This is a genomic window from Burkholderia crassaminum (assembly GCF_964265005.1).
GTDB lineage: Bacteria > Pseudomonadota > Gammaproteobacteria > Burkholderiales > Burkholderiaceae > Burkholderia.
This window is the reverse complement of record NZ_OZ183801.1, coordinates 1-55,823: the sequence shown is the minus strand read 5'-3', so window position 1 is coordinate 55,823 and position 55,823 is coordinate 1. Positions and strand designations below refer to the sequence as shown.

At 66.6% G+C, this 55,823-nt stretch carries 51 protein-coding genes and 1 pseudogene (1 of these 52 running past the window's edge); 25 read left to right on the top strand and 27 right to left on the bottom strand.

Features of this window, described 5'->3' with window-relative positions:
• From ACPTTF_RS33530 to ACPTTF_RS33500, 7 genes and pseudogenes are all read right to left on the bottom strand, one after another.
• Positions 1-354, bottom strand: partial view of a cupin domain-containing protein gene (locus ACPTTF_RS33530; protein ID WP_423371940.1) — the 5' portion only. The gene continues 27 nt to the left of window position 1, outside the view; the window shows 354 of its 381 coding nt (coding positions 1-354); the start codon lies at positions 352-354; the stop codon falls past the left edge of the window.
• 71 nt (positions 355-425) lie between these two features.
• The gene (locus tag ACPTTF_RS33525; RefSeq protein ID WP_423371939.1) at positions 426-1,718 is read right to left on the bottom strand and encodes an NAD(P)/FAD-dependent oxidoreductase; all 1,293 of its coding nucleotides are present in this window, start codon (positions 1,716-1,718) and stop codon (positions 426-428) included.
• Positions 1,719-1,744: 26 nt separating this feature from the next.
• Positions 1,745-3,307: a DUF3138 family protein gene (locus ACPTTF_RS33520; protein ID WP_423371938.1), complete on the bottom strand. Its 1,563-nt coding sequence runs from the start codon at positions 3,305-3,307 to the stop codon at positions 1,745-1,747.
• A gap of 21 nt (positions 3,308-3,328) precedes the next feature.
• Entirely contained in the window at positions 3,329-4,270 is a 942-nt protein-coding gene (locus ACPTTF_RS33515; protein ID WP_423371937.1) for an ABC transporter permease subunit, read from the bottom strand.
• Positions 4,267-5,250: an ABC transporter permease subunit gene (locus ACPTTF_RS33510; protein ID WP_423371936.1), complete on the bottom strand. Its 984-nt coding sequence runs from the start codon at positions 5,248-5,250 to the stop codon at positions 4,267-4,269. Before ACPTTF_RS33510 ends, ACPTTF_RS33515 begins: the two co-directional genes overlap by 4 nt.
• A 10-nt stretch (positions 5,251-5,260) precedes the next feature.
• A pseudogene (locus ACPTTF_RS33505) lies at positions 5,261-6,346 on the bottom strand (ABC transporter ATP-binding protein); the annotation flags it as partial.
• Between the two features lie 65 nt (positions 6,347-6,411).
• Positions 6,412-7,533: a polyamine ABC transporter substrate-binding protein gene (locus ACPTTF_RS33500; RefSeq protein ID WP_423371935.1), complete on the bottom strand. Its 1,122-nt coding sequence runs from the start codon at positions 7,531-7,533 to the stop codon at positions 6,412-6,414.
• A gap of 242 nt (positions 7,534-7,775) precedes the next feature.
• Between ACPTTF_RS33500 and ACPTTF_RS33495 the strand changes: the two genes are divergently transcribed.
• From ACPTTF_RS33495 to ACPTTF_RS33480, 4 genes are all read left to right on the top strand, one after another.
• A complete protein-coding gene (locus ACPTTF_RS33495; RefSeq protein ID WP_166966153.1) occupies positions 7,776-8,609 on the top strand; it encodes a helix-turn-helix transcriptional regulator in 834 nt (277 codons plus the stop codon).
• A gap of 152 nt (positions 8,610-8,761) precedes the next feature.
• Entirely contained in the window at positions 8,762-9,934 is a 1,173-nt protein-coding gene (locus ACPTTF_RS33490; RefSeq protein ID WP_047853068.1) for a porin, read from the top strand.
• Between the two features lie 114 nt (positions 9,935-10,048).
• Complete coding sequence (locus tag ACPTTF_RS33485) at positions 10,049-10,693, top strand: glutathione S-transferase family protein (RefSeq protein ID WP_423371934.1); 645 nt, start codon at positions 10,049-10,051, stop codon at positions 10,691-10,693.
• 154 nt (positions 10,694-10,847) lie between these two features.
• Positions 10,848-12,011 carry an acyltransferase family protein gene (locus ACPTTF_RS33480; protein ID WP_423371933.1) on the top strand — a complete coding sequence of 388 codons (1,164 nt, stop codon included), beginning with the start codon at positions 10,848-10,850 and terminating at the stop codon, positions 12,009-12,011.
• Positions 12,012-12,064: 53 nt separating this feature from the next.
• Here ACPTTF_RS33480 and ACPTTF_RS33475 read toward each other — a convergent pair whose 3' ends face one another.
• The 4 genes from ACPTTF_RS33475 to ACPTTF_RS33460 form a co-directional block, all read right to left on the bottom strand.
• Positions 12,065-12,574 (bottom strand): hypothetical protein, encoded by a 510-nt coding sequence (locus tag ACPTTF_RS33475; RefSeq protein WP_423372605.1) that lies wholly within the window; start codon positions 12,572-12,574, stop codon positions 12,065-12,067.
• Positions 12,575-12,804: 230 nt separating this feature from the next.
• Positions 12,805-13,260 (bottom strand): sodium:proline symporter, encoded by a 456-nt coding sequence (locus ACPTTF_RS33470; RefSeq protein WP_423371932.1) that lies wholly within the window; start codon positions 13,258-13,260, stop codon positions 12,805-12,807.
• 112 nt (positions 13,261-13,372) lie between these two features.
• Complete coding sequence (locus ACPTTF_RS33465; RefSeq protein ID WP_166966165.1) at positions 13,373-14,041, bottom strand: nitroreductase; 669 nt, start codon at positions 14,039-14,041, stop codon at positions 13,373-13,375.
• A gap of 181 nt (positions 14,042-14,222) precedes the next feature.
• Complete coding sequence (locus ACPTTF_RS33460) at positions 14,223-15,209, bottom strand: LysR substrate-binding domain-containing protein (protein ID WP_423371931.1); 987 nt, start codon at positions 15,207-15,209, stop codon at positions 14,223-14,225.
• A gap of 57 nt (positions 15,210-15,266) precedes the next feature.
• On the opposite strand from ACPTTF_RS33460, the gene ACPTTF_RS33455 reads away from it, so the two are divergent.
• The 3 genes from ACPTTF_RS33455 to ACPTTF_RS33445 all read left to right on the top strand — a co-directional run bounded on the left by ACPTTF_RS33455 (position 15,267) and on the right by ACPTTF_RS33445 (position 18,342).
• A complete protein-coding gene (locus ACPTTF_RS33455) occupies positions 15,267-16,166 on the top strand; it encodes a DMT family transporter (RefSeq protein WP_423371930.1) in 900 nt (299 codons plus the stop codon).
• Positions 16,167-16,797: 631 nt separating this feature from the next.
• The gene (locus tag ACPTTF_RS33450; RefSeq protein ID WP_166966172.1) at positions 16,798-17,952 is read left to right on the top strand and encodes a branched-chain amino acid ABC transporter substrate-binding protein; all 1,155 of its coding nucleotides are present in this window, start codon (positions 16,798-16,800) and stop codon (positions 17,950-17,952) included.
• A gap of 87 nt (positions 17,953-18,039) precedes the next feature.
• Positions 18,040-18,342, top strand: coding sequence for an XRE family transcriptional regulator (locus ACPTTF_RS33445; protein ID WP_166966174.1), 303 nt, complete (start codon positions 18,040-18,042; stop codon positions 18,340-18,342).
• 89 nt (positions 18,343-18,431) lie between these two features.
• Here the strand turns inward: ACPTTF_RS33445 and ydiJ are convergent, their stop codons facing one another.
• Complete coding sequence (gene ydiJ, locus ACPTTF_RS33440) at positions 18,432-21,491, bottom strand: D-2-hydroxyglutarate dehydrogenase YdiJ (protein ID WP_423371929.1); 3,060 nt, start codon at positions 21,489-21,491, stop codon at positions 18,432-18,434.
• 153 nt (positions 21,492-21,644) lie between these two features.
• On the opposite strand from ydiJ, the gene ACPTTF_RS33435 reads away from it, so the two are divergent.
• A complete protein-coding gene (locus ACPTTF_RS33435; protein ID WP_166966178.1) occupies positions 21,645-22,535 on the top strand; it encodes a LysR substrate-binding domain-containing protein in 891 nt (296 codons plus the stop codon).
• A 28-nt stretch (positions 22,536-22,563) separates the two neighbouring features.
• On the opposite strand, the gene ACPTTF_RS33430 is transcribed toward ACPTTF_RS33435, so the two are convergent.
• The gene (locus ACPTTF_RS33430; RefSeq protein WP_423371928.1) at positions 22,564-23,415 is read right to left on the bottom strand and encodes a LysR substrate-binding domain-containing protein; all 852 of its coding nucleotides are present in this window, start codon (positions 23,413-23,415) and stop codon (positions 22,564-22,566) included.
• Between the two features lie 110 nt (positions 23,416-23,525).
• On the opposite strand from ACPTTF_RS33430, the gene ACPTTF_RS33425 reads away from it, so the two are divergent.
• Complete coding sequence (locus tag ACPTTF_RS33425) at positions 23,526-24,173, top strand: LysE family translocator (protein ID WP_166966182.1); 648 nt, start codon at positions 23,526-23,528, stop codon at positions 24,171-24,173.
• A gap of 99 nt (positions 24,174-24,272) precedes the next feature.
• Here the strand turns inward: ACPTTF_RS33425 and ACPTTF_RS33420 are convergent, their stop codons facing one another.
• From ACPTTF_RS33420 to ACPTTF_RS33395, 6 genes are all read right to left on the bottom strand, one after another.
• The gene (locus ACPTTF_RS33420; RefSeq protein ID WP_423371927.1) at positions 24,273-25,721 is read right to left on the bottom strand and encodes an APC family permease; all 1,449 of its coding nucleotides are present in this window, start codon (positions 25,719-25,721) and stop codon (positions 24,273-24,275) included.
• Between the two features lie 12 nt (positions 25,722-25,733).
• Positions 25,734-26,042, bottom strand: a complete 309-nt coding sequence (locus ACPTTF_RS33415; RefSeq protein ID WP_423371926.1) for a hypothetical protein — start codon at positions 26,040-26,042, stop codon at positions 25,734-25,736.
• A 34-nt stretch (positions 26,043-26,076) separates the two neighbouring features.
• Complete coding sequence (locus tag ACPTTF_RS33410; protein WP_423371925.1) at positions 26,077-27,306, bottom strand: SfnB family sulfur acquisition oxidoreductase; 1,230 nt, start codon at positions 27,304-27,306, stop codon at positions 26,077-26,079.
• Between the two features lie 174 nt (positions 27,307-27,480).
• Complete coding sequence (sfnG, locus tag ACPTTF_RS33405) at positions 27,481-28,584, bottom strand: dimethylsulfone monooxygenase SfnG (protein WP_423371924.1); 1,104 nt, start codon at positions 28,582-28,584, stop codon at positions 27,481-27,483.
• Between the two features lie 36 nt (positions 28,585-28,620).
• Positions 28,621-29,181, bottom strand: coding sequence for an FMN reductase (gene msuE / locus ACPTTF_RS33400; RefSeq protein ID WP_423371923.1), 561 nt, complete (start codon positions 29,179-29,181; stop codon positions 28,621-28,623).
• Positions 29,182-29,227: 46 nt separating this feature from the next.
• The gene (locus tag ACPTTF_RS33395) at positions 29,228-29,998 is read right to left on the bottom strand and encodes a hypothetical protein (protein ID WP_423371922.1); all 771 of its coding nucleotides are present in this window, start codon (positions 29,996-29,998) and stop codon (positions 29,228-29,230) included.
• On the opposite strand from ACPTTF_RS33395, the gene ACPTTF_RS33390 reads away from it, so the two are divergent.
• The 3 genes from ACPTTF_RS33390 to ACPTTF_RS33380 all read left to right on the top strand — a co-directional run bounded on the left by ACPTTF_RS33390 (position 29,892) and on the right by ACPTTF_RS33380 (position 34,068).
• On the top strand, positions 29,892-31,022 hold the full coding sequence (locus tag ACPTTF_RS33390) for an acyl-CoA dehydrogenase family protein (protein ID WP_423372604.1): 1,131 nt from the start codon (positions 29,892-29,894) through the stop codon (positions 31,020-31,022). The two genes, ACPTTF_RS33395 and ACPTTF_RS33390, sit on opposite strands and share 107 nt — an antisense overlap.
• Positions 30,977-32,119: a sigma-54 interaction domain-containing protein gene (locus tag ACPTTF_RS33385; protein WP_423371921.1), complete on the top strand. Its 1,143-nt coding sequence runs from the start codon at positions 30,977-30,979 to the stop codon at positions 32,117-32,119. Before ACPTTF_RS33390 ends, ACPTTF_RS33385 begins: the two co-directional genes overlap by 46 nt.
• A 248-nt stretch (positions 32,120-32,367) precedes the next feature.
• A complete protein-coding gene (locus ACPTTF_RS33380; RefSeq protein ID WP_423371920.1) occupies positions 32,368-34,068 on the top strand; it encodes a dihydroxyacetone kinase family protein in 1,701 nt (566 codons plus the stop codon).
• Between the two features lie 42 nt (positions 34,069-34,110).
• Here ACPTTF_RS33380 and ACPTTF_RS33375 read toward each other — a convergent pair whose 3' ends face one another.
• The 3 genes from ACPTTF_RS33375 to ACPTTF_RS33365 form a co-directional block, all read right to left on the bottom strand.
• Complete coding sequence (locus tag ACPTTF_RS33375; RefSeq protein WP_423371919.1) at positions 34,111-34,581, bottom strand: hypothetical protein; 471 nt, start codon at positions 34,579-34,581, stop codon at positions 34,111-34,113.
• Positions 34,582-34,639: 58 nt separating this feature from the next.
• Positions 34,640-34,927 (bottom strand): DUF1330 domain-containing protein, encoded by a 288-nt coding sequence (locus tag ACPTTF_RS33370; protein ID WP_423371918.1) that lies wholly within the window; start codon positions 34,925-34,927, stop codon positions 34,640-34,642.
• Positions 34,928-35,139: 212 nt separating this feature from the next.
• Positions 35,140-36,000, bottom strand: a complete 861-nt coding sequence (locus ACPTTF_RS33365) for an FAS1-like dehydratase domain-containing protein (protein WP_423371917.1) — start codon at positions 35,998-36,000, stop codon at positions 35,140-35,142.
• Between the two features lie 294 nt (positions 36,001-36,294).
• Between ACPTTF_RS33365 and ACPTTF_RS33360 the strand changes: the two genes are divergently transcribed.
• From ACPTTF_RS33360 to ACPTTF_RS33325, 8 genes are all read left to right on the top strand, one after another.
• A complete protein-coding gene (locus ACPTTF_RS33360) occupies positions 36,295-36,774 on the top strand; it encodes a MarR family winged helix-turn-helix transcriptional regulator (protein WP_423371916.1) in 480 nt (159 codons plus the stop codon).
• A complete protein-coding gene (locus tag ACPTTF_RS33355) occupies positions 36,771-38,903 on the top strand; it encodes an FUSC family protein (RefSeq protein ID WP_423371915.1) in 2,133 nt (710 codons plus the stop codon). Before ACPTTF_RS33360 ends, ACPTTF_RS33355 begins: the two co-directional genes overlap by 4 nt.
• A gap of 34 nt (positions 38,904-38,937) precedes the next feature.
• A complete protein-coding gene (locus tag ACPTTF_RS33350) occupies positions 38,938-39,150 on the top strand; it encodes a DUF1656 domain-containing protein (RefSeq protein WP_011350409.1) in 213 nt (70 codons plus the stop codon).
• 1 nt (position 39,151) lies between these two features.
• On the top strand, positions 39,152-40,135 hold the full coding sequence (locus ACPTTF_RS33345) for an efflux RND transporter periplasmic adaptor subunit (RefSeq protein ID WP_423371914.1): 984 nt from the start codon (positions 39,152-39,154) through the stop codon (positions 40,133-40,135).
• Complete coding sequence (locus ACPTTF_RS33340) at positions 40,132-41,631, top strand: efflux transporter outer membrane subunit (protein WP_423371913.1); 1,500 nt, start codon at positions 40,132-40,134, stop codon at positions 41,629-41,631. Before ACPTTF_RS33345 ends, ACPTTF_RS33340 begins: the two co-directional genes overlap by 4 nt.
• Positions 41,632-41,820: 189 nt before the next feature.
• Positions 41,821-42,246: a TOBE domain-containing protein gene (locus tag ACPTTF_RS33335; protein WP_423371912.1), complete on the top strand. Its 426-nt coding sequence runs from the start codon at positions 41,821-41,823 to the stop codon at positions 42,244-42,246.
• 84 nt (positions 42,247-42,330) lie between these two features.
• A complete protein-coding gene (locus tag ACPTTF_RS33330; RefSeq protein WP_423371911.1) occupies positions 42,331-42,921 on the top strand; it encodes a nitrogen fixation protein NifQ in 591 nt (196 codons plus the stop codon).
• A 69-nt stretch (positions 42,922-42,990) separates the two neighbouring features.
• A complete protein-coding gene (locus ACPTTF_RS33325) occupies positions 42,991-43,302 on the top strand; it encodes a bleomycin resistance protein (protein ID WP_423371910.1) in 312 nt (103 codons plus the stop codon).
• 187 nt (positions 43,303-43,489) lie between these two features.
• On the opposite strand, the gene ACPTTF_RS33320 is transcribed toward ACPTTF_RS33325, so the two are convergent.
• On the bottom strand, positions 43,490-44,551 hold the full coding sequence (locus tag ACPTTF_RS33320; protein ID WP_423371909.1) for a DMT family transporter: 1,062 nt from the start codon (positions 44,549-44,551) through the stop codon (positions 43,490-43,492).
• Between the two features lie 499 nt (positions 44,552-45,050).
• A complete protein-coding gene (locus tag ACPTTF_RS33315; protein WP_423371908.1) occupies positions 45,051-45,713 on the bottom strand; it encodes a ProQ/FinO family protein in 663 nt (220 codons plus the stop codon).
• Between the two features lie 760 nt (positions 45,714-46,473).
• Here ACPTTF_RS33315 and ACPTTF_RS33310 point away from each other — a divergent pair.
• On the top strand, positions 46,474-47,058 hold the full coding sequence (locus tag ACPTTF_RS33310; protein WP_423371907.1) for a DUF2889 domain-containing protein: 585 nt from the start codon (positions 46,474-46,476) through the stop codon (positions 47,056-47,058).
• Between the two features lie 128 nt (positions 47,059-47,186).
• Here ACPTTF_RS33310 and ACPTTF_RS33305 read toward each other — a convergent pair whose 3' ends face one another.
• On the bottom strand, positions 47,187-47,678 hold the full coding sequence (locus tag ACPTTF_RS33305; protein ID WP_166966282.1) for a flavodoxin family protein: 492 nt from the start codon (positions 47,676-47,678) through the stop codon (positions 47,187-47,189).
• A gap of 194 nt (positions 47,679-47,872) precedes the next feature.
• Positions 47,873-48,526, bottom strand: a complete 654-nt coding sequence (locus ACPTTF_RS33300; protein WP_423371906.1) for a TetR/AcrR family transcriptional regulator — start codon at positions 48,524-48,526, stop codon at positions 47,873-47,875.
• Between the two features lie 83 nt (positions 48,527-48,609).
• On the opposite strand from ACPTTF_RS33300, the gene ACPTTF_RS33295 reads away from it, so the two are divergent.
• From ACPTTF_RS33295 to ACPTTF_RS33280, 4 genes are all read left to right on the top strand, one after another.
• On the top strand, positions 48,610-49,734 hold the full coding sequence (locus ACPTTF_RS33295; protein ID WP_423371905.1) for an MBL fold metallo-hydrolase: 1,125 nt from the start codon (positions 48,610-48,612) through the stop codon (positions 49,732-49,734).
• A 124-nt stretch (positions 49,735-49,858) separates the two neighbouring features.
• Positions 49,859-50,872, top strand: a complete 1,014-nt coding sequence (locus ACPTTF_RS33290) for an AraC family transcriptional regulator N-terminal domain-containing protein (RefSeq protein WP_423371904.1) — start codon at positions 49,859-49,861, stop codon at positions 50,870-50,872.
• Positions 50,873-52,691: 1,819 nt separating this feature from the next.
• Positions 52,692-53,387 (top strand): ParA family protein, encoded by a 696-nt coding sequence (locus ACPTTF_RS33285; protein ID WP_011350423.1) that lies wholly within the window; start codon positions 52,692-52,694, stop codon positions 53,385-53,387.
• On the top strand, positions 53,380-54,411 hold the full coding sequence (locus ACPTTF_RS33280) for a ParB/RepB/Spo0J family partition protein (RefSeq protein WP_166966270.1): 1,032 nt from the start codon (positions 53,380-53,382) through the stop codon (positions 54,409-54,411). The genes ACPTTF_RS33285 and ACPTTF_RS33280 overlap by 8 nt, the downstream gene beginning before the upstream one ends.
• Positions 54,412-54,506: 95 nt before the next feature.
• Here ACPTTF_RS33280 and ACPTTF_RS33275 read toward each other — a convergent pair whose 3' ends face one another.
• On the bottom strand, positions 54,507-55,823 hold the full coding sequence (locus ACPTTF_RS33275; protein ID WP_423371903.1) for a replication initiation protein: 1,317 nt from the start codon (positions 55,821-55,823) through the stop codon (positions 54,507-54,509).

Genomic DNA, 55,823 nt, shown 5'->3' with positions numbered 1-55,823 from the left:
TGCGTGCGACGCATAGATCTTGCGGCACGTTTCGACGACTTCCCACGTGCCGCGAAAACCCGGTGGAATCACGAACCGGTCGCCGGCGCGCAGCACGCGTTCGCGGCCGTCCGTATCGCACACGATCGCGACGCCGCTCAGCATCTCGCAATACTCCGACTCGTCGTACTCGATCGTCCAGCGGCCGGGCGTGCATTCCCAGATCCCGCAGCTGAACTGCCCGCACGGGCTGATGTAGTGATGCGACAGCGTCTGCAGCGGATTGCCGTCGAGCAGCAGCCCGCTCGGCACGCGGCTCTGCGTGAGCTTCGCCGGTGCCCGCATCAGGTCGACGAGATGCGTGATGTTGGTCATGAGTGCCTCCAGGGCATGAGTGATTCGAAACGTTTCGGTGCCGCACGGACGGGCCAGCCGCCCCGCGCGGGTCAGAGCAGGTCCATCATCCGGTGCCAGGCCATCGCGAGCGCCAGCATCGGCGTGCGCAGCGCCCGGCCGCCCGGAAAGTCGCGATGGCGAATCCGGCCGAACAGGTCGAAGCGCGCGGCCTGCGTGTCGATCGCTTCCGCGATCAGCCGCCCCGCGAGTCCCGTCACGTTGACGCCGTGCCCGGAGAAGCCCTGCGCGAAATACACGGTCGGCTCGAGCCGGCCGAAATGCGGCGCGCGATTCATCGTCGCGTCGATCAGGCCGCCCCATGCATAGTCGATTCGCACATCGGCCAGCTGCGGGAACGTCTTCAGCATGTCGCGCCGCATCGCGGCCGCGAGGTCGCGCGGCGTGTTCGTCGAGCTGCTGGCCTTGCCGCCCCACAACAGCCGGCGGTCGCGCGTCAGCCGGAAATAATCGAGCGCCGAATTCGTGTCGCAGATCGCCGCATCGGCCGGCATCGTCTCGGCCGCGCGCGCGTCGCCGAGCGGCTCCGTCGCGATCAGGTACGTCGCGACCGGAATGATCTTGCGCGCGAGCGCGGGCGCCAGCCGCCCCAGGTACGCATTGCAGGCCAGCACGACATGACGGGCATCCACGTGCCCGCGCGCACACGTGACGCGGTGATGCGGCGCGGCGTGATCGAGCGAGAGCGCGGGCGTGTCCTCGTGGATCGTCACGCCGGCTTCGCGCGCCGCCCGCGCGAGGCCGAGCGTGTAGTTCAGCGGATGCAGGTGGCCGCTGCCTTCGTAGCGGAGGCCGCCGACGTAACGATCCGATGCGACGAAGCGATGCATGTCGGCGCGCTCGACGAATTCGTAGCCGCGATAGCCGAAGCGGTTCGCCGCGGTATCGCGCCACGCGCGCAGCGCATCGAGATGGCGCGGCTTGTTCGCGGCAGTCAGGTAGCCGAAGGTCAGGTCGCAATCGATGCCGTACCGCTCGACCCGTTGCCGGACGATATCGACCGACTCCAGCCCCATCGCCCATACGCGCCGCACGTCGTCTTCCGGCAGGTAGGCCGAGAACGTATCGATGTCGCACGCGTAACCGGCGATCAGCTGGCCGCCGTTGCGTCCGCTCGCGCCCCAGCCGATCTTCGACGCCTCGACGAGCACGACCGAATGGCCGCGTTCGGCGAGCTCGAGTGCCGCGGACAGGCCCGTGAGCCCGCCGCCGATCACGCACACGTCGGCCGTCACGGCCCCGTCGAGCGACGGGTGCCGCGCACGGTCGTTGGCTGTCGCTGCATAGCAGGACTGAACATGTTGCTGGTTTTCGAACTTGAGCATGTGCAAGACTCGCGAACGGCGTCGCGTCAGAACGCGTAGATGAGTTGAGTGGCAAGCAGGTCGTTCGACTTCTCGTACGACCCGTCGTGGCGCAGGAACACCTTGTTGCTCGCCCAGTCGTGCCGGTATTCGACCTTCACCGTCACTTGCTGGGTCGGATAGAACAGCAGGTCGAACGCGGCGGCCTGCCGCGTCGCGCCCTTGCACTCGAAGCCGACGCCGCCGCTCGCCTTCGACAGCGCGAGGCAGTCCGCATCGATGCCGAAGCCGTTGTACGGATCCATCCCGTTGCCGTTCAGGCCGATCGACGACCCGCCGCCGCCGTTCTTCCGGTTCACGAGCAGGTCGTAGCGCAGCGTCGCGCCCATGCGGCCCACCACCGGTGCGTTGAACTTGCGGTGCGCGAGCAGCGACAGCCCGAACCACTGCGCGAGCCCGCCGTTGAACGCGCCGTGCTGCTGCTGGCCGTAGTCGAGCTCGGCGTTGTACTGCGCATCGGCGAGCGTGTAGGTCGCATCCGCTTCGCCGAAGAAGAACGCGCCGTACGCGCTCGGCGCGTTGCCGCCCACGCCGTAGCGCACGTTGCCGGTCGCCGGATCGACCGCGCTCGGCAGCGTCTGGCGGCCGATGCTGATCGAGCCGCCGACGTCGAGCGCGCTGCCGCGCAGGTAATCGACGCGCGCAGTGAAGGTCGGCACCTTGTTGCTCGTCGTGATCGGGTCGCCCAGCGCGTTGACGCCGGTCTGCGTCACCGCGCCCGCGCTGCGGAACTGCTCGTTACCGACGAAGAACTTCCACGCCCAGTGGCCGTCCGCACTCTGGTAGTTGACGCCCGCGCCGATCGACGAGCCCGGATCGGAGAAGTCGTACAGCAGGTTGTGCGTGAGCGTGAGCATCTGGCTCGACTGCTGGTACTCGTAACCGGCGAACCCCGTCACGAGCCCGCCGACGAACGCGGTCGTCCCCGACAGCGGCACCGTGACGACCGCCGTGTTCACGATGTCGAGCCCGCTCGCGCCGCTGCCCGTCATCATCGACAGGCCTGCGCCGCGGTTCGGCATCAGCGTGATTTCCGCGGACGGCGCGCTCGGGCCGACACCGAACGTCTTCTTGATGTCGAGGAATACGTCGCCGAACGTGCTGTTGTAGTAGGTGTACGCGTTCTCGTGGTTCGCGAACTGGAACGACGACGTGCCGGCGCCCCGGTTGACCACATACGTCGGGTCGAGGTAGCCCGTCACCGACAGCCCCGCGATCGGCCCCGTGCGCGCGGCGTCGGTCAGCGAATCGACCTTCAGTTGCTGGTTTGCGACCTGCTGCCGGATTTCCGACACGTCGTCATTGGTCAGCACGGCGGTCGCCTGCCCGTAGCCGGGTGTGGACGGGTCAGCCGCAGCACCGGTCGCCGCGTTCGCCACCACCGATGCGGCCGAAGGCTTCGCGCCGAGCTGCGATTGCAGCGCGCTCATCTGCCGTTGCAGCACCGCGATCTGCTGCTGCAGCGTCCGGATCTGGTCGGCGCTCGAATTCGCCGCGGCCAGCCCCGGCAGCGCTCCGGCGATCAGCGCGCAGAGCATCTTCTTTTTCATGGAATGTCTCCTTGTCGTTCGTCACTTCGTGGGATGCGGAAGGTGGTCGTGCAACGGCGGCGCGGCCGGTGGGCGCGCGGGCGGCACGGCGGATGGCGACTCGGGGGGGCCGGATGCCTCGGACGCGGATGCCGCGTGCCACATCCGCGTGTCGCGCGCCTGCCGCCGCTCGCGGGCCAGCATCGCGCGGTTCACGACGACGACGCCGATCGTCACGGCCGTGATGAACACCGTGGCGAGCGCATTCATCTCCGGGTTGAGCCCCATCCGCACACGCGAGAACACGACGAGCGGCAGCGTCGTCGACCCGGGGCCCGACAGGAACGCGGACAGGATCACGTCGTCGATCGACACCGTGAACGCGAGCAGCCAGCCGGACACCAGCGCCTGCGCGATCAGCGGCAGCGTGATCACGAAGAACACCTTCAACGGCCGCGCGCCGAGATCGAGCGCGGCTTCCTCGATCGAGCGGTCGAGCTCCTTCACGCGCGACTGCACGATCACCGCGACGAACGACAGGCACAGCATCACGTGGCCGATCCAGATCGTCAGCCAGCCGCGCCCGGCCGGCCAGCCGAAGGCCTGCTGCATCGCGACGAACAGCAGCAAGAGCGAGATGCCCTGGATCACCTCCGGAATCACGAGCGGCGCGTTGATCATCGCGGCATACAGCGTGAAGCCGCGAAAGCGCCCCATGCGGGCGAGCACGAAGCCGGCCCAGGTGCCGATCGCGACCGACGCGCTCGCCGTCAGCAGCGCGATCTTCAGCGACAGCCACGCGGCCGTGAGCAGTTCGCCGTCGTGCAGCAGCGCGCCGTACCACTTCAGCGAGAAGCCCGACCACACCGTCACCAGCTTCGACGCGTTGAACGAATACACGACCAGGCTGACGATCGGGATGTACAGGAACAGGAAGCCCGCGCCCAGCACGCACGCGGACAGGATGCGATTCGCGCGGGTCATGGCTTTGCCTCCGCTTCGGTCTGGCTGTAATGGAGCAGCGCCATCGGCACGAGCAGCAGCAGCACCATCGTCACCGTCACCGCGGACGCCATCGGCCAGTCCATGTTGTTGAAAAACTCGTCCCACATCACGCGGCCGAGCATCAGCGTGTTCGCGCCGCCAAGCAGCTCGGGGATCACGTATTCGCCGACCGCCGGGATGAACACGAGCAGGCTGCCCGCGACGATGCCGTTCTTCGACAACGGCAGCGTGATGCGCCAGAACGCGGACCATGGCGTTGCGCCGAGATCGTTCGCGGCCTCGAGCAGCGTGAGATCCATCTTCACGAGGTGCGCGTACAGCGGCATCACCATGAACGGCAGGTACGAATAGACCATCCCGATGTAGACACCCGCGTCGGTGTGATACAGGCGCAGCGGTGTCGCGATCACGCCGAGCGCCGCCAGCACGTGGTTCAGCAGCCCGTCGTCCTTCATGATGCCGACCCACGCATAGACGCGGATCAGGAACGACGTCCAGAACGGCAGCATTACGGCCATCATCAGCAGGTTGCGGCGGGCCGGCGCCGCACGCGCGATGCAGTAAGCGATCGGATAGCCGGCCAGCAGGCACATCAGCGTCGACGAGGCGGCCATCTTCAGCGAACTGACGTAGGTGTTCAGGTACAGGTCGTCCTGCAGCAGCAGCGCGTAATGCTTCAGCGACAGCACGACCTGCACGGTGCCGGCCTCCAGCCGCGCGAGTGCGGTGTACGGTGGGATGCCGAGCATCGAGTCGGCAAAGCTGATCTTCAGCACCAGCACGAACGGCAGCGCGAAGAAGACCGCGAGCCACATGAACGGCACGCCGATCGCGACGCTGCGGCCCGACGGCAGGAAGCGCGACAGCGCGGCAAAGCGGGCCGGGCGGGCGCGGCGGGCGCCGGCGCTCGCGGCGCCGCTCGGCACCGGCGCGGACGGATTGGAAGCGGAGGTTCTCATCGTGGCGTCCTCACTGCGTCAGCACAACGCCGCTGGCCGGCGACCACGACACGAACACGTCGTCGTTCCACGCCGGCGCGTTGTCGTTCATCAGGTGCGAGCTCGACAGGTTCGACACGACCGTCTTGCCGCTCGGCAAGCGCACGTGGTACAGCGAGTAGCTGCCCATGTACGCGATGTCGGTCACGACACCGCGCGCCCAGTTGTGTTTCGAGCCCGGCTTCTCGCGCGAAACGTGGATGCGTTCCGGACGCACCGAGATGCCGACCGGCATCCCGAGCGGGCCCGTGATGCCGTGGCTCACGACCATCCGTGCTTCGAGGTCGTCGCTCTCGACGAAGATGTGATCGGGTTCGTCTTCGACCACGCGCCCTTCGAACAGGTTGGTCGAGCCGATGAATTCGGCCGAGAAGCGGCTGTTCGGAAACTCGTAGACCTCGCCCGGCGAGCCGATCTGCACGATCCTGCCTTCGCTCATCACCGCGAGGCGGCTCGCCATCGTCATCGCCTCTTCCTGGTCGTGCGTGACCATCACGCAGGTCACGTCGACCTTCTCGATGATGTTCACGAGTTCGAGCTGGGTTTTCTGGCGAATCTTCTTGTCGAGCGCGGACATCGGCTCGTCGAGCAGCAGGAGCTTCGGGCGCTTGACCAGCGAACGCGCCAGCGCGACGCGCTGCTGCTGGCCGCCTGAAAGTTGATGCGGCTTGCGCTGCGCGTATTTGCTCATCTGCACGAGCGCGAGCGCGTCGGCCACGCGTTCCTTGATCTCGTTCTTCGGCGTGCCTTCCTGCTTCAGGCCGAACGCGACGTTCGATTCGACTGTCATGTGCGGGAACAGCGCGTACGACTGGAACATCATGTTCACCGGGCGGCGGTACGGCGGCAGCGACGCGAGGTCCTCGCCGTCGACGAAGATCTTGCCGGAGGTGGCCGTCTCGAGCCCGGCGAGCATGCGCAGCAGCGTCGACTTGCCGCAACCCGAGCTGCCGAGCAGCGCGAACAGCTCGTTCTTCGCGATCGTCAGGTTCACGTTGTCGACGGCCGCGCTGTCGCCGAATTTCTTCACGACGTTTTCGATGCGCACGAAGGCGTCCGCATCGTGGCGGGCACCGGCCGCGACCGATGCGGCAGGGAGCGTATGGATCATCGTCGTCTCCCTCAACCGCCCGACTTCAGTTGCAGCCACAGACGGTTCTGCATCCGTGCGATATCGGCGCTTCGCGGCATCGCAAGCGACGTCTTCGCAATCGTGGCATCGGACAGGTAGACACTCGGGTCCTGCGCGATCGCCGGCGTCACGAACGTGCGCGCAGCCTTGTTCGCGGTCGGGTAGAAGATCTCGTTCGTGATCGCCGCGTTGGTCTTCGGCTCCTCGATGTAGTTGATCCACTTCAGCGCGGCTTCTGGATGCGGCGCATCCTTCGGGATCGCCATCACGTCGAACCACAGCAGGCCGCCTTCCTTCGGATTCACGTAACGGATTTCGTACGCGCGCTTCGCATCCAGCGTGCGCCGCCGCGCGATGCCGACATCGCCCGACCAGCCGAGCACGACGCAGACATCGTTGTTCGCCAGGTCGTCCGCATAGCCGGCCGAGCTGAACTGCGTGACATACGGGCGAATCTTCTTCAGCACGTCGTAGGCCGCCTGGTAGTCGGCCGGGTTCTTGCTCTCGGGATCCTTGCCCATGTACTGCAGCGCCGCCGCGAACGCGGCGTCCGGCGCGTCGAGCAGCGAAATGCCACAGCCTTTCAGCTTCGCCGCGTTCGCCGGGTCGAACAGCAGCGCCCAGCTGTCGGTCGGCGCGTTCTCGCCGAGCCGCTTCCTGACCGCCTCGACGTTGTAGCCGATCCCCGTCGTGCCCCACGCCCACGGCACGCCGTACTGGTTGCCCGGGTCGGCCTTCGCGACCATCTTCATCAGCACCGGGTCGAGGTTCGCGAGATTCGGCAGCTTCGACTTGTCGAGCTTCTGGTACACGCCGGCCTGGATCTGCTGCGCGAGATAGTTCGACGTCGGCACGACGATGTCGTAGCCCGAGCTGCCCGCGAGCAGCTTGGTCTGCAGCGTATCGTCGCTGTCGTAGCTGTCGTAGCGCACCTTGATGCCCGACTGCTTCTCGAAGTTGGGCACCGTGTCCTTCGCGACGTACTCCGACCAGTTGTACACGTTCAGGTTGGCATCGCCGGCATGGGCGGACAGGCTGGCCGCGAAGGCCAGCAGCGCCGACGTGACAAGCGCGGCGCGCAACGCCGGTTGACGACGGATACGGATACGCATGGGGATTCTCCTTGTGATGGCGATCGGCCGTTGCGCCCGGTCCGGGTCCGGACTCGCGTCAACGCCGTCAAGCGGTGTTCAGCACAAGGGTCAATGTAGAGATCGCGGCCGGCAGCGTCAGTCCCGAAAACCGGGACAAACAGCGACGTCGGCCAGCGCCGTTTGGGTAGATTCCCGCGTAGGCAGTCGAAAATATTCGTGATACCTGTAGCGCCACCTGAAAATCTTCGACACACGACGTCATGAGCGCTGCGCTGCCCGCCCCCGATCTCCCGCTGAGCCACGTTGCGTTCGTGACCGAAACGCTGGGCGACATCGCCCAGGCCGTCGGGACGCCGCAGTTCATGCGCGCCGTCTACGACACGCTCGTGCGCTACGTCGACTTCGACGCCGTGCATCTCGACTACGAGCGCAGTGCCGCGTCCGGCCGGCGCAGCGTCGGCTGGATCGGCAGCTTCGGCCGCGAGCCCGAGCTGGTCGCGCAGGTGATGCGCCACTACTACCGCAGCTACGCGAGTGACGATGCAACGTACGCGGCGATCGAAACCGACAACGACGTGCAGTTGCTGCAGGTGTCCGCGCAGCGCGTCGCCAGCGAGCTCCGGCATCTGTTCTTCGATGCCGGCGACATTCACGACGAATGCGTGGTCGCGGGCGTGACGGGCGGCACGCGTTACTCGATCTCGATCGCGCGCTCGCGACGGCTGCCGCCGTTTTCGCTGAAGGAGCTGAGCCTGTTGAAGCAGCTTTCGCAGGTCGTGCTGCCGTTGGCCTCCGCGCACAAGCGCCTGCTCGGCGCGATCTCCGCCGACGACGCGCCACGCGACGAACTCGATCTCGACCTCGTCGCGCAATGGCTGCCGGAATGGCAGGAGCGCCTGACCGCGCGCGAAATGCACGTGTGCGCGTCGTTCATCCAGGGCATGACCTCGGCGGCCATCGCGCAATCGATGGGGCTCAAGACGTCCACCGTCGACACGTACGCGAAGCGCGCCTTCGCGAAGCTCGGCGTCGATTCGCGCCGGCAACTGATGACGCTCGTGCTGAGGAACGCGTCGCGGCGGCACGCCGCATAGCGTCCCCGTGCACCGTCCGCCGGCCGGTTGCGCGCGCATCCATCTGCGCGCCGCCTCATAACGATCCGACAATTTATTGGTTCCCTCGACGATGCGCTGTCCGTATCGTTCACCGACTCGTCAGACCAATCGACCAACGGGGGAATCCAACAATGAAACAGATCCGTTCATTCGCACTGCTCGCGCTGCCGGCCGCGCTCTATGCCGCCGGCGCCCACGCACAAAGCAGCGTCACGCTGTACGGCATCGCCGATGCCGGCATCGCCTACGTGCACAACGCGCAGAACGCGAACGGCAGCAACGCGTCGAGCCTCGTCAAGTTCAGCAGCGGCAACCTGTCGGGCAGCCGCTGGGGGCTGCGCGGCACCGAGGATCTCGGCGGCGGCCTGGCCGCGCTGTTCCAGCTCGAGAACGGCTTCAACATCGGCACGGGCGCACTCGGCCAGGGCTCGCGCGAATTCGGCCGCAAGGCCGTCGTCGGCCTCGCGAGCAGCACGTACGGTACGGTGACGCTCGGCCGCCAGTACGATCCGGTCGTGGATCTCGTGCAGGGCCTCACGCAGGACAACTACTTCGGCGGCGTGTTCGCGACGCCGGGCGACCTCGACAACTACGACAACAGCCTGCGCGTCAGCAACTCGGTGAAATACACGAGCCCGCTGATCTCGGGCTTCCAGTTCGAAGGCCTGTACGGCTTCGGCGGCGTCGCGGGCGCCACCGGCAGCGGCCGCACGTACAGCTTCGGCGCAAGCTACGCGAACGGCCCGCTGTCGCTCGGCGCCGGCTTCTTCTACGCGAACGGCGGCTCCACGGTCGCGAACGGCGTGCGCACGTGGTCGAGCAGCTCGGACACGCTGTTCAACACCGTGATCAACCAGGGCTTCTCGAGCGCGAAGTCGATCCAGATCGTGCGCGTGGCTGGCCAGTACGTGGCAGGGCCCGCCACCTTCGGCCTCGCGTATTCGAATACGCAGTACGGCGCGGACACGCTGTCGGCATTCAGCCAGAACGCGAAGTTCAACAACGGCTCGGCGTTCTTCAACTGGCAGTTCTCGCCGGCGCTGCGCGCGGGTGTCGGCTACAACTACACGTCGCTGACGGGCCCGTCTTCCGCGCACTACAACCAGGTCAACCTCGGCGCGGACTACGCGCTGTCGAAGCGCACCGACCTGTATGCGCTGTTCGGCTACCAGAAGGCGAGCGGCAACACGCTCAACGCGAACGGCGCGGTCGTGAAGGCCGCCGCGTCGGTCGGCTCGTACGGCGTGAATTCCGGTACCGATACGCAGGAACTCGCGATCGTCGGGATTCGCCACAAGTTCTGATCGCGTCGCAACACGACGACAACAACAACGACAGCCGGCAGGCGCGCACCGCGGTGCGCGCCTGCGGCGTTTACACTGTCGCGTTCACGTTCCGCACGACACAAGGAGGCCGGCATGCTGACCGTATGGGGGCGCCGCAACGCATTCAACGTCCAGAAGGTGATGTGGCTCGTCGACGAGCTCGCGCTCGCGCATCGGCACGTGCCGGCCGGCGGGCAGTTCGGCGTGCTCGACACGCCCGGATTTCTCGCGATGAACCCGCACGGGCGCATACCCGTGATCGACGACGGCGGCACGGTCGTCTGGGAATCGCACAGCATCCTGCGCTACCTCGCCGCGCGTTACGGACGCCCCGGCTTCTGGCACGACGATCCGGCGGTACAGTCGCGCGCCGACCGCTGGTTGGACTGGACGCAAACCACGCTGCAACCGACGTTCCTGAATGGCGTGTTCCGCGGCTACTTCCGGACGCCGCCCGAGCAGCGCGACACGGCGCGCGTCGAGCAAAGCATCGCGCAGTGCGCGCAACACTTCCGGACACTCGATGCGGTGCTGGCCGGGCAACCGTTTCTCGCGGGCGACGCGCTCACGCTCGCCGACATCGCGGCCGGTACGCATCTATACCGCTATTTCGAACTCGACATCGCTCGGCCGGATATACCCCACGTGCAAGCGTGGTACGAACGGCTGAAAGCGCGGCCCGCGTATCGCACGCACGTGATGATTCCGTTCGACGACCTGCGCGGCAAACTCGACTGAGCGGGCGCCGCGCCAACGGCGGGACAGTTTGTTGGAAGGTTGTAAGAACAACGGTGTAGGGTGCCGACCTGTACGCCCGCCGGATATGCATGCGTCGTCGCGACCAGGATAGTCGCCAGGCGGGTCACGGCTGACCAACCACGCAGGCAAGGTGATGAGCGCTCACGACATTCCGGTCGACTTCGCTTTTCGGCAAGACACGGCGGCAGCCGTCCATCGAAACGCCGGCCTCGACGCGTTGCGCGCGTGCCTGACGTTGCTGGTGGTCTTTCACCACTGCGCGATCACATACGGCGCGCTCGGCGGGTGGTACTACCACGAGGTGGCTGCCGGCCCGTCCGTGGAGTCCGCACTGCTGACGCTCTTCTGCGCGATCAACCAGGCTTTTTTCATGGGCCTGTTCTTTTTCCTGGCCGGCTATTACACGTCGCCATCCATCGATCTCAAGGGCGCCGCCCGTTTCCTCGCCGACCGGTTCATCAGGCTCGGCCTGCCTCTGCTGGTGTATGGCTTCGTGATCGGCCCGGCAACGATCGCCCTGGCGCAATCGGGCGCAGGCCACCCGTTCGCGGATACGCTGGGCCGCCTGTGGCGCAAAGGCACGTTCGAGAACGGCCCGATGTGGTTCGCCGAGGCGCTGCTGATGTTCAGCGCAGTTGCAGTGCTCCGGCACATCGCTTTCGGGCGCACCGTGGCACGCGAAACGAACCACCCCGCCCGGCACCCCTTTCCTTCCGACACGACGTTGGCCGCCGCGGCGTTGCTCACGGGTATCGCGGCACTGGCGTTGCGGTCCCGATGGCCGGTAGGTACCAACGTATGGGGGCTGCAGCTCGGCTACTTCGCGAGCTACGTCGTGTTGTACGCAGCCGGGTGCCGGACCGCGCACGTGCACTGGATCGCACATCTGCCGGCCCGGCAGGTCGGACTGTGGTGGCGCATCGCACTGCTGGCACTCCCTGTCCTGCCAATCGCTTACCTGCTCGCGAAGCACGTTCCTGCATTGCGCGGCCGCCCGCAGGCGGTGATCTACGCGTTCTGGGAGCCGCTGGTCGCGTGGGGAACGAGCCTGTTTCTCGTCAGCCGTTTCCAGCGGCACTTCGATCGACTGACGGGCGCATGGCAGTCGCTGTCCCGACGCGCGTACACGATCTACATCATCCACCCCCCGGTGCTGGTGGGTGTCGCCCTCGTATGGCGAACCGTGCCGGTGTCTCCGTTCCTGAAATTCGCCGTGACCGGCGGTGTCGCTTGCGTCACGTGCTACCTGATTGCCGGCCTCCTGCTCCGGGTGCCGAGACTCGCGTCGATCCTGTAAGTGCAACCATGCCTGGCTGGGAGAAGGCGCACGATCAAACCGGAAACGCCAGCCTAATGTCGCCGCATGCCACCCGCCCCGCTCATGCCGCCGAACGCGTGCATGCCGCCGAATTCGCGATGCGCGCCGACCGGGAACGCGCCATGGTGAAAACCGGCGCCGATCGGCATGCCGAAGCGGCGATGTTCCATCCCGTTGACGTGAACGACCTGATCGGCGTGATGGAAATGGTGGAAGCGGTGGAAACGATCGATGAAGACGAAGCCCACGCCCGCGCCGATGAAAAGCGGCGGCCCCCAGTACCACAGGTCGGCATACGGATAGTCCACCGCCGGATACCATAGAACACTACCGTCGGGACTCTGCACGAACTGCCATGTGCCATCGTCCTGCAGGCACGCACGCCCCACGATTTGCTGCTCCGTGCCGTCGATGTTCGCTCGCGCGACGACCGCACGGCAGTTCGCACTGTCGTCCGCCAGATCGTCGTACGTTTGCGCAAAGACCGCCACGGAACAGCCGAGACAGACGAACCCTATCCCGGATCGAAACAAGTTGCACATGATCGGCTCCTGCCTGATTGCCCCCGACCACTCGATCGCTTGGCGCCGCTGGCGGCGCCCGACACATCGGATTGCTCGCGCACGATTCACCACGCGGCGGTAACGCACCGCCGCTTCGTACAGGGTCTCCTGCCGGCTAAACGATGCGGCGCGCCCGCTTATTCCAGGGGTCTGGTGCGATTGAGCAACGCGGGAACGCTCGACAGTCGATGCCGCGGCCGGCGTCCGGCCTAGCGCCTCGCGAAGCGGTAGGCGGCCGCCGCCGTGATCCCGAATACCAGATGGGCCACCAGCGTAATCGCACCACGGACCGGAATGAACCACGGGAAGATCGCGGTGAAGGCGTACAGGTTGACGGCGTACAGGATGAGGCCGAACGCGCCGCCCGCGAGTAGCGCGGACGCGAGCGACAGGGTGCGGATCGCTTTCGCCAGCACGGCCGCATAGACGAGCGACAGCACCAGATGCACGAGGGTCGCCACCGCCATGACCAGCGGATCGAAGCCGGCGGATACGCCGAGCACGCGGCGCCCCATCACGATGGCCGCCGTGAGGCGTGCGTCGCGCAACAGGTTCCCGATCGCGTCATCGCCGACGATCGGCCAGAGCAGCAGCTCGACGACGGTCGAGCCGACCGCCGCACCGAACGCCGCCCAGAGAATCGGGACGACACTGGCTCGTTTCAATTGGCGCCCCCATCACAACCGGCCGAGGCATCGAAGCGGCGTGCACCCCACCCGCTCCGGCGCCGGTCGTGCAGCGTGTGCCCGCGATACCGAACCGGGCGGCCACGCAACCTTACGAAACCCGTTCGCAATCCGTCCAGTAAGCGAAAGGATCGCGATGCTTCGGATAGTTTTCGTCCAGCCATTTCAGCAACGTCGCCCGCGCGTTGTCCATGTCGGCTTTCAGCGACGAAGTCGTCAATTCATGCACTTCGATGGACTTTTCGCGATCGACCACGAAGCAGTTCCAGTCGGGGCCGTCCAGATCCGGATCGTCGGACGCCTTCGACGACTTGCCCCAGCCGAGCCCCTTGCGGGCGTCGATGTAGTACCGCGGATGCACTTTCAGGTACGACATCTCGCCGCCCTGCAGGCTGCTCTCCGCGCGCAGCACGTCGTGTCCGTCGACGATCTGCGTGACTTCCGGAAGCCGGCGCGCTCGCCATCCGGCAGGCAGCGTCGCGATGGCCTTGACGCTGTCGTACATCCCCCACTCCAGCCCCCACGCTTCGGCCATGCGCTTCATGAATGCGTCCGCATTCGGATAGCCGCGCAACTGGATCCGGGTCGACAGCGTGACTTCGATACCGCCACGCCCGCCCGTGCCGGCGGATGCCTCGTCTGCGCTCGCTTCAAACGGATTGCCCGGACGTGACGCGCGCGTCGCATCCGCGGGCGCCATGCCCGAAAACAGCTGGTCGAGCGCGGCACGCGCTTTCGACGACTTGTCCGGCTTGTTCATTGTTGACCTCGCTTGCATCCGAACGGATGCATGCATTCTCGATTTTCGTTCATCTCTCTACCTCATCGTTTTCGCGGTCGCATTGTCGTCGATCCGGCGGCGCCGGCCTAGTGTTTCGAATCGCACACCACGTCCTTCGCACCAACCGGCCCGCAGTAACGGGCCGCCACAGCCATGCCGGCTAGCCGCCTGCCGCCACCGCCGCCCGCATCCGCTCCATCAACGCCAGCACCTCCGGCCGATTCTCCCCCTTCGCGTGCACGAAGTAATACCTGAGCACCGAATCGACCTCGTGCCGGCTCACGCGCACGAGGGCGCTGCGCTTGAGATAGGCGTCGGCGAGCGGTACGCGCGCCAGCGCCACGCCGAGCCCTGCCTCGGCCGCGGCCAGCACGAGGTTGTAATCCTCGAAACGGCGATCCTGCGCGCGCGGCTTGAACGGCACGCCCAATGCATCGAACCACGTGCGCCAGCCGGTCACATCGGAATCGTGCAGCAACGGCATGTCGAGCAACGCGGCATCGCCGCGCCGGCGGCGCTCCGCGGCCAGTTGCGCGGCGAGCCGCGGATGCGCGACCGGATAGAGCCGCTCCGGCATGAACGCACGGGTTTCGAGCTGGCGCCAGTTGCCGCGCCCGTACCGGACCGACAGGTCCGCTTCGCCGCCGGCGATATCCACGTTGCGCAGATCGATGCCGAGTTCGATCCGCAACGCGGGCGCCTCGCTCTCAAGTAAATGCTGCCGCTCGAACAGCCACAGCTGCGCGAACGCCGGCACCACGCTCATCCTGACCAGTCGCGGCGCGCGCGGCGAGCGCCACTGATCGGCCGCACTGTCGATGATCGCGAACGCCTGCTCGATCCGGCCGACGAAGCGCTGCCCGTCCGGCGTCAGGCGCACGCCGCGCGCATGACGTTCGAACAACCGCAGGCCGAGCCAGTTTTCAACGGCGGCCACCCGCCGGCTGATCGCGCCGTGCGTCACGCCCGACACGTCGGCCGCGGCCAGGAACGAACCCTCGCGCGCGACCGTGCACACCGTCTCCAGGCTCGCGAGCGGCGGCCGCGAACCCGGCGCCGGCGCGGCGGCGGGCAACGCCGCCGGGCCCCGCTTCGCGCGGGCTGAAGCGCCGGTCGGCCGCCGGCTCGAGCTGTGATTCATCGTCATATCCGCATGCTGATCTGTGCGCTAGCTTAACATCTCGCCACGCCGCATCATCGCCGCATGAACACACTCTCCACACCGTCGTCGCGCACTGCGCGGCAGCCGCTGGTCGCGGCCGGCGCGGTCGCCTTCACGATCGTGTCGTGGGCGTCCGCTTTCCCGTTCATCCGGATCGGCCTGCATGGCCTGACCCCGCTGCAGCTCGCGGCGGCGCGTTTCGCCACCGCGGCCGTGCTGATCGTCGCGTGGTGGGTAGTGCGGCGGCCGCGCATGCCGACACGGCGCGACGCGCTGCGCTTCCTGCTGTGCGGCTTTCTCGGCATCGCGCTCTACAACGCGCTGCTCAATACCGGCGAGCAGACCGTGTCGGCCGGCGCGGCGAGCTTCATCGTGAACACCCTGCCGATCTTCACGGCGCTGCTGGCCGCCGTGTTTCTCGGCGAGCGCTTCAATCGCTGGGGCTGGCTCGGCTCGCTGGTCAGCCTCGCCGGCATCGCGGTGATCGCGCGCGGGCAGCCGGGCGGCCTCGTCCTCGGCGCGGGCAGCACGCTGATTCTCGGCGCGGCCCTGTGTTCGGCCAGCTATTTCGTGCTGCAGCGGCGGCTGATTCCGGTCTACGGCGCGCTGGCCTGCACCGCCTACACGCTGCTGGCCGGCGCGCTGCTGCTCACGCCGTGGCTGCCGGGCGCGCTCGTGGCGCTGGGCAGCGGGTCACGCGACACGATGCTGGCCGTCCTGATGCTCGGCATCTTCCCTGCCGCGCTGGGTTACGCGACCTGGACCTTCGCACTCGGCTACTTCGGCGCGGCGCGCGCCGCCAACTTCCTCTATCTGACGCCGGCGGTCGCGACGGCCCTGTCGATGGTGCTGACGGGCGAGCAGCCGGGGATCGAGACGGTGTGCGGCGGCCTGCTGGCGATTGCCGGTGTGATCTTCGTCGCGTTGCGCGGACGCGCTTAGGAGCGACGCCGCATCGGCCCGGCACGGTCGGCCCGATGATCGCGCAAGCGAGCCGGTCGGGACGAACCCCGGCATTTGCGAAGCCGATCGTGCGGCGCCGGTTGCCGACTCGCGCCAGTTCGTCAACGCCGCCGGACTTGACCGTTAGTTGCGCTCAAACGAGGACACCAATTCCGATGAAACATGGCCGTTCAACCCGATGCGCAATCGCAATCGTCCAAACTGTGCAGACAAATCGACCGAACAGTTCCGGATTGACCGCGCATCAGTGTCCATGGCTTCGTCCCGGCCGCCGGCCGAATAATGGATGCGGCCGTAAGGCCGTCGACAGCGAATCGCAGCCTGTGGCGTGCCGCGGCGCACGATTTCCGGCATCCGGCGCCCTCGCACTTGGGGCGCCAGTCGTACCGTCGAGCAATTCGCTGCAGCGCGCAAAATCGGCTTCATATATATTCATACGAATTGCACGCTGTCAGGCCCCGGCCGGCCCGCTCACCCGGGCGTCACGCCGGCGGGCAGGACGCGATGCAGTGAAGCCCATGATGGGTATGGAGACTCGTCCGATCGCCCCGACCTCGCCGTCGGCCGGTCGAGACGTCAATAGAAAGATCATTCAAATCGGAGATGGCAGATGGAACGAAGCACTGTCGGCATGCGCTGCAAACCCCTGATCACCGTTGCACTGGCTGCCGCCGCGTTTGCGGCCGCGTCGAGCGCGATGGCTGACCAGGTCGTCAAGATCGGCAGCGTCGAACCGACGACGGGCGGCATCTCGCACCTCGGCAAGGACAACGAGAACGGCGCACGCCTCGCGGTCGAGGAAATCAATGCGAAGGGCCTGACGATCGGCGGCAAGAAGATCACGCTGCAACTCGATGCGCAGGACGACGCGGCCGACCCGCGCCAGGCCACGCAGGTTGCGCAGAAGCTGGTCGACGACAAGGTCGTCGCCGTCATCGGCCACCTGAACTCGGGCACGTCGATCCCGGCCTCGAAGATCTACAGCGACGCGGGCATCGTGCAGATCTCGCCGTCGGCCACGAACCCGACCTACACGCAGCAAGGCTTCAAGACGACGTACCGCGTGGTCGCGACCGACGCGCAGCAAGGCCCGGCGCTCGCGAGCTACGCACAGGCGAAGGGCGTGAAGAGCGTGGCGGTGATCGACGATTCCACCGCGTACGGCCAGGGCCTCGCGAACGAGTTCGAGAAGAAGGCGAAGGCGCTCGGCCTGAAGGTGCTGTCGCACGACGCGACCAACGACAAGGCCGTCGACTTCCGCGCGATCCTGACGAAGGTCAAGGGCGAGAACCCGGACGCGATCATGTACGGCGGCATGGACGCAACCGGCGGCCCGCTCGCGAAGCAGGCGAAGCAACTCGGCCTGCGCGCGAAGATCCTGTCCGGCGACGGCGTGTGCACCGACTCGCTGGCCGACCTGGCCGGCCCGGCGGCCGACAACGTGCTGTGCTCGCAGGCAGGCGCTGCGCTCGAGAAGATGCCGGGCGGCGCGGACTTCCTCGCGAAGTACCAGAAGCGCTTCAACCAGGGCATCAAGTTCGATGCGCCGTTCGCGTATGACGCGGTCTACATCGCGGTCGACGCGATGAAGCGCGCGAACTCGACCGACCCGGCGAAGATCCTCGCGGCGATGCCGGCGACGAAGTACGAAGGCGTGATCGGCACGACGACCTTCGACGCGAAGGGCGACCTGACGCACGGGATCATCTCGATCTACGGCTACAAGAGCGGCAAGAAGACCTTCCTCGACCAGGTGAAGATGTAACCCGACGCGGCGCCGGCACGACGGGAACGCCACCCGTCGGCGCCGGCGCCGCGCGGGCCGATTTCTGATTCACGGAGACGAAGCATCATGTGTGCAATGGCGTATGCGGAATTTCAACAGGAGTTGAAGAAGGCACAGTTGACGGCGCGCGAGTTCGCCCGCCTGATCCGGATGAACGAAAGTTCGATCACGAACTATTCGAGCAAGGGCACCGTCCCGTCCCACCTCGCGGTCATCGCGAAACTGATCGGCACGCTGGCCGCGCACGAGATCGATTTCCGGCGCGTGATCCGGCAGATGCGGATCGAGCCGAAACGGCCGCGCGGCGTCGGCGTGTTCCCTGCGGCGGACAAGCCGCGCTCCCGAAAGACGGCGAAAGCCGACGCCTGAGCACAGGCACGCGTCGACAGCGGCACAATGCTTGCCGCCCGACGCAGGAAAGAAGTCATCTCACGGGCACCGCGACACGCGACGCCCGATCATCCCCCCGCCGCCCGCACGTGATCGAGCAGCGCCTGCAACGGGTGGCGTACCTGCTTCGAAGACATCCGCTTCACCTGGCTGCGGCATGAATAGCCGGTCGCCAGCGCCTCGCCTTCCATATCCGCCGCATCGACCTGCACCGCCCACGACTGCGCATAGATCGTCTTCGACGTCTCGAGATTGCGCGCCTCGTGCCCGTAGGTGCCCGACATCCCGCAGCACCCGGTCGCCTGAACCTGCAAACGCAGCCCGCGTCGCGCGAACACCTGTGCCCATTGCTTGCCGCTGTCGGGCGCATTGGTCTTCTCGGTGCAGTGCGGCAGCAACCGGTAAGAACCGGCGATGCGCGGCGCGACGCCCGCGCCGGCTTCCGGCAGCGCGTGCAGCAGCCATTCCTGCGGCAGCGCCACTGTCGGTACGTCGGTGAGCCCCGTCACTTTCAGGTATTCCTGCCGATACGTGAGCGTCATCGCCGGATCGAGGCCGACCAGCGCGACACCCGAGCGCGCGAGTGCCGCCAGTTGCCCGGCATTGCGGATCGCCGCCTTCTCGAACGCCCGCAAAAAGCCTTGCACGTGCAGCGCCTTGCCGTTCGGTGCGAGCGGCGCGAGCCACACCTGAAAGCCCGTGCGCGCCGCCAGCTCGATCAGCGTCGCCAGCTGCTCGGTATCGAAATAGCGCGTGAACGTGTCCTGCACGATGACGACGCTGCGTGCGCGCTGCGCGTCGCTCAACGCGGCGAGCGCCTGCGGGTCGGCCGGCTTCACGCGCCATTCGCGGATCACGGCCGCGAGATCGAAGCGGCTCAAGAGCGGGCTGTCGACCATGCCGACGTGCCGCTCCAGCAGCGTGCGCACCCAGCCGGCGCGCATCAGCCCGTTGTACAGCGCGGGCACGCGTGCCATCCAAGGCATCGTGAATTCGAGCGAGCCGATCAGGTAGTCGCGCAGCGGCCGCAGGTAGCGCTGGTGATACAGCTCGAGAAAGCGCGAGCGGAATTCGGGCACGTTGACCTTGACCGGGCACTGCCCGGCGCACGATTTGCACGCGAGGCATCCGGCCATCGCGTCGTACACCTCGTGCGAAAAATCGGCCTCGCCGTTGCGCGCCGCGCGGCTGTTGCGCCAGCGCACGGCCAGCCCGCGCAGGAACGGCTGCCGCGCGCGCGCCGCCGCGACGACGTCGACGCCGGCCTGCCCTTGCAGGCGCAACCACTCGCGCATCAGCGACGCACGCCCCTTCGGCGATTGCACGCGTTCGCGGGTCGCCTTCCATGACGGGCACATCGCGTCGTCCGGATCGAAATTGTAGCACGCGCCGTTGCCGTTGCAGTGCATCGCGGTGCCGTAGCTCTGCCACACACGCTCGTCGATCTGCCGGTCGTGGTCGCCGCGCGTCGGCACTTCGTCGATCTTCAGCAGCCGCATCGTGTGATCCGGCGGCGTCGCGATCTTGCCCGGGTTGAACTGGTTGTGCGGATCGAACGCGGCCTTCAGTTGCTGCAGCGACGGATACAGCTCGCCGAAAAACGCCGGCGCATATTCGGAGCGCACGCCCTTGCCGTGCTCGCCCCACAACAGGCCGCCGTGGCGCTGCGTGAGCTCCGCCACCGCATCCGACACCGGCCGCACCAGCGCCGCCTGCTTCGGGTCCTTCATGTCGAGTGCCGGCCGCACGTGAAGCACGCCCGCATCGACGTGCCCGAACATCCCGTATTGCAGCCCGTGGCCGTCGAGCAGCGCGCGGAATTCGGCGATGTACGCGGGGAGGTTCTCGGGCGGCACCGCGGTGTCCTCGACGAACGGCTGCGGGCGCGCCTCGCCCTGCACGTTGCCGAGCAGGCCGACCGCGCGCTTGCGCATCGCGTACACGCGCTTCACCGCATCGTCGCCGGCCGCGAGCGTGTGACCCAGGCGCTCCACGCTGGTATCGGTGCGCAGATGGTCGACGAACGCACGCACGCGTGCGTCGACGTCGTCGGCATCGTCGCCGCTGAATTCGATCAGGTTGATGCCGAGCGTCGGACGCGCGTCATCCTGCGGGAAATACTCGGCGACGCTGCTCCACACGAAGTCCTTCATCGCCAGCATCAGCACCTTCGAATCGACCGTCTCGATCGACAGCGGCTGGTGCGCGAGCAGCGCGCGCGCGTCGCGCAGCGCGTCCATGAAGCCCGCATAGCGCACGTTGACCAGCACCGAAACCTTCGGGATCGGCAGCACGTTGACCTTCGCCTCGACGACGAAGCCGAGCGACCCTTCGGCACCGCACAGCACGCTGTTCAGGTTGAAGCGGCCGTCGGGTTCGCGCAGGTGCGCGAGGTCATAGCCGGTCAGGCAGCGATTGAGCTTCGGAAACTTCGCGTCGATCAGCGCCGCCTTGTCGTCACTGATGCGCCGCGCGGTGCGATACACCTTGCCGATGCGGTCCTGCCGCGCGCAGCGGTGTTCCAGCTCGTCGTCCGCGAGCGGGGCGCTGTGCAGCCGCTCGCCGCCCATCAGCACGAAATCCAGTTCCAGCACGTGATCGCGCGTCTTGCCGTACGTGCAGCTGCCCTGCCCGCTCGCGTCGGTGTTGATCATCCCGCCAACGGTCGCGCGATTCGACGTCGACAGTTCCGGCGCGAAAAACAGCCCGTGCGGCTTCAGCGCCGCATTGAGCTGGTCCTTGACGACGCCCGCCTGCACGCGCACCCAGCGGCGCTCAACGTCGATTTCGAGGATGCGGTTCATGTTGCGCGACAAGTCGACGACCACGCCGTCGGTCAGCGACTGCCCGTTGGTGCCCGTGCCGCCGCCGCGCGCGGCCACTGCGACGTCGCGATGCGCGGGCTCGGCGAGCAGCCGCGCCAGCAGCCGGACGTCGTCCGCATGCGCGGGACAGATCACCGCTTGCGGCAGGCGCTGGTAGATCGAATTGTCGGTGGCCTGCACCGTCCGGTTCGCATGGTCCGCGCGGATATCCCCGGCGAATCCGGCGGCCTGCAGCGCGGCGAGAAAGTCACGGTACGCATGCGCGGGCGGGCTGGCGGGGCGGGGCAACGAGGCGATCGACATGGGGCAAAGGCGCAGTGTGAGTGGGGCCGGCCGGTTCGCGTGTGCGGAAACATGATTTTTTAGCAAGTTTCCACACAACCGGGAATTCCAGTATCTTTGGAATTTCCGTGAGAAACAAACGAATTCTCCCCCGGCGAATATTGCATAAAACTCATGAATTACCGTCGCCTCACCCCGTCCATGTCGCTGCTGCTCGTGTTCGAGGCCGCCGCGCGGCATGAAAGCTACACGCGCGCGGCCGAGGAGTTGTCGCTGAGCCAGAGCGCGATCAGCCGGCAAGTCCAGACGCTCGAGGATCAACTCGGCGTGCCGCTGTTCCGGCGCGAGGGCCGCTCCGTGAAGCTGACCGAGGTCGGGCGCCGCTACTTCACCGAGCTGAGCGGCGCACTGGGGCGCATCCGCGGCGCGACGCTGCAGGCGATGTCCCACCAGGCGGGCGCCGGCACGCTGCGGCTCGCGACGCTGCCGACGTTCGGCTCGAAATGGCTGCTGCCGCACCTGCACGACTTCTACGCCGCGCATCCGGGCGTGACCGTGCACCTGCATTCGCGGATCGGCGCCATCGATTTCCTCAACGACGACCTCGATGCGGCCATCACCGTCGGCGCGGGCGACTGGCCGGGTTTGCACGCGCACCGGCTGTACAACGAGTTCCTGATCGCGATCGCACCGCCGGACACCGGCCGCCGCCGCAAGGCCGACGCGCATTCGCCGGCGTGGGCCGCGAAGCAGACGCTGCTCGGCGTGACGAGCAACCAGCAGGCGTGGGCCGAATGGTTTTCGCACTACCGGCTCGACCATCGGCAGATGCGCATCGGCCCGAGCTTCGAGCTGACGTCGCACCTGATCCAGGCCGTGCGGGCCGGGATGGGGATCGGGCTGGTGCCGAAGGTGCTGGTGGAGGACGAGCTGAGCCGCAACGAACTCGTGTCGATCGGCGACGCGATCACCAGCCAGCGCAGCTACTACCTCGTCTATCCGCCGGGGAACGAGACGCTGCCGTCGCTCGTCGCATTCCGCGAATGGCTGCTGAAGTCGTGCTGAAACACGGCCGCCGGCATGCCGCTCAGGTTCAGGTACGCCATTCGCCGAGAATCTGCTCGGCCAGGTAGTCGCATGGCGGCCGCGCGGACTGCGCGCTGCGCGCGAGCACGACCTCGAGTTCGCCCAGCGGCGGCAGCCCGTGGCTTTCCGACAGCTGCACGAGATGATCGGGAATGCAGCAGCGCGCCAGCGGCGCCACCGCGAGCCCGGCCTCCACCATGCTGAGGAGGCCGAGGTGGCTCGGGCTTTCGTACGACATCCGGTACGGGATCTTCCGCCGGTTCAGCGCCTTGACGGCCTGATCGCGCGCCATGCTGCCGCCGTGCGTGAAAAAGGCCACCGGCAGCGGCCGCTCCTCCCATACGTTGCGTTTCGGCGACCCGGCCCAGACGAGCGGTTCGAGCCGGATCAGCTCGCCGGTCACGCCCTTGATCCGCGTGAGGCACGCGAGGTCGACCGTGTTGTCCTTCAGCATCGGCACGAGCGCGCTGCTCGGCTGGCCGATCACGCGCACTTCCACGCGCGGATGCATCGCGGCGAACTTGCCGAGCACCTGCGGCAGAAGCGACGAAATGTAGTCGTCGGGCACGCCGATCGTCACGCGGCCGCGAATCTCCGGGCGCACGACCGACGCCCATGCCTCGTCGCGCAACGCCAGCATCCGGCGGCCGTATTCGGCGAGCATCGTGCCGTCGCCGGTCGGCGTCACGTTGCGCGTGTCGCGGATGAACAGCGGCTTGCCGAGCGCGTCTTCCAGCGCCTTGATCTGCATGCTCACCGCCGACGGCGACCGGTGCACGGCCTGCGCACCCTGAGCGAACGATCCGGATTCCGCGACGGCCACCACCATCGCGAGCACATCGAGGTCGAGCTTTTTCATCTTATTCAGAAAAACTGATCAATCGATTCAGTTTATCCCGTTTTACTGTTCCCCTCCACGGTCGGACAATGACTCCCGTCAGCCCTCACTCGTTGCAGGAATCATCAGACATGCATACGTCCGGATCGCTCTACGGATTTCTCGTCATCGGCGGCATGCTCGCGGTCACGCCCGGGCCAAACATGGTCTACGTGATGTCGCGCTCGATCGCGCAGGGCCGCACGGCGGGGCTCATTTCACTCGGCGGCGTGATGATCGGCTACCTGTTCTACATGTTCGGCGCGGCGTTCGGCATCACGACGCTGTTCATGAGCGTGCCCTATGCGGGCAGCGGGCTGGCCGTGGTCGGTGCGGCCTACCTGTTTTATCTGGCGTGGCAGGCCGTCAGGCCCGGCGGCCGTTCACCGTTCGAGGTGCAGGCATTGCCGAGCGAGCGGCCGCTTCGGCTGCTCGCGATGGGCGCGACGACCAGCGTGCTGAACCCGAAGCTCGCGATGCTGTTCATTTCGTTGCTGCCGCAGTTCATCGACTACCGGAACGGCAGTGTGCTCGGGCAATCGCTGTTTCTCGGTTCGCTGCTGATCACCGCATTCGCTTGCGCCAACGGCACGGTGGCGATCTGCTCCAGCAGCATCGCAAGGTTCCTGCACGGGCGCCCGACGCTGCTGCTCGCCCAGCGCTGGGCGATGGGGCTCATCCTCGGCGGGCTCGGCGTGCAGATGGTGGTCGATGCATCGAAGATGGCGGGCATGGCGTGACGTCCGCGCGCGAGGCCATGAAACGGAATCGGCCGGCCGGCAGCGTCGCCGGCCGGCCGGCACGCCGGGAACCTGCCGCAGACGCGGCACGTGCCACGCTCACTTCGTCAGCAGTTCGGCCTCCAGCTCGCGCAAGCGCTCCGGAAACCGGACGCGCAGCACCAGGAACCACCCGAGCCCGATCGTCAGCAGCGCGACGAACACGTAAGGCAGCCACGCATAAACGCCCTCCGGCACCGGATACACGCTGCCGGCCAGCGGAATCGCGAGCAGCACGACCGCAATGACGCTGATCGCCACATGCCGCGCGCGAAGCCGGCCCTGGCGACGCAGATACAGCGGCGCGCCGATCGCCACCAGCACGTACGCGAGCAGCCAGCCATACGTCGCGATCGAACTGAGATAGCCATACGAATCGAGTAGCGCGGTGCCGCGCGCGGTGAATACCAGCGCGGTGGCCAGCGCCAGCACCGCAATCAGCGCCACCGCGACGTGCGGCGTCGCATTGCGCTCGTGCGCCTGGCCCGTCGACGCATGCAGCACGCCCTGCCGCCCGAACGTATAGACGATCCGCGCCGCCGCGTTGATCGACGAGAAGAACGCCGCGAAGAAACTCAACGCCACGCCCGCGTCGATCAGCACGCCGACCCAGCCGGCCCCGAGCCGATGCGCGAGCACCGCGAGCGGGCCGTCGACCCGGTCGAGCGGCGGCGTCTGCCCGTGGAACGCGCTCACCATCCCGTACGCGCCGATCACGAACAGGATCGCCGGCCCGACGACGCTGATCAGCACCGCGCGCGGGATCGAGCGGAACGGGTCGCGCGCTTCGGCGCCGAGCACGGTCGCACTCTCGAACCCCGTGAAGCTGAAGAACGCGAGCACCATCCCGAGCTGCAGCTGGGTCGGCTTCACGCCTTCGAGCGTCAGTTGCGCGCGATCGACCGGATGCCCGCCGAACGCGATCGTCCCGATCACGACGACGGCGATCAGCAGCAGCGTCGCGAGTTCGACGAACAGCGTGAAGCGCGTGGACAGCCGGATGTCGCGAAACGCGATGTACCACGCGGCGAACGCGGTGACGACCGTGAGCCCGAGCACCGCGCCGACCGGCGTCGCGCTGCCGAGCAGCCCCGTTTCGCGGCCGAGCACGAGGAATGTATTGATCGTCCCCTGCAGGATGCCCGCGGCGGCCACCGCATAGGCAATCAGCAGCGACCACCCGCAGATCGCGCCCCAGACCGGCCCGATGCCGGCCGACACGTACGCATACAGTGCACCCGGCGACGCCGAATCGCGTGCGAACACCGAGATGCTCCACGACGCGAACAGCAGCGCGACGATCGCGAACAGGTACGCGAGCCACGTGCCGTTGCCGGCCGTCGCGAATACGGCGGGGATCAGCACGCCGATCCCGCCCGACACGCCGACGAGGCCGATCGACTGCGCGATCAGTTCGGGCAGGCTCAGGTAGTTGCGCCGCAGGCCGCCCGCCTGCGGCACGGCATGCTGCGCGGGCAGTGCCTGCGCGGGGCTTGCTGGATGACTCATCGATTGACCTCGTCAGGAATGGAGCGGCGCCACGTGCACGCTGTCCGCCTCGGTGGCGTTGGTGGCGTTGGTGGCGTTGGTGGCGTTGGTAGCGGCGGCCGGTGCGACAGCGCGAAAGCATGCGCCGCAGGCGTACACGCCAGGCACGCCGGCGATGCACCGGCCATCGAACAGCCCGCGCTCGAGCGTCGTAGCGAGCGCGGGCCGGTGGCGCAGATCGGTACGGCGATGCGATGGGTCGTCCGCGTGCCGCCGCAAGCCAGCGGACAGCTGGCCCGGACGGTCGATCGCAAAAGCGTTCAGCCTGATTTCCTCGCCCATGTTTCGTTGCGATCGAGATGCCGGCGCGAGCCGGTCAATTCCAGGAATGGCGCGCGGGCTTCACGCCGTTGAGGTAGTAGTTGCCGATCGCGTGATACTTCCAGCGCACCGGGTCGTGCAGCGTATGCACGCGCGCGTTGCGCCAGTGGCGGTCGAAGTTGTATTTCGCCAGCGTGGACTTGCTGCCGCCGAGCTCGAACAGCTTGCTCGCGGCAAGCAACGACACCTCGGTCGTCGCGATCTTCGCCTCGCCTACCGCAATCGCGGCCTGCGCGACCGTTTCCTCGCCCGGCTCGCGCTTCGCCGCGTCGACGAAGCGGCCCGCGCGCGCGAGCAGCGCTTCGGCCGCGTGCACGCGGTACGCGATGTCGCCGATCTGCGCGACCGTCAGCGGATCCTCGCTCGCGCGTTCGACACCGCTGTCGATCCACGGGCGCGCATGCTGCTGCACGAACGCGATCGTGTCCTGCAGCGCGGCGCGCGCGATCCCGAGGTCGATCGCGGCGGTCGTGATCTGCGCGAACGGGCCCGCGAAGGTCGGACGGTCGTATGAACGCTGTGTGTGGAAGATTTCGAACGGGCTCACGCGCACGTTCTCGACGAGCACCGTGCCGCTCGCGGTCGTGCGCTGCCCGAAACCGCTCCAGTCATCCACGACGGTCAGCCCCGGCGCGCCCTGCCGCACGAAGGCGAGCACGGCCTGGTCCGACTCGTCGAGCGCGAGTACCGGAATCCAGTGCGCGAACAGCGTGCCGGTCGAATAGAACTTGCGGCCGTTCAGCACGAACGCGTCGCCGTCACGATGCACGCGCGTCCGGATATCGAGCACGTTCTTGCCGCCGGCTTCGGAAAACGCATTCCCGTAGCGTGTGCCCTTCAGCACGAGATCGAAGAAGAAGTGCTTCTGCGCATCGCTGCCTTCGAGGCGGATGTCTTCGATCAGGCAATAGTGGTTCTGCGGGATCTGGCCGAGCGACGGGTCCGCCTCGGAAACGATCGCGATCACTTCCGCGAGCGTCACGTTCGACACTTCCGCGCCTCCGTATTCGCGCGGCACGGTGATACCCCACAGGCCGCTCGACGAGAAGAGTTCGATCTCGTCGAACGGCAGCTTCCGCTCGCGGTCGCGTAACGCGGCGTGCTCGGCCAGTCGCGCCGCGACCTGGCGCGCGACGTCGAGTGCCTCGGCATCCGAGCCGATGACGGGAACGGGCGTGGCGCCCGCTTGCGATTGCACGTTTTCTTCGATGATTTCCGTAGACATGTCGATTCCGGCAAAGCTCATGAACCGGCCGGCGGCGCCGGGAAGCATCCGCCGACCTCCTGTTTCGATATCCGAAACGTCAACCCGGGGCGACCCGCAAAAACCGCGGGGGTCGCCCCTTCGATCGGCCGGCGCGCGGCACGCGCGAGTGCCCGCCGCGCACCGGCCCTCGCATCACGCGGCAACCGCCTGCCGTTGAGCCTCGAGTTCGCGCACGAGCGGCAGCACGCGCTTGCCGAAGTACTCGACCTCCTCGATGAAATGCAGGAACCCCGCAAGCACGAGATCGACGCCGATCGCCTTCAGCGCGACGATCCGCTCGGCGATCTGCTGCGGCGTACCGATCAGGTTCGTGCGGAAGCCGTCGTTGTACTGCACGAGATCCTCGAACGTCGATTTCGCCCAGTTGCCTTCGCCCTCCGGCGATGCGCTGCCGGCCTGCTTCACCGCATCGCCGAACGCATGCACGGCCTCGACGTGCGCATGCCGGATGATGTCGTCGAGCACGGCCTTCGCCTCTTCCTCCGTATCGCGCGCGATCACGAACGCGTTGACGCCGATGCGTACGCGATGGTTGTTCGCCGCCGCCTTCGCGCGGATGTCGTCGATCTGTGCCTTCAGGTTCTCCGGCGTATTGCCGTTCGTGAAGTACCAGTCCGACACGCTCGCCGCGTTGTCGCGCGCCGCGCGCGAGCTGCCGCCCTGGAAGATCTCCGGATGCGGTTTCTGCACCGGCTTCGGGCTCAGCGTGTAGTCGTTGAAGCGGTAGAAATCGCCCTTGAACGTGAAGTTGTCCTGCGTCCAGATGCCTTTCAGCGCCTGGATGAATTCCTTCGAGCGCCGATAGCGTTCGTCGTGCTCTAGCCACGGCTCGCCGATCGCGGTGAATTCGCCCTTGAACCAGCCGCTCACGACGTTGATCGCGATGCGCCCGTTCGAGATGTGGTCGATCGTCGCGAGCTGCTTCGCGACCACGGCCGGATGCCACGGCCCGGGCAGGATCGCGGCGAGCACCTTGAGCTTCGTCGTCGCATGCAGCAGCGCCTGGCTGAACGACACCGACTCGTGCTGGTATTCGGCGCCGTAGCCGGCCGTGAAGCGGATCTGGCTCAGCGCGTAGTCGAAGCCGGCTGCCTCGGCCGTGCGCGCGAGCTGCTGGTTGTATTCGAGGCTCCAGTCGGTGCGCTGCTCGATCGTGCTGACGACGAGGCCGCCGCTGACGTTCGGCACCCAGTAGGCGAACTTGACGCCGTCGGCGGAAGGATCGGTATGGCTCATGAGTGTGTCCTGGTCGGGAGGGAAAACGCAGGCGGCCTACGCAGCCGCGACGGAAAGCGCATGCGGGCGCAGTTGCGGCACCGCGCGATCGACGGCGAGCGCAATGCGCGCGCGCAGCGCGGGGCTCGCGATCTGGTACTGGTCGAAATCGCTTTCGGACGCATACACGCCGATCGGCAGCGTGCGTGCCTGGAAGAAGCTGAACAGCGGCCGGAGCTGATGGTCGATCACGAGCGCATGACGCTCGCTGCCGCCGGTGGCCGCGAGCAGCACCGGTACGTCGACCAGCGCCTCGTGATGCACGAGATCGAACAGGTGCTTGAAGAGGCCCGTGTACGACGCGCGATACACGGGACTCGCGACGACCAGCGCATCGGCCGTCTCGATTGCACGGATCTGCGCATCGAGATCGGCCGGCACCTGCGCGCGCGTCAGCGCGCCGGCCAGCCGGCCGCCGATCTCGCCGAGCTCGATCAGCCTCGTATCGATCGGCAACGCGGCGCCGAGCGCCGCGACGATCGCGTCGGTCAGCGCCAGCGTACGCGACGGCCGTTGCAGGCCGCCCGATATCGCGACCACGTTGATTGCATTGCTCATCGGTTGCATTCCCATTGTCGAGTCGGGTGCCGACGCACCCGTCACGTCATGGATCAGCAAGGAGCGTGCCATTTCGACGATCGCGATGAAAAACAATCGTCTGCATGACGAAATGCATCGCGATCGACGGCCTGTCATGGCGCCCCAACCGATCGCGATACGTTGATAAGCGTGCCAGCCACCGCATCACAACCATATTCCGCAGCACGATGAACCGGGGGAAACAGCACTGCTGATGCGCTGCTGCGTGGTCAGCAGTGCCGTGTGCGTCGCACGCAATTTTCCGCTTCGACATGGATTCCGGCAGGTGCGCGGCGTCCGCCGGCATGCATTGGCCTCCGCCTTCCGCATTCATGCGCCGGCGCGACGCGTCGCATCCTTGCGATAGCGCCGGCATGGCTGCTTCATCGTCATCTTGCGTGCCACCAGGCGCTGCGCCGCGAGTTCGAATCGCGGGTGGCTGCGTCCAGCGCAGCAATCCCGCATTGGTAATCAGAAATCGATGTTTCCCGCGTTGCGCAAAACGTTGAACACTCTGCTGATCACGCAGCACCCGGTCAGCAGCGCCCGATGCAGCCTGACCGGTTTCGTGCAGCGACCCGACGCATTGATCGCCATGACATCCATTTCCGTATCGCCCCGCGCGGAAAGCCTGCGCGCCGTCCCGCGACGAACCGGCCCCTCCCGACGCCCTGCAAACCGCCGAGCGCCTGGCGGCCGGCTTTGCACGAACCGCGGCCGAACGCGACCAGCAGGGCGGCACGCCGAAGGCCGAGCGCGACCAGTTGCGCGACAGCGGCCTGCTCGCGCTGAGCATCCCGGCTGCCTACGGCGGCCTCGGCGCGAGCTGGCGCACGACGCTCGACGTCGTCCGCGTGCTCGCCGCTGCCGACAGTTCGCTCGCGCACGTGTTCGGCTTCCATCACCTGATGCTCGCGACCGTGCGGCTGTTCGGCGCGCCGGCGCAGTGGGAATCGTGGTTCGAGCGAACCGCGCGCCAGCAGTGGTTCTGGGGCAATGCGCTGAATCCGCTCGACGAGCGCACGGTCAGCCGCTCGCGCGACGCATGGCACGAGTTCAGCGGCCAGAAGAGCTTTTGTTCGGGGGCGCTCGATTCGCAAATGCTGATCGCGTCCGCGCACGACGCCGGGACACGCGCGTTCCTGATCGCGGCCGTGCCGACGCAGCGCAGCGGCATCTCGATCGCCGACGACTGGAACAACATCGGCCAGCGCCAGACCGACAGCGGCACGGTCACGTTCGAGAAAGTGCGGGTCGAAGCGCACGAACTGCTGACGGACCCCGGCCCGCTGTCGACGCCGTTCGCGTGCCTGCGCCCGCTCGTCGCGCAGCTCGTGCTGACGAACGTGTATCTCGGCATCGCCGAAGCCGCGTTCAACGATGCGCGGCACTACACGCTGCACGAGGCGCGGCCGTGGCCCGGCGCGCAGGTCGCGAGCACCGGCGACGATCCGTACATCCTCGGCCAGTACGGCGAGTTCTGGATCGGGCTCGAAGCCGCGCGCGTGCTCGCCGACCGCGCGGCCGACCGCCTCGACGCCGCGTGGTCGCGCGATGCGGCACTCACGCTTGCGGAGCGCGGCGAGGTCGCGCTCGCCACGGCCGCGGCAAAGGTATCGGCCGCCCGCACCGGGCTCGATCTCTGCACACGCATGTTCGACGTCGCCGGTGCGCGCGCGACGCATGGCGCGCTGCGGCTCGACCGGCACTGGCGCAACCTGCGCACCCATACGCTCCACGACCCGCTCGCGTACAAGATTCGCGAGATCGGCGAATGGGCATTGAAGCGAACCTGGCCGACGCCGGGCTTCTACTCGTGAACCGCTCCCCATCCGATGCGTGGCCCGACGCCGCGCCCGTCCTCACGCTGCCCGACCGGCCCGCGCTTGCGACATCCATTCGTGCCCGCGCGCAGGTGTTCGTCGATCCGCGCTCGGTCGCGCTCCTCGAACGGATTCGCCTGGTCGCGCCGAGCGACGCGAACGTGCTGATCGTCGGCGAGACCGGCACCGGCAAGGAACTGATCGCGCGGCATGTGCACGGCCTGAGTCGCCGCAACAACGGGCCGTTCGTCGCGGTGAACTGCGGCGCCTTCTCCGAAACGCTCGTCGAAAGCGAACTGTTCGGCCACGAGAAAGGCGCGTTTACGGGCGCGTTCAGCGCGAAGCCCGGCTGGTTCGAAGCCGCGAACGGCGGCACACTGTTTCTCGACGAGATCGGCGACCTGCCGCTGTCGATGCAGGTCAAGCTGCTGCGCGTGCTGCAGGAGCGCGAGGTCGTGCGGCTCGGGTCGCGCACGAGCGTGCCGATCGACGTGCGCGTGGTCGCCGCGACCAACGTGGATCTGCAGCAGGCCGTCGCGAACGGACAGTTTCGCGGCGACCTGTTCTACCGGCTCAACGTCGTGCAGCTCGCGGTGCCGACGTTGCGCGAGCGCCCGGGCGACATCCTGCCGCTCGCGCGCCACTTCTTCGACGACTACCGCAGCCGCCTCGGCTACGGGCCGCGCAGCATCGACCCGCGCGCCGCGCGCCGGCTCGAGGCACACGGCTGGCCCGGCAATATCCGCGAACTCGAAAACGTGATCCATCACGCGCTCCTCGTGAGCCGCCACGACGCACTGCAGGAGGCCGACCTGCACCTCGCGTCACCGGGCATGCCGGCGGCCGCCGGGCGTACGCCCGTGCCGGAACCCGACCCGGCCGCCGGCGCGCAGGCTGCGCTCGAACGCGCGCTGCGCGAACTGTTCGACGAGGATCACGGCAACCTGTTCGAACGCATCGAGGACACCGTGATGCGCGTCGCGTTCGAGTTCAGCCACCGTAACCAGATCCAGGCCGCACGGCTGCTCGGCATCAGCCGCAACGTGCTGCGTGCGCGGCTGATTCGGGCGAAGGAGATCGCGGCAATGAAGTAGCCGCGCATGGGGGCGCGCCGCCGCCCCGCTCCGGCGTGTTTCGCGCCGCGATCCGTGCAGCAACGTTCGAACCTGATGTATCGTGGCGCGAAGCGCGCGCCTTGTTCCCCTCCCGCACCCGGTCGTCCATGACATGACCGCCTGCACCCGGTGACTGGGCGCACGCACGATCCTCCGCAACACGAAAGGCCGTCCGGCGCCCGTGCGGGCCCGGCCGCGCCTCGTTCACCCGTCCGGAACCCGTCGCCATGAAAAAGCTTGTCAACCGCCCGTCCGATGTCGTGCGAGAAATGCTGGAAGGCATCGCGCGGCAGTCGCCGCATGTCGCGATCCTCGGCGACGAGCACGTGCTCGTCCGCCAGCCGCTGCCCGAGCCGGCGCAGCGCCCCGTCGCCATCCTCTCCGGCGGCGGCAGCGGCCACGAGCCCGCGCACGGCGGCTATGTCGGCGAAGGGATGCTGAGCGCGGCCGTCTGCGGCGAAGTGTTCACGTCGCCGTCCACCGACGCCGTGCTCGCCGCGATTCGCGCCAGCGCCGGCCCGAACGGCGCGCTGCTGATCGTGAAGAACTACACGGGCGACCGGCTCAATTTCGGGCTGGCCGCCGAGCTCGCGCGGGCGGAAGGCATTCCGGTCGAGACGGTGATCGTCGCCGACGACGTCTCGCTGCGCGGCCGCGTCGAACGTGGCCAGCGGCGCGGGATCGCCGGCACCGTGCTGATCCACAAGCTCGCCGGCGCGGCCGCCGCGCGCGGGCTGCCGCTTGCACGCGTCGCGGCCATCGCGCGCGACGCGGCAGCCGAGCTCGGCACGATGGGCGTCGCGCTCGACGGCTGCACGATCCCGGGCGCCGACAAGTCGGGCTTCAGCCTTGGCGACCACGAGATCGAACTCGGCCTCGGCATCCACGGCGAGAAAGGCGTCGAACGCCGCGCGCCGCTGCCGGCCGATGCGCTGGTCGACACGCTGCTGTCGAGCATCGCCGCCGATCTCGTGCTCGACCGCGACGAACGCGTCGCGCTGTTCGTCAACGGCCTCGGCGCGACGCCGGACATGGAGCTCGCCATCGTGCTGCGCGCCGCGCACGACAACCTGACACGGCGCGGCATCGTCGTCGCACGTGCGTGGGCCGGCACGTTCCTGTCGGCATTGAACATGCCCGGCTGCTCGATTTCCGTGCTGCGGCTGAACGACGAACGCGCGGTCCTGCTCGACGCGCCGACGCAGGCGCGCGCATGGCCGGGCGGCGGTGCAGTGAATACGCAGATCCGCGTGGCCACGGCCGCTGCGCAAGAAGCGCCGCTGCCGCCGCTCGATGCGGCCGGCCGTGCGTGGGCGGCGCGCCTGCAACCCGCGCTGCACGCGGTCGCGCAGACGCTGATCGATCACGAGCAGACGTTGACGGACCTCGATGCGGCGGCCGGCGACGGCGATCTCGGTGCGAGCATGCTGCGCGCCGCGCAGGCGATCCTCGCGTTGCCGGAATCCGCATACGGCACCCCGGCCGGCACGCTCGCGGCGCTCGGCGCCGCGTTGCGCCGCGCCATCGCCGGCAGTTCGGGGCCGTTCTATGCGACCGCGCTGCTGCGCGCATCCCGCCGGCTGGCCGATAGCGCCGAGCCGTCGGCGCGCGACTGGGCCGCGGCGTTCCGCGGTGCGGTGGATTCGATCAGCGAACTGGGCGGCGCGCACGCCGGCGACCGGACGATGCTCGATGCGCTGGTGCCGGCCGTCGCTGCATTCGAGCGTGCGCTCGACAACGATCGCGATCCCGCGGGCGCATGGGCGGCCGCGGTCGAGGCCGCCGAACACGGCGCGCAGGAAACCGCGCGCATGACGCCGCGCGCGGGGCGTGCGAGTTATCTCGGCGAGCGCGCGATCGGCACGCCGGACGGCGGTGCCGTTGCGGTGTCGTACTGGTTGCGCGCGTTGCAGCCGCACGTGCGATAAGCGGTAGAAGCAGGCTGGCGCGGGCACGCCGCGCCGCCCGCATCAGCCTGCCGCGCGCGTCCCGGTTCGCCCCGGCAACAGCGCGGCGCCGATGGCGGCCACGCCGAAACTCGCGAGCCAGCACCAGTAGCCGATTGCATCGAGATGCACCGGCTCGACCCCGCCGCCTTCGTTGACGACGATCCGATGCTGCGTCAGGAAGCTCAACCCGAACAGCAGTGCAAGCACGGCCAGCGCGACCGCCTGCGCGCGCAGACGCTTCACGATCAGCCACCAGGCCGCGAACACGAGCGGGTTCGCGAGCCACGCGAAGATGCCGAAGAACACGCCCATCCAGCCCGTCAGCAGCACCTGCCAGCCGTCGGCCCATGGATGCGGGTCGGGCGCGCCCGTGCGGAACGGCGCGGTGAACATGGCGACCAGATAGAGCACCACGCTGATCGCGAGCAGCACGGTCGTGGCGCGGCCCATCGGCGGTCGAACGGACGCAGTGGCGGGGATCGAGGTGTTCATGGGCGGGCCGGGCGCCCGGCGCGGCAGCGCGCCGCCGGAAACGCCCGATGCAGGTCGTTCAGACGCCTTCGACCAACACGGCGCGATAGCGCCCGCCCTTGAACCGGTGCTGGACGACGTCCTGGTATTCGGGGCCGTGATACCACGCGTGCGCCGCTTCCTTCGACGGAAACTCGACGATCACGACGCCTTCCGGGCCTTCGCCCTCCAGCGTTTCCTGTGGCCCGTAGGCCGCGAGCACCTTCACCGGATGCCCGGCGAGCGTCGGGCTGACCTTGCTTAGGTAGACGTCGAGTTCGTGCTGGTCCTGCGTGCTTTCACGTGTAAACACAATGTAGGTGGCCAAGATACGTGCTCCTGATGCAATGCGTGGAAGGTGGAAGGGCCGGCCGCGCGCCGCACCGTCCGGCGAACGGCTCGCGGCCTGCTCGCAGCTTACAGGGGTTTGCCGACGCACGTCGGGGCCCGCCCGCGTGCGCTCCCGAGCGATGGCGGCGGGCGGTACCGATCATCCGCGCACGGCGCTTGCCGCGTCGCGGATGAACGGAACGGCGCCCGTTACGCCAGGGTCGCGGTGGCCTGCATCGTCAGCCAGCCGTCGCGATCCTTCGCCCACAGCTCGACCGTCTGGCCGTCATCCGACGGCTTGCCGCACAGCGTGAACGGCGCTCCGTCGAACGTCGGACGCACCGCGCGGAACGCGAAGCTCGCGAGCGTCGCATCGGGCCGTTCGCGATGCACGAGATCGACGAGCAGCGTCGCGATCAGCGGGCCGTGCACGACGAGCCCCGGATAACCCTCCTCCTGCGTCACATAGCTGCGGTCGTAGTGGATGCGGTGACCGTTGAAGGTCAGCGCCGAATAGCGGAACAGCATCACGGCGTCGGCCGTGACCGTGCGCGACCACGTCTCGCCTGCCGGCGCCGCGACCGGCTTCGGCGCGGGTGCGCCCGGCTGCGGCGCATCACGATAGACGATGTCGTGCTCCTCCTCGACGCACAGCACGCCGTCGCACTCGATCCGGTGCTGCACCGTCACGAAAACGAGCCGGCCGCTGCGGCCCGTCTTGTCCTCGAGGTCCGCGATCGTCGATTCGCGTATCGCGCGCCGTCCAGTACGCAGCGGTGCATGGAACGTCAGGCGCCCGCCGGCCCACATGCGGCGCGGCAGCGGCACGGGCGGCAGGAAGGTGCCGCGCTTCGGGTGGCCATCGGGGCCGACTTCGGCCAGCGGCGCGACAGGCAGGAAATAGAGCCAGTGCCACAGCGGCGGCACGACGTCACCCGGCGACGGGCGGTCGAGCGTGGCGGCCAGCGCGTTCAGCGGAAACGCGGTGATGTCGTCGCCGAGCGTTTCGGTCTTGCCGAGCCACGCGTCGAGCGACGCCGGGGCGGAGGGCTGCGAGGATGGGGTAGACACGTGAGCAATCTCCGGGATACTTGCAACGGCTTCAATATGCACGCCGCGCGCCGTTTCGCGAAGCCGGATTTCCCGACCCCGGCTTCGAACCTGCCTGACCTGCCGGACGACTTTCGTCTGACAATTAGATCGCGGTCGCCGCGCCCGCCCGGGCCGACATCCTTACAGCTTGACCATCACCGGCACGCCGCCTAAATTGCTTCAGACGGGCCGGCCGCGCCGCGAGCGACGTGTCATTCGGGTGACAAAAACGATAGTTTGCTATCGAATTATTTTGCCCCTATCATCTCGCCCATGACCAATCTGCACGACCTCCGCCTCGCCGTCAGCAGCCTGCTCGTGCTGTCCGCGCGCAAGTGGCGCCGCACCAGTGACGGCGTGTTGAACGCGTACAACGTGTCCGAGGCCTGCGCGACGCCGCTGCTGATCGCCGGGCGCCTCGGCGAAGGCGTGCGGCAAGGCACGCTCGCCGAACACGTCGGCATCGAAGGGCCATCGCTCGTGCGCCTGCTCGACCAGCTGTGCGCGGCCGGCCTCGCGCGCCGCGACGAGGATCCGCACGACCGCCGCGCGAAAACGATCTCGCTGACGGCCGCCGGCCGCGCGGTCACCGCGAAGATGGAGGAAGACCTGCGCCTGCTGCGGGCGCAGGTGCTCAAGGGCGTCACGCGCGCCGATCTCGAAGCGACGCTGCGCGTGCTCGACGCATTCAATGCCTCCGAGTCGCACACGGCCGCCGCGCGCGCATCCCGCACCGGCAACGCCCCGTCATGACCTATCCGAGCCTTCGCGACTGGCTGTTCTCGGGCAAGACGTTCGCCGCGTCGATGCTGGCGCTGTATCTCGGCCTGTATTTCCAGTTGCCGCGCCCGTACTGGGCGATGGCGAGCGTCTACATCGTGTCGAACCCGTTCGTCGGCGCGACGCGCTCGAAGGCGCTGTATCGCGCACTCGGCACCGCGCTCGGTGCGGCCGCCGCGATCTTCTTCGTGCCGCCGTTCGTCGAGACGCCGCTGCTGTTTGCGATCATCGTCGCCACCTGGTGCGGCACGCTGCTCTACCTCGCGATCTCCGATCGCACCGCGCGCAGCTATGTGTTCATGCTCGCGGGCTATACGATGCCGCTGGTCGCGCTGCCGACCGTGACCGATCCGTCCACGATCTTCGACGTCGCGATCGCACGTACCGAGGAGATCGTGCTCGGCATCGTGTGCGCGAGCGTGGTCGGCAGCGCCATCTTCCCGAACCGGCTCGCGCCGACGCTGATCGAGCGCACCGATGCGTGGTTCAAGGACGCCGCGTTCTATGGCCGCGAGACGCTGTCCGGGCACATCGCCGGCAAGGCGCTGTCCGCATGCCGGCAACGCCTCGCGGCGACCATCACGGGCCTCGAATTCCTGCTGAGCCAGCTGAGCTACGACCATGCGCATCCGCGCATCCTCGCGCGTGCGCAGGCGCTCGCGGGCCGGATGCAGCTGTTCCTGCCGCTGATGTCGTCGCTCGCCGATCCTTTGATTGCGCTGATGCGCGACCTGCATATCCGGCCGGCCGGGCTCGACGAACTCCTCGCCGATGCCGCGAAATGGTTCGACGCGCCGTTGCCGGCCATCAGGGCCGGCACTGACGGCGACATGACCGACGACCCGGTCGCGGAACGCCTGCGCGAACGCATCGCCGCGCTGCAGCCGGCCGACCACGCGCTCGCGAGCTGGGACGGCGCACTGCTGTCGAACGCGCTGTGGCGGCTGCGCCAGGTCATCGACATCTGGCAGGACTGCCGCTCGCTGCGCGCGCTGATCGGCAACGAATCGGGCGTCTGGCAGCCGCGCTACCGGCACTGGCGGCTCGGCGGCACCGAGCGCTTCTTCGATCGCGGGATGATGCTGTTCTCGACGCTGACCGTCGTCGCCGCGATCGTGTTCGCGAGCTGGCTGTGGATCTCGTCCGGGTGGCACGACGGCGCTGCGGCCGTTACGCTCGTGGCCGTGTCGTGCAGCTTCTTCGCCGCGCTCGACGAGCCGGCGCCGCTGGTGTTCAAGTTCTTCCTCGCGACGACCGCAAGCGTCGTGTTCGCGGGCCTGTACCTGTTCGTCGTGCTGCCGCACGTGCACGATTTCGCGATGCTCGTGGTGATGTTCGCGGGCCCGTTCATCCTGATCGGCACGCTGCTGCCGCGCCCGCAGTTCAACATGGTGACGATGCTCGTCGCCGTGAACACGGCCACCTTCATCAGCATCCAGGGCGCGTACGACGCCGATTTCTTCGTGTTCCTGAACAGCAACCTCGCAGGCGTCGCCGGGCTGCTGTTCGCGTATGTGTGGACGCGTGCGACGCGGCCGTTCGGCGCCGAACTCGCGGTGCGGCGCCTGCTGCGCTCGGGCTGGGAAGATGTCGCGCGCTCCGCGTCGACGCAACCGCTCGACGACCAGCGCAACCACGCGTCGCGGATGCTCGACCGCGTCACGCAGTTGCTCCCGCGCCTCGGCGCGTCCGACGACCACCGTCATCCGTCGATCGAAAGCTTCCGCGACCTGCGCATCGCGCTGAATGCGCTCGACCTGCGCCGCTCGCGCCGCCGGCTGTCGGGCGACGTGCCCGACGCGATCGACCGCGTGCTGGCCGGCGTCACCGACCACTACACGCGCTGCGCCGCCGCGAACGCGCGCCAGCCGGCACCGCCCGCGCTGCTCGCGACGATCGACGACGCGCTGCAACGCGTCGCGGGCCGCAACCTGCCGGACGCCGCGCCGGCGGAACACGGCACGGCGCCCGCTTCGCCGGCCACGCCCGCCACGCATCGCCGGCTGCGCGACACGCTGCACGCGCTCGTCGGCCTGCGCCTGTCGCTGTATCCGGCCGCGGCGGCGCAGCCGCCGCAGGCGTCGGACGGAGCACGCGCATGATCCCGTTTTCCCATCCGTCTTTCCGACTGCGACCATGATCGGCGAAATCGACATCTTCGGCGTATTCGTGCCGGCCCCGCTCGTGCTGATGCTGATCGCCTACCTGATCAACATCGTCGTGCGCGCCGTGCTCGAGCGCGTCGGCTTCTACCGCCTCGTCTGGCACCGTTCGATCTTCGACCTCGGCATCTACGTGTTCGTGTTTGCCGCCGTCGTGATCGTTTCCCACCATCTCGTGGCTACCTAACGTGAAAAAAACCTGGCTCTCGGCAGGGCAAATCCTGCTCACCCTGATCGTCGTCGTCGTGGCTGCCGTCGTGCTGTGGCGCATCGTCAACTACTACATGTTCTCGCCGTGGACCCGCGACGGTCACGTGCGCGCCGACGTGATCCAGGTCGCGCCGGACGTGGCGGGCCTCATCACGTCGGTGCAGGTCGCCGACAACCAGGAGGTCAGGCGCGGCCAGGTGCTGTTCGTGATCGACCAGGCCCGCTACACGCTTGCGGAACGGCTCGCCGAAGCCACGCTCGCGCAGCGCCGCGCGACGCTCGCGCAGGCGAAGCGCGAATACGCGCGCAACCTGCAGCTCGGCAACCTCGTCGCGAGCGAACAGGTCGAGGAGAGCCGCACGCGCGTCGAACAGGGCGAAGCGGCCGTCGCCGACGCGCAGGTGTCGCTCGACACCGCGAAGCTGAACCTCCAGCGCACGACGATCGTCAGTCCCGTAGACGGCTACCTGAACGACCGCGCGCCGCGCGTCGGCGAATACGTGCCGGCCGGCCGCGCGGTGCTGTCGGTCGTCGACCGCAACTCGTTCCGCGTCGACGGCTACTTCGAGGAAACCAAGCTGCGCGGCATCCACATCGGCCAGCCGGTCGACATCATCGTGATGGGCGAGCCGCATACGCTGCGCGGCCATGTGCAGAGCATCGTCGCCGCGATCGAGGATCGCGACCGCACGCAGGGCGCGAACCTGCTGCCGAACGTGAACCCGGCATTCAGCTGGGTGCGGCTCGCGCAGCGCGTGCCGGTGCGCGTCGTGCTCGACGAGGTGCCCGAGGATTTCCGGATGATCGCGGGCCGCACCGCGACCGTCTCGATGCGCGAAGCCGACACGCGCCGCAACGGCAACGCGAAGCCCGCAGGCGGCGCGTCAGCGACGGCCGCCGGCACGGCGGCGGCCGTCACGCCGGTATCGGCGGCTGCCAGCGCAGCGGGAGCATCGCAATGAAACGGCACGGTCTGCGCCTCGCCGCGACGCTCGCGCCGCTTGCGCTCGCACTCGGCGCGTGCAAGTCCGTCGGCCCCGATTACACGCTGCCGCAGCAGGCGTACGTGAACGCGCCGCTCGCGAACCACGCGCTCGACGATGCGAACGGCTCGCTCGTGTCGCGCGACGCCGTGCCCGGCAACTGGTGGCAGCTCTACGACGACCCTGTACTCAACGCGCTCGTGCGCGATGCACTGAAGTCGAACACCGACCTGCGCGTGGCCGCGGCCAACCTCGCGCGCTCGCGCGCGGCGCTGGAAGTCGCGAGCCAGCAGGGCGGCTTCTCGGGCGGCGCGGAAGCCGCCGTGCAGCGCGCACAGGAATCGGCCGAGCAATACCTGCTCGAGAACAAGCTGCCGGTTGTCAACGAAGGCTCGGTCGGCATCAACGTGTCGTACGAGATCGACCTGTTCGGCAAGCTGCGGCGCGGCGTCGAAGCCGCGCGCGCGGACAGCGAGGCCGTCCGGGCCGCCGGCGACCTGGCGCGCATCACGGTCGTCGCCGACGTCGTGCGCGCGTACGTCGAATCGTGTTCGGCCGGCGACGAACTGGCCGTCGCGAAGCAGTCGCTCGCGCTGCAGAAGCAGCGCGTCGCCCTGTCGCAGCGGCTGCGCGATGCCGGGCGCGGCAACCAGACCGACGTGACGCGCGGTGTGACGCAAGTGCGCACCCTCGCCGCCGATATCCCGCGCTTCGAAGGCCGCCGCAAGGTCGCGCAATACCAGCTCGCCGCGCTGCTCGCGCGCTCGCCGGCCGACCTGCCGAAGGCCGTCGCCGAATGCGAGCGCCTGCCGAAGCTGCGCCAGCCGATTCCGATCGGCGACGGCGCCGCACTGCTGCGCCGCCGCCCCGACGTGCGCGAAGCCGAGCGGCAACTCGCCGCCGCAACCGCGCGCATCGGCGTGGCGACCGCCGCGCTGTACCCGTCGGTCAGCATCGGGGCGTCGGCCGGCTCGGTCGGTGTCGCTGCCGACCTGTTCTCGTCGACGACGAATCGCTGGTCGTTCGGCCCGCTGATCAGTTGGTCGTTCCCCGTCAACGGCCAGCGTGCGCGTGTGCGCGAAGCCGAAGCCGCGACGGGCGGCGCGCTCGCGCACTTCGACGGCGTCGTGCTGAACGCGCTGCGCGAAACGCAGTCGAGCCTCGCGACCTATGCGGCCGACGTGCAGCGCACGGAAGCACTGCGCACGGCCTATGAATCGGCACGCAATTCCGCCGACGAAACGCATCGTCTCTATGTGGCCGGCCGCGAGTCGTTCATCTCCGATCTCGACGCGACGCGTACGCTGACGAGCGTGCAAGCACAGGTCGCTGCGGCCGAAGGGCAAGTGGCGGCCGACCAGGTGCGGCTCTTCCTCGCGCTTGGCGGCGGATGGGACAGCGACAACACGGCGACCGCGCAGGGCGCCCGGCCCGACACCGCGCACGCCGCTTCGGCACCCGCGACGAACGAGTAATACCCCGAGCGTCATAGACTTCGGTATATAGCGCCGGCGTCGCAAATCGCCGTGCGCAAAGGGGTTTTCGTGATTCGCGCCATAGCATCCGGAGGGCGACGGACGCCCGCATTGGCGGTAAACTCGCCGATGCATTCCATTCATCTTTCGCTGCCGGTCCGGCAGCGACATCCACTCCGGAGATCCATCATGCGAACCAGCGCCCGCAACCATTTCGCCGGCCAGGTCAGCGCCGTCAAGACCGGTGCCGTCAACGACGAAATCACGCTCCGCACGCAGGACGGCCTCGACATCGTCGCCGTGATCACCCACGGTAGCGCGGCTTCGCTGGGCCTCGCGTCCGGCTCGAAGGCGTTCGCACTCGTGAAGGCGTCGTCGGTCATCGTGATGGTCGACGTCGACAGCAGCAAGGTGTCGGCCCGCAACTGCGTCGCGGGCACCGTAGCGTCGGTCGCGAAAGGCGCGGTCAACTCGGAAGTCGTGATCAAGGCCGCGGGCGGCGCCGAGATCGTCGCGATCGTCACCAACGACAGCGTCGATCGTCTCGGCCTCGCGAGCGGCACGGCTGCGTCCGCGATCTTCAAGGCATCGAGCGTGATCGTCGGCGTCGAGTGAACGCGTGACGATCGCGATGGCGATCCGTTGGGCGCCGCGCACTCGCGCCGATTGCGCCGTGCGGCTGTCGGCCCGATGCACGCGATGACAGCCGCGTTCGATCACGCTCGACAACGGGCGCTGCAGTCGCTGCTATCCGCAGCGGCCACCGCCGACACGCCCGATACCCTCCTGTTCGGCGCGCTCGTTGCGGCACGCGCGCGCCACAACGAACTCGGGCTGCTCGGCCTGTCGCATCCGCAACTGGCCGGCCTGCTGGCGCGGCAGTTTCCGCGCCTGCCTGCGGCCGATGCCGCGGTACTCGTGCCGACGGCAGCGATGGCCCTGCTGCCATCCACCCACGCGGCGTTTGTCGCGACGCTGCACGCGCGGCTGATGGGCGACGCGAATCCCGCCGCCGACCGCGACGACGCCGGTTGTCTCGCGTCGATCATCGCGCACGCCTGCCTGCGCCCCGATCATCTTTGGCGCGATCTAGGGCTCGACGGGCGCGACGCGGTATCCGCGATGCTCGATCGCTATTTCCCCGCGCTTGCCGCGCGCAACGTCGCTCACCTGCGCTGGAAGAAATTCCTCGCACAGGAAGTGGCCGCATCGCTCGACGTGCCGCCGGGCCCCGCCCCCGGGTGCCCGGGCTGCGAGGATTTCGGCTTCTGCTTTCCCCACGCGCGATAGTCGCCACGGCGGCTCGAGCCTCCCGTTCGATTCGTCGCATCGCCATCCGCAGAAGCCGCGTTGACCGACATGGCGAGCCCCAACCTGCTGTCGCGCGATTTCGAAGTCACCGCCCGCTTCTACGACAAACCGGGGTTTGCTGAAACCTGGCACGAAGACGGCTGGCTGATCCTCAAGCGCGGCGACCTGTTGCCTGACTACTTTTCGCACTCCGAACTCGATGCTGCGACTAGCGGGTTCCACTACGGCTTCCGGCTCGCGAACGTCGGCACGTTCTTCAACGACATGCTCGCAGCCGACAACTCCGAGCAGACGACCGGCCGGCCGCGTGCGCGCATCGGTCGATGCGCGAAGCCTGCGTCGGCACGGTGGGCGCGCTGATCGCTGACCGATCCGGACGGTTCGCCGATCAGGTTGATCCAGACCGAAGACCAGGCTCGGACCCGCTGTAGCGACTTCGATCGGGCGACGCTGTAAACAGATGCGCGCGCGATGCGGCGCACGCCCCATAAACGGTCACCTAGCGATCCGTTTCGTCCGCCGTCCGCCGCTCATGACGCGGTCAATGTCAATGCCGGTGCCGGTGATGAATGTCCGGAAAATGCGCATGGCTGTGCGTGATCGGCAGATGCACGTGCGGATGCGCGTGCGGTTCGTTGCCGTCGTACGCAAAATCGTGCGCATGCTGATGATGTTCGTCGTGCCGATGCCGGTGCGTGTGCTCGAGCCGCTCGTGCGTATGCGTGTGTTCGTGCCGTTCGCGCACGTGCAGCCAGATACCGAACGCCATCAACGCGCCAGCGATCCAGAACGTCGCCGGCGGCAGCGCGGGCCAGATCAGCAGCGACAGCACGACGCCGAACAGGGGCGCGATCGAGAAATACGCGCCCGTGCGCGCGCTGCCGAGATGACGCAGCGCGACGACGAACAGCACGAGGCTGATCCCGTAGCCGCCGAGCCCCGTCAGCATCGCGGCAGCCGTGACCGGGATAGCCGGCAGCGTCGCGCCGGTCGCCAGCGCGATGCCGATGTTCACGGGTCCGGCAATCAGCCCCTTCGCGCACGCGATGACCATCGCGTCGTTCGCGGCCACCTTGCGGGTCAGGTTGTTGTCGATCGCCCAGCACAGGCATGCGCCGACGATCAGCAGCGCGCCGACCGGCACGCCGGCCCGGCCCGGCGTCCACGACAGCAGCGTGCCGCCGGCGACGATCGCGACCATCCCGAGGAACACCTGCGAATCCACGTTCTCGCGAAACACGACCCATGCGATGACGGCCGTCAGCACGCCTTCGAGATTGAGCAGCAACGCGCTGGTCGCCGCTGGCGTGCTCGACAGCCCGAGCATCAGCAAGGCCGGGCCGGCTACCCCGCCCGCCACGATCGCGCCGGCCAGCCACGGCAGGTCGGCGCGCTGCAGCGGCGCGGCGTCTGCGGCCGGTGCGTGACGGTTGTGCAGGCGGCGAAGCAGGATCCCGATGCCGAGCCCGACGCCGCTGCCGAGATAGAACAGGCCAGCGACCATGAACGGCGACATCGCGCCGATCAGTGCCTTGGCGAGCGGTGTCGCGGCGCCGAACAGTGCGGCAGCGGTGAGCGCGACGAGAATCGCGGAATGTCTCGAGTGCATGATTCGGATTGAATTGATGTTGAAAGGCGCCGGCCGTCGCTTCGAGTCGTGTCGCAGTTGGCTTTCCGTACCTTTCGAAATGCAAGCTGCATCACACCGGCCAGCTTGCGCACGAACTGGCGGCCCGCCGAGATTATCGCGCGTCATCATGTCAGGACGACCGGGCGCGGACGCTCATACGCCGGTTGACTGTCCCGGCGTTGCAATATCTTAGGAAACCGAATTGATTGAATGAAGCGTCGCCGCATTCGGGGCATGCGTACCGTCCATGCGCATACGACAAAGTCGACGCATCGATCATGCAGCACCGATCGACGAACTTTCTTCGTTCGGTAGCGGGGTCTGTTCGAGGCGGGACAGGTGAGGCCCGGCACGTCGAGCGCCGGTGGGAGCAGACTGACCTGCCTCTGTCGAGGCAGGTCAGTCTGTGTCGGGTCATTCGCCGCAGGCGATGTGCATGCGGGTCAGCGCCGTGCGCGACGCAGCGGCGCGGTGCCGGTTACTCGTTTCCGGCCGTTTGCTGCTCGACCTGCGGCGCCGCGTCGGCTTGCGCTTCAACGTTCGCCGGTTGCGGCTCGACGGTGGCCTCGGCTTGCTGCTCGGCCTTCGGCTGCTGCGGTGCACCCTTCGCCGACTGCCCCGCGCCCTTGCCGGGGCGGCGCGCCTTCAGCCGGCGCGCCCGTGCTGCGTCGTCATGCGTGACGCGCCCTGCTTCGTTGCCTTGAAGATCGACCCGCACCGCGTCTTCGACGAGGCACGACCAGTAGCGGTTGCCGCGGCACCACGTCGACATTGCTTCGCGCAATTCGGCTTCGCTGAGCCCGACGGCCTGTGCCTCGCGCGCGAGGTCGTCCCAGATGCCGACCTTGAGCGGCACTTTGGGGGCCGGATTCTTCGGGAACGCACGCGGAAACTTGCGTTGCAGTTTGCCGATCGCGACGATGACCGGATCGACCGGCGCCGACGGCTTCGCCGAAGCAGGCTTCGCGCGATGCGGTGCTTTGCCGCCGGCCGCAGCCGGCTTGGCGCCACGCTGCGGCTGGTCGCCGGACTTCGGCTTCGCGCCGGTGTCCGCCGGCGCTGCCGGCCGCTTCGCGTTACGCTCCTGCTTGGCCTTCGCTGCGAGCTGCGCCCGCAATTCGGCAAGTTGTTCAAAACCCATAAATTCAATCCACCAGGAATATAAGGTGTGGTTCGTGCGGTCATGCCGCGCGGCGAAAAGCTTCGCCGCCATGCGCGGCGACCCGTCTGCCGCCGATGCGGAACACTACGGGGCCGCATCGCGTACGCCACTCTGTTTTCAGGCACCCGGCCACGATGCCGGACAAGGCAGGAGTGGAAGTATACCGGTACGCGCGACGGCCGGTTGACTCACTGGTCTGCATTGGCCCGATTCGAGGCACCGGAAATGCATCCGTGTGGTCGTGTTGCGCATTATATGGATACGTTTCCGGAAGTCACGTCGTTCACCCTCGTCAGCGGAAATCGGGGCCATCTTGCGCACCGCGATCGCCCCGGCGGCGGCACTGGCCGACGCCGCACGCGTGGCGTTTCGCCTCGCGACGTCGATCGCGATCTTGCCGCATCGGTGCGCCGCAGGCCCCGGCTGCGATTCGGGATCCCGGGCGACGCCGTCTGCTGCGTGTGAATCAACGATCACGCCAGCGTGAAGCGCTCGGCGATGGATCGACGCAAGTGCCGCGACGTACGCGCCCCCCGTCGATTGCATCGGCGCCCGCAGACGACTCGTTGCGTCCGCATCGATCCCGTGGCGTACGAAGAAGCCGGAAAGTGCGTAGTATGGCCGAATCGATGGCGTCGGCAGCGTACCTCGGTCCGTTTCGCTTCGCACCTGGGCGTGCCGTCGACATCTCGCTTGCCCGCCCAAAAAACAAATCGGTTGCAAGAAACGGAGCAGATACATGGTTCCCCCACACGACATCCCGCACGACGACATCACGCGCGAGGAAATTCACCACCGGCAGATCGACATGCGCGGCTATCGGCGCAGCGATGGCCAGTTCGAAGTGACAGCCTGCCTCGCGGATCGCAAGACCTTTGATTTCACGCCGCCGGGCGGCACACGGACGGTCGCTGCGCTGTCGCCGATCCACGACCTCGGCGTGACGTTGGTCTTCGACGCCGACATGGTCGTGCGCGCCGTATCCACGTTCCTCCGGTCACATCCGTATGCGCAGTGTCCGGGGGGCGGCGACTCGCTGCAGGCGCTCGTCGGACTGAACATCGGCGCCGGCTGGAACAGCGAGGTTCGCAAGCGCCTGCCGTCCTGCGATACGTGCACACACCTGAAGGAATTGCTCGGCCCGATCGCCACCACGGCCTATCAGACGATGGTCGGCATGCGGAAGTCATCGCTCGAGGAGCGCGACAGCGAGAGAAAGCCGCTCAAGATCGACAGCTGCCATGCATATGGCGCATCGCGCGATCTCGTGAAACGTCTTTGGCCCGAATACCACCGGCCGTCAGCAACGGAAAAAGGCCGCTAAGCGCCAGGCATTCGGCCAGTCGTGTGCCCCCAGGATCGGTAGCGCACGAGCATGCGCGCGTCGCGCGCTCAAACGTGCTTCGCCCTGGTCTCACGCCGGCCGGCCGTCGCTGTCAACGGCGCCGGTGATCAGAAGACGCCCAGCGCAAGTCCCGCTGCAAGACCGGCGCCCAGTTCGGCGCAGCGCGCGAGATCGTCGGCGTCGATCGTCTTCGCCGCGAGGATGCGTTCCGGCGTTTGCGCGTGCGTACAGACGATCAGGCCCGGTGCGACGTTCTTCAACCGCCATCCGGTCGCGATCCGGTCGATCTGGCGCAACGCGTTCTGCCCATCGCTTCCCGCGCAGATCATTACCGCATACGGGCGACCGTTCACGCGATCGAGCGCCGCGTAGTAGCAGCGGTCGAAGAAATCCTTCATCAGCCCGGACATCGCCGCGAGATTCTCAGGCGTTGCAAACAGGTAGGCGTCGGCGGCCAGCACGTCATCTGCGCCCGTCGCATCCGCGCGCTGCAGCCTGACGTCGACGCCGGATTGCTCGCGGGCCGCGCCGGCAGCCGCTTCCGCCATCTGTTGCGTGCCTCCGGTCATCGTGTGATAGACGATCAACAGTGTCTTCATGCGTCGTCACTCGCGTTCGGCCGCAGGTACGCCGACGGCATCGCCAGGTTCCGCTGGATGGCCAGAGATCATGTGAGGCTGTTCCGCGTTCGCTTCGACGGATCTGCCGATATGCCGGCTTGTCGGTACGGGGCGCGCATCGATCATGCGCATTGCGCCGGCTTCGATTCGCGCATGTTCGACCGGATGCACGATCAGTCCGTTGCGGTGCGTGATGCGGCGGTGTTTTCCGGTCGCGCGTAGTACGCGAGAAACATGTCGGCAGCGGATTCCGCGACTTTTTGTTGCTCCGGCGCCGCGAGCGGCGGCTGGCCCATCGTGACCTGCGGCCAGAACGCGAATGCCTTCACGACACCGTGCAGCTGATGCGCGGCAAACACCGGATCGGTGACCGACAGGCGCCCGGCCGCCGCGGCCGTCCGTACCCAGACCGTCATGTCTTCCTCGCGCTCGCCGAGCCGCTCGACCATGTCGCGCGCGCGTTCCGGCGAGTGGATGGCCGCACCGATCGCAACACGTGCGAGCGCGAGAAATGCCTCGTCGCTGAGCAGGCGCATTTTGCGATCCAGCAACGCGAGCAATTGCTCGCGCAGCGGCACGTCGGCGCGATAGGTTGGCGAGCTACCGGTTCGGGTTGCATCCCATAATTTTTGCAGGATCGCGGCGAACAACGTTTCCTTGCCCGGAAAGTGGTTGTAGACCGTGCGCTTCGACACGTCCGCGCGCGCGGCGATACGGTCCATGCTGGTCGCGTCGTAACCCGACGCGAGAAATTCCTCGATGGCCGCGTCGACGATGGCCGCGCGCTTTCGATCGGTCAGGCGCTGAGGGGGAGTGCTGGTATCCATCCAGAAATTTTACACCGGGCAGTTTACTTATCCCAAAAATAAACTACACTGTTCAGTATACTTTATTCTCCGGACGAACCGACATGGCATCGCCTCTCGTTTTGATTCATCGCATTCTGGGTATTGCGGCCGCTCGACGCGGCCGCGCGCTGTCTGGCGGCTCGCCGCAGCACAATGGCGAGCGCTTCAGCAATGTCGCGCCCCGTCCGGTCGAGGGGTTAGGCAAGACGCTCGGGATCGCCTGGAACATGCTGTTCAACAAGCCGCGCAATACGGTGCCTGAAGGCGTGCTGCCTGTCGATTCGCTGACCCGCGCGGAACTCGATGCGGCCCCCGATCGCAGCCTGTACCGGCTTGGCCATTCGACGTTGCTGCTGAAGCTGCGCGGCGAATTCTGGCTGACCGATCCCGTCTTTGCCGAACGCGCGTCGCCGTTTCGACGCGTCGGCCCAAAGCGTTTCCATGCGCCGCCGATCGCGCTTGAAGATCTTCCGCCGCTGCGCGGCGTGATCCTGTCGCACGATCACTACGATCATCTCGACCGCGACACGGTGCTCGCGCTCGCGGCAACCACCGGTGTGTTCGTGACAACGCTGGGGGTCGGCGACCGCCTGATCGAATGGGGAATCGACGCGAAGAAAGTCCGTCAGCTCGACTGGTGGCAGAGTGTCGACGTGGCCGGCCTGACGCTGACCGCGACACCTGCCCAGCACTTTTCCGGGCGCAGCCTGCTCGACGGCAACAGCACGCTGTGGGCGTCGTGGGTCATCGTCGACGACGCCTTGCGCGTGTTCTTCAGCGGTGACACGGGCTACTTCGATGGATTCCGGACGATCGGCGAGCGCCTCGGGCCGTTCGACGTCACACTGATCGAAACCGGCGCATACGATGCGCAATGGCCGTACGTGCATATGCAGCCGGAAGAAACCGTGCAGGCGCACATCGATTTGCGCGGACGCTGGCTGGTCCCGATCCACAACGGCACGTTCGATCTCGCGATGCACCGCTGGCAGGAGCCGTTCGAGCGCGTCACGGCGCTGTCGATCGTGCGTGGCGTCGAACTGTCGACACCCAGGATGGGCGAGCGCCTCGCGCTCGACGAGCCGCATCGCGGCGAGCGGTGGTGGCGCACGGCGGACGAGCGCGTGACGTCCGTTGCCACGAAATCGCGCCGCTGGCCGCTTTGCGCGTCGCAAGCGACGAAGTAAGCCCGGCGGACGTTACTCAATTCCCCCGGAGCGCGGCAATGCCGCGACTCCGGGAAGCGCGTTTCCGGCGTACCCGCACGTCGACGCGCCTGCCAGTAGACCCGCTTACCCAAGTAGAGAAGTCATGCATCCGGCAACCGCCCGATACGCACCCAGCCAACAAATCGACCACACCATCGCTGCCTTCAACCCGGAAGCCCCCCGATCACCCCGCCAGGGCCGGGAGAACGACCTGCGGCAGTTGCTCGTAGAGCGCGTCGCGAGGTGGACGGAAGGCGTCGACCACCTCACCACGGCGATTCCGAACCTGAGCCTCCATCGAAGGGAGACGCCAACGCAGCCGATGGACTGCTTGGTCGAACCGAGCTTCGGTCTCGTCGTTCAAGGTACGAAGCGGCTCATTCAGAGCGGCGATGTGTATCTCTGCGACGCCAACCGCTTTCTGATCACATCGCTCGACTTGCCCGGTTCAACACAGGTCATCGAGGCCAACCGTGAAACGCCGTTTCTCGGGATCGGGCTCAAGCTGGATTTTCGCGTCATGGCCGAACTGATGGCGCAGGTCGTCCCGGATCACGAGGAAGCCCCCGCCGGCCGCGGCCTCGTCGTCGGCGATATGAGCGAACCGCTCTACGATGCAGTGAACCGGTTGCTGGCGTTGCTGGATGACCCAAACGCCATTGCCGTTCTCGCCCCGTACGTCGAGCGGGAAATCTACTACCGGCTGCTGACGAGCGACCAGGGTGCCCGCCTGCGCCAGATCGCGTCGGCTGGCAGTCAGGGCAACCGCGTATCGCGGGCGATCCAGTGGTTGCGGACCCATTACGACGAGTCGCTGCGAGTCGACGATCTGGCGGCGCAAGTTCAGATGAGCAGTTCGACCTTCCACCACCACTTCCGCCAACTCACTGGCATGAGTCCGTTGCAGTACCAGAAATGGATACGGCTCAACGAAGCACGCCGGCTGATGCTGTCCGAGCGGCTCGACGCCGCGTCGGCATCGTTCAGGGTGGGATATGCGAGCCCGACTCAGTTCAACCGGGAATACAGCCGGTTGTTCGGCAATTCGCCGCGGAGAGATATCGATAGCCTGCGGAGCGGAGCGGATGTTGTTCTGTCGGTGGCGGCGACTTATTGATCGCGGGGACGGGACCGGAGATGCAGGGTGCCGATTTTGACGGCATCCGTAGAATGGCTGGATCGGCTTCACCGTGAAGGGTCGATCCGGACGAGTCACACGCGCGGAGCGGGATGCGCACTTCCTGGCTTCCCGGCTCAGGATTAGTTGCCGGGCGCCTACCTTGGAACTTGTCATTGAGTATCAAGCGGTGAGTGGACGCCTCTCGAAGTCGGACGTTTCCCCAAGCTCGCGAGCAAAGTTCATCTACAGGCAAGCCGTCCCATACAGCCCTCATGAACCGGTGAGGATTTCGCCCACCGTCAACGACCAAGTCGCTTTACTGCCTTCCCGTCGCTCGTCCACAAATTCTCTGGCGCCTCGGTTCTCGTGTCACGCGGCAATTCAATGAATTGTGCAACCGGAGTGTGCGTTGTCACGTGACAACTCGCGCCGATCATTGGCACGACACACCTAATCAGAGATTCGACAGCGTGCCGTGATGCAAGTGATCCACGGTAATTCGATTTATCTCCAGCATTTGATCGGCACAACACGTTTCAAATACCACATATTACGTATCAAATACGACAATTCGTGACGTCTTCGAACGGACTTCCGAGCGGGGAGTACAAAATGATCATGCGCCCCCATTTACAGGGGTCAACCCGTCGATTTTGCGTGAAACAACATGAAGAATATAGCGCAACCCTTTGCTGTACAAGGATTTCCACGGGCATCGCTTTTCTGGAAATTGTTTCACGATCCGACCCGCTTGCGCTGTCGCACGGGCTTCAATCCTGGAGTTCGTCCTCAAACAGAGCTTCGTATGTGCAGCTGTCGCATGAGGGCTCCTGACAGCACCGGCTGGAACAGGGATATGCATGGCAAAACCATACCCCTCCCCTACCGGGCAATGCATGATGAAGTTGAGGCGGTGCACCCTGCATAAAAGGGGTCATATCAATGACACCCTCAATACACCTCAGAGGGTGTGCTTCAGCGCGCTCACCGCCACCTTTTTGCCGGGATATGAACGTAGCCGTTCAGCGACGAAAGGCCTAGATCTGCAGACCAGTCGATTTCTCAAACCCTTCGACATGGGCGCGTACTGACCGACATGTCGTGCTACGTGTCACTCCAACACTCGAATTTCTCGATACAACACCCCGCTTGTCACGTGACAACTCACCAGGCAGCCAGCCCGGAAATTGGGTTTTCGCGAAGAGCCAACAGTGCCGAATCCTGTCTTTAGCGATCTATCTGCTCACACTCAGCGGAGCCTGATCGCAACTGCACTCAAGAAACACTCAGTCCGATGTCATCCCGCTCGATGTCGATTGTCACGTGACAACTCACCTTACTGCGAGGCAATCGCGCCAAACCGGCGGTTGGATATCGGGCACTGAAATGATCTCGTCATAGCCGGAAACGCAAGCTACTCATGTATTCCCCGGTGTCATACAGTGCCGAGAAGTATCAACTCCCTGCACCTTGTCACGTGACAACTGGCTTTCCCGACGACATACGCGTGATCAACTTATCGGAATCATCGCGAGTGCTACCGGTAGCACGGCGAGATCAATCGACCAGCCTCTATGCGCTAACTCCGGCATCGCCATAAAAATTCGTCGAATTTTCTCTCGATCTTTGTGTGATTTTTATCCTGATCGTCGATTTATTTTTTACTCGACCACATCTCATGACTGGCTCGTTAGCCATTCGGCTACTTGTCACGTGACAACCACATCGATCACCAAGACATACATTGTGTTGAAGGGTTTTCTGGACATTTTGATAATAAGTGCATATATTACGAAAAACTCCGTGGAGAAATTTAATGGCTTTCAAGATCGCCGTCAGTAATCAAAAAGGTGGGACTGGGAAGACAACCATCTCCGTCAATATCGCGGCTGCGTTCGAAGCTGGCGGCAACAAGGTCGCCCTGATCGATGCCGACCCTCAAGGCACATCCGTCCGGTGGGTGACGAGCGGCGAGAACACGCTGCCGATGACGGTTCTTTCGCTGGCCCCTGCCGGCCGCGGCATCGGCGGCGAGATCAAGAAACAGGACGCGAACTTCGACGTGATCGTCGTCGACTGTCCCGGCAACCTCGAAGATCCGCGAATTGCATCGGTACTCGAAGTTGCTGATTTCTGCCTCGTGCCACTGTCGCCGTCGCCGGCCGATCTCTACAGCACCGTCGCGATGATCCGCATGATCGAGTCGATGCGGTCCGTCCGAAACCCGAATCTTTCTTCCGCATTAATGCTGAATAGCGTTAATGGAAAAACTAAAATGCGTGAAGAAATTTTAAAAATTCTAAGAGCTGAAGAAATAGGGGAGCATCTGCTCGACAGCCAGATCGCTCAACGCGAGGTCTACCGTCAGACGTTTGCCCTCGGCACCACGATCCATCATCACAATCGATACCTGAAGGGGCTGAAAGAAGCCCGTGCGGAAATCGAAAAACTGGTCACGGAAATGGCCCAATACATCGCGTCGACGCGCGCTACCGGAGCCGCCCATGGCTAAGGACACATCGAAAGACAAGAAGCCGACCGGCAACCTGCATCTCGCGGCCGGCCTGCTTCGCGGGCTCGCACAGGAAAATGCGGCACTCGAAACGCGACTGCCCGAACCGGCGGCCGCACCGAATGTCGTCGGCGAAACGACGCCCGCCAGCGCTCCGGCCGCGGCCACGCCCGCCGGCACGCCGGATCTTGGCGCTCCGCAGAAGGTGCTGGTCAAGGATTGCATTCCGAACCCGTACAACCCGCGCGTGTTCTACTCGGAGTCGAGCCTGCACGAGCTCGCCCTGACGCTGAAACGGGAAGGGCAGATCGAGCCGATCAAGGTCACGCGGCTCCCGGAGTTTCCCGGCAAGCTCGTCGTAATCGACGGGCAACGCCGGCTCCGCGCGACGAGCATCAACGGCGACGAAACCATCAACGCCACGTTCCGCACGGATCACACGCCCGAGCAGCTCTATACGATCGCGTATCGCGCGAACCACGACCACGAACGCCAGACGATCTTCGACGATGCGGTCGCGTGGAAGCGTCTCCTCGACGAGAAGGTCTTTTCCGACCAGAACACGCTGGCGGAAAAGATCGGCAAAGACAAGGCATCGATCAGCAAGACGCTGTCGCTCAACGCGCTCCCGAACACACTCCTTGAAAGGATGGCGAGCGCGAACGACGTGGTCGGCCTTCAGGCGGCGTACTTTCTGAAGCTGATTTTCGAGCGCCTCGGCGAGCCGACAGCCGACCGGCTGCTGACGGCCGTGATCGATCGGAAAAAATCGGTTCGTGATCTCGAGAATTTCCTGCGTGCGCAGAGCGACGGCAGCAAGAAGGCGGGACGCACGCGTTACAGCGTCCGGCACGACTTCGCGCTCGAATCGCGAGCGATCGGCCAGTTGAAGACCTATCCGGACGGTCGTCTGGATCTACAGCTCAAGGGCGTCGACGCATCGCACCAGGAGGCGCTCGCCGACAAGCTCAAGACCGTCATCGACGCGTACGTTGCCGAGCTGGCAACGGCCACGCAAAAGTAACGCGCGAAAAGCAGAAGGCCTCGCATCCGCATGTGCACCGCGTAGCCGGACGACGACGTCCGGCGCGCGACGCAAACCCGGCTGCGAGGCCTCGTTCAGTTGCCTGCGAGACTGCTTTTCAGCAGGAATTCCAGCAAGTCGTCCGAGGTCGGTTCGCCCCACGTATCCAGCGCGAGCCATCGGAAGAAGCTGGTCTGCGCAAGCTTGCTCGCCTTCTTCTTCGGCGACAGCGTCAGGTCCTTCGAGCCTGCCACCGTTTCGTTGTAACGCTCGAGCAGCTTGGTCTGGTCGTCGATCTCCAGTTCGCGGAAATACGCGCCGGCTTCCTCGACCTTCGCCGCCAGATATTTGTCGCGAATCTGTTCCTGCTTGCTCTGCGCGGATTCCTTCGCCGGTGCGGCCGCCTCCGCTCCCTGCCCGTCGGCCAGCGTGTAGCCGTGCGTCAGCGCCTTGCGGAAATACGCGGCCACGTTGTCGACCGGCGCCGCATTCTTCTTCGTAGTCCGATTGAGCGTATAGGCAATCGCTGCCTTGATGCGCTGCACGCCGTATTGTGTGATCAGCCTGCGCGCTTCCGAACGCGGAATGCCGAACTTGGCGACCTCGTCAACCAGCGCTTCGTTCTTGACGTCGCCGTCCTCCACCGTATCGGCGCTCTGCTTGCGCGTCACCTTGAACTGGACGGCTTCCACGCTCCGGCCGGACTTGTGTTCGATCAACTCGAGCGTGTGATCCGAAACTTCGTTCACCTCCTGAATGCACGGCACCAGGACCTTGCTCTTGAACAGCTTGTATTCCTTGTACGACTGCGACGCCTTGTCCTGGCCGAGAATGAGGTCACGAAATTTCGGTAGCGGGATCTTCGCGGTGATGCCGATTCCTTCGTAGCGCACCGTGTTTTCCCACAACGCAAGCGAATGCGACCGCCTGAACTCGCGGGCAATCCGCATATCGATCAGTGCGTAGATCTCGGGGTTGAGCAGCTCGCTGCGAATCTGGTCGGAGAAGCTGTACTTCAGCACCGATTGCTCGAGCTCCGCACCGGCGAGCAGGCCCGACGCTTTCCAGACCGTCGATCGATCCGCGGCCAGGTAGTCCCAGTTGACGACGGTACTGATCAGCGAGTTGACCGTGTCCTTCACGTATTTCGTGTTGTTGCTGTTCAACCCGCTCTCGTGCGAAAGCGACGCGATCGAGATCGAGAAGCTCGTCCGGCCTGGCTCGAACGCCTCCTGCCGAAGCGCATTCTTGATCAGCGAGCTGAACATCTTGCGCTGCTGCAGACCGATCTTTCCGGACTTGGGCGCGATATGAATCGCCTGGACCGCCTTGCGCAGCAAGTCGGGAGGCTCGGGTGTCTGAAACAGCGAAACCTGTTTGTCTGAGCCTTTGCTTGCGGGCTTGCGCGGCAT

What these genes read in the sequence shown, in the direction of transcription:
- ACPTTF_RS33520 (WP_423371938.1), bottom strand. Translation starts at nt 3,307, where the DNA reads ATGAAAAAGAAGATGCTCTGCGCGCTGATCGCCGGAGCGCTGCCGGGG.
- sfnG (WP_423371924.1), bottom strand. Translation starts at nt 28,584, where the DNA reads ATGAGCCATACCGATCCTTCCGCCGACGGCGTCAAGTTCGCCTACTGG.
- ACPTTF_RS33340 (WP_423371913.1), top strand. Translation starts at nt 40,132, where the DNA reads ATGAAACGGCACGGTCTGCGCCTCGCCGCGACGCTCGCGCCGCTTGCG.
- ACPTTF_RS33325 (WP_423371910.1), top strand. Translation starts at nt 42,991, where the DNA reads ATGGCGAGCCCCAACCTGCTGTCGCGCGATTTCGAAGTCACCGCCCGC.
- ACPTTF_RS33290 (WP_423371904.1), top strand. Translation starts at nt 49,859, where the DNA reads ATGCATCCGGCAACCGCCCGATACGCACCCAGCCAACAAATCGACCAC.
- ACPTTF_RS33420 (WP_423371927.1), bottom strand. Translation starts at nt 25,721, where the DNA reads ATGAGTCATCCAGCAAGCCCCGCGCAGGCACTGCCCGCGCAGCATGCC.
- ACPTTF_RS33465 (WP_166966165.1), bottom strand. Translation starts at nt 14,041, where the DNA reads ATGAACAAGCCGGACAAGTCGTCGAAAGCGCGTGCCGCGCTCGACCAG.
- ACPTTF_RS33360 (WP_423371916.1), top strand. Translation starts at nt 36,295, where the DNA reads ATGACCAATCTGCACGACCTCCGCCTCGCCGTCAGCAGCCTGCTCGTG.
- ACPTTF_RS33500 (WP_423371935.1), bottom strand. Translation starts at nt 7,533, where the DNA reads ATGCGTATCCGTATCCGTCGTCAACCGGCGTTGCGCGCCGCGCTTGTC.
- ACPTTF_RS33310 (WP_423371907.1), top strand. Translation starts at nt 46,474, where the DNA reads ATGGTTCCCCCACACGACATCCCGCACGACGACATCACGCGCGAGGAA.
- ACPTTF_RS33280 (WP_166966270.1), top strand. Translation starts at nt 53,380, where the DNA reads ATGGCTAAGGACACATCGAAAGACAAGAAGCCGACCGGCAACCTGCAT.
- ACPTTF_RS33450 (WP_166966172.1), top strand. Translation starts at nt 16,798, where the DNA reads ATGGAACGAAGCACTGTCGGCATGCGCTGCAAACCCCTGATCACCGTT.
- ACPTTF_RS33315 (WP_423371908.1), bottom strand. Translation starts at nt 45,713, where the DNA reads ATGGGTTTTGAACAACTTGCCGAATTGCGGGCGCAGCTCGCAGCGAAG.
- ACPTTF_RS33460 (WP_423371931.1), bottom strand. Translation starts at nt 15,209, where the DNA reads ATGACGATGAATCACAGCTCGAGCCGGCGGCCGACCGGCGCTTCAGCC.
- ACPTTF_RS33435 (WP_166966178.1), top strand. Translation starts at nt 21,645, where the DNA reads ATGAATTACCGTCGCCTCACCCCGTCCATGTCGCTGCTGCTCGTGTTC.
- ACPTTF_RS33445 (WP_166966174.1), top strand. Translation starts at nt 18,040, where the DNA reads ATGTGTGCAATGGCGTATGCGGAATTTCAACAGGAGTTGAAGAAGGCA.
- ACPTTF_RS33335 (WP_423371912.1), top strand. Translation starts at nt 41,821, where the DNA reads ATGCGAACCAGCGCCCGCAACCATTTCGCCGGCCAGGTCAGCGCCGTC.
- ACPTTF_RS33275 (WP_423371903.1), bottom strand. Translation starts at nt 55,823, where the DNA reads ATGCCGCGCAAGCCCGCAAGCAAAGGCTCAGACAAACAGGTTTCGCTG.
- ACPTTF_RS33475 (WP_423372605.1), bottom strand. Translation starts at nt 12,574, where the DNA reads ATGTGCAACTTGTTTCGATCCGGGATAGGGTTCGTCTGTCTCGGCTGT.
- ACPTTF_RS33305 (WP_166966282.1), bottom strand. Translation starts at nt 47,678, where the DNA reads ATGAAGACACTGTTGATCGTCTATCACACGATGACCGGAGGCACGCAA.
- ACPTTF_RS33415 (WP_423371926.1), bottom strand. Translation starts at nt 26,042, where the DNA reads ATGGGCGAGGAAATCAGGCTGAACGCTTTTGCGATCGACCGTCCGGGC.
- ACPTTF_RS33410 (WP_423371925.1), bottom strand. Translation starts at nt 27,306, where the DNA reads ATGTCTACGGAAATCATCGAAGAAAACGTGCAATCGCAAGCGGGCGCC.
- ACPTTF_RS33430 (WP_423371928.1), bottom strand. Translation starts at nt 23,415, where the DNA reads ATGAAAAAGCTCGACCTCGATGTGCTCGCGATGGTGGTGGCCGTCGCG.
- ACPTTF_RS33330 (WP_423371911.1), top strand. Translation starts at nt 42,331, where the DNA reads ATGACAGCCGCGTTCGATCACGCTCGACAACGGGCGCTGCAGTCGCTG.
- ACPTTF_RS33355 (WP_423371915.1), top strand. Translation starts at nt 36,771, where the DNA reads ATGACCTATCCGAGCCTTCGCGACTGGCTGTTCTCGGGCAAGACGTTC.
- ACPTTF_RS33350 (WP_011350409.1), top strand. Translation starts at nt 38,938, where the DNA reads ATGATCGGCGAAATCGACATCTTCGGCGTATTCGTGCCGGCCCCGCTC.
- ACPTTF_RS33395 (WP_423371922.1), bottom strand. Translation starts at nt 29,998, where the DNA reads ATGCTCAGCGCGAGCAGGCCGCTGTCGCGCAACTGGTCGCGCTCGGCC.
- ACPTTF_RS33295 (WP_423371905.1), top strand. Translation starts at nt 48,610, where the DNA reads ATGGCATCGCCTCTCGTTTTGATTCATCGCATTCTGGGTATTGCGGCC.
- ACPTTF_RS33425 (WP_166966182.1), top strand. Translation starts at nt 23,526, where the DNA reads ATGCATACGTCCGGATCGCTCTACGGATTTCTCGTCATCGGCGGCATG.
- ACPTTF_RS33300 (WP_423371906.1), bottom strand. Translation starts at nt 48,526, where the DNA reads ATGGATACCAGCACTCCCCCTCAGCGCCTGACCGATCGAAAGCGCGCG.
- ACPTTF_RS33480 (WP_423371933.1), top strand. Translation starts at nt 10,848, where the DNA reads ATGAGCGCTCACGACATTCCGGTCGACTTCGCTTTTCGGCAAGACACG.
- ACPTTF_RS33490 (WP_047853068.1), top strand. Translation starts at nt 8,762, where the DNA reads ATGAAACAGATCCGTTCATTCGCACTGCTCGCGCTGCCGGCCGCGCTC.
- msuE (WP_423371923.1), bottom strand. Translation starts at nt 29,181, where the DNA reads ATGAGCAATGCAATCAACGTGGTCGCGATATCGGGCGGCCTGCAACGG.
- ACPTTF_RS33385 (WP_423371921.1), top strand. Translation starts at nt 30,977, where the DNA reads ATGGGCATTGAAGCGAACCTGGCCGACGCCGGGCTTCTACTCGTGAAC.
- ACPTTF_RS33515 (WP_423371937.1), bottom strand. Translation starts at nt 4,270, where the DNA reads ATGACCCGCGCGAATCGCATCCTGTCCGCGTGCGTGCTGGGCGCGGGC.
- ACPTTF_RS33510 (WP_423371936.1), bottom strand. Translation starts at nt 5,250, where the DNA reads ATGAGAACCTCCGCTTCCAATCCGTCCGCGCCGGTGCCGAGCGGCGCC.
- ACPTTF_RS33525 (WP_423371939.1), bottom strand. Translation starts at nt 1,718, where the DNA reads ATGCTCAAGTTCGAAAACCAGCAACATGTTCAGTCCTGCTATGCAGCG.
- ACPTTF_RS33320 (WP_423371909.1), bottom strand. Translation starts at nt 44,551, where the DNA reads ATGCACTCGAGACATTCCGCGATTCTCGTCGCGCTCACCGCTGCCGCA.
- ACPTTF_RS33485 (WP_423371934.1), top strand. Translation starts at nt 10,049, where the DNA reads ATGCTGACCGTATGGGGGCGCCGCAACGCATTCAACGTCCAGAAGGTG.
- ACPTTF_RS33375 (WP_423371919.1), bottom strand. Translation starts at nt 34,581, where the DNA reads ATGAACACCTCGATCCCCGCCACTGCGTCCGTTCGACCGCCGATGGGC.
- ACPTTF_RS33495 (WP_166966153.1), top strand. Translation starts at nt 7,776, where the DNA reads ATGAGCGCTGCGCTGCCCGCCCCCGATCTCCCGCTGAGCCACGTTGCG.
- ACPTTF_RS33455 (WP_423371930.1), top strand. Translation starts at nt 15,267, where the DNA reads ATGAACACACTCTCCACACCGTCGTCGCGCACTGCGCGGCAGCCGCTG.
- ydiJ (WP_423371929.1), bottom strand. Translation starts at nt 21,491, where the DNA reads ATGTCGATCGCCTCGTTGCCCCGCCCCGCCAGCCCGCCCGCGCATGCG.
- ACPTTF_RS33380 (WP_423371920.1), top strand. Translation starts at nt 32,368, where the DNA reads ATGAAAAAGCTTGTCAACCGCCCGTCCGATGTCGTGCGAGAAATGCTG.
- ACPTTF_RS33285 (WP_011350423.1), top strand. Translation starts at nt 52,692, where the DNA reads ATGGCTTTCAAGATCGCCGTCAGTAATCAAAAAGGTGGGACTGGGAAG.